Source organism: Citricoccus zhacaiensis, from assembly GCF_014645315.1.
Taxonomy (GTDB): Bacteria; Actinomycetota; Actinomycetes; order Actinomycetales; family Micrococcaceae; genus Citricoccus; species Citricoccus zhacaiensis.
In genome coordinates, this window is the sequence record NZ_BMLQ01000004.1 from 57,672 (window position 1) to 115,342 (window position 57,671).

The following is a 57,671-nucleotide window of genomic DNA, read 5'->3' on the forward strand; positions in this document are numbered from 1 at the left end:
GTACACACCCACTGCACTCCCCCATCCGGGATGGCTCTCGGCCTCCTCGGCATCCCTGCCGGACGAGCAACACCTGCCGACACCCACGTGGAAACCCTCAGCCCCGGTTCCGTCAGCGCCCGGTGCACCTCGCTCGGGCCAGCCCGCCACGGACGACGCCAAGACCGTCACGGTGCGCCGGGGTGATTGCCTCTGGGACATCGCAGCACACGAACTGGGTCCCACGGCCACCGACCTGGAAGTGGACGGCCGATGGCGTCAGTGGCATGACCACAACCGGACCGTGATTGGCGGCGATGCCGACGTGCTCATCCCCGGCACCGTCCTCACGGCACCGCCCCTGAGCTAAGCCGCACCCTGCACCGTACGCCCGACCGCACGCCAGTCCGAAGCCCCCACCGAACCGCGAACACGCTCGATTCCAGTACATCCGGAGGAACCATGACGACCCCGACCACGGCTGCAGACCAGGCCCCGGAGCGAACTCCGGCCCTGACCGTCACCGCCGTTCCAGCCACCCTGCCGCCCCTGGATTCCGTGGCCGGCTCCAGCCTGGGGCTGGTCTCCCGTCCAGCCCAGAGTCAGCAGCACGCGGCGTGGGCGCCCCGGCAGCGTCCACTCGACGACACCACGACGGCCGAACGTGGCCAGGCCGAGCGTCGCCGAGAGGAAGAACGCCATGTCCGTTCCCTGGCGCGGATCGTGGCCTTGGCCTGCGTCGAGGCCGAACTCGGGCTTCGGCCGGCACGTCAACTGTCCGCATGGCTCGACCTGGCCACCTACCAGAAGATGATCCGCCGAGCCGACCTGGCCCAACGCATCCGGGCCACCCGGACCGATGGCCCCGCCGCGGCGCCCAAGGCCCTCGGGGCCCGAGCCTGCCGCCTGGGCCAGGAGGCCTACGAAGCCAGCGCCACCGTCCAATTGCCCGACCGCGCCCGGGCCATGGCCTTGCGGATCGAGAAGCACCGCAACCGGTGGAAGGTCACGGCGTTGGAGCTCGGCTAGCGGCGGCTCTTCTTGGACTTCTTGGCACCGCGAGGAGCGCTCTTGGCCCCGCCGGTCCCGTTGCCGGAGCCATTCCGGCCGGCCTCGTCAGCGGCGGCGGCAGAGGCCTGACCGCTGGTCGCCCCGTCGGTGCGGCGCACCTGCGTGGTGACCTCACCGGAGTCCGACGGCGCGGAGAACCGCAGGGTGGACGGCTGGCGGGGCGCGTCGAGGCCCTTCACGTTCAGGACCGGCGTCATGGTCGCGGACCGGGCATCCTGGACACCGGGCAACGAGGTCGGGGCCGGAGCGGTCTGCACCTCGAGGTTGAACAGGTAGCCGATCGATTCCTCTCGGATGGCCTCCATCATGGCCTCGAACAGGAGGAAACCCTCGCGCTGGTACTCCACCAGGGGATCACGCTGGGCCATGGAACGCAGCCCGATGCCCTCCTTGAGGTAGTCCATCTCGTAGAGGTGCTCCTGCCACTTCCGGCCGATCACCGAGAGCACCACGCGGCGCTCCAGTTCGCGCAGGGTGTCCGGACCGATGGCCTTCTCGCGGTCCTCATAGGCCAGCCGGGCGTCGGAGACCAGCTCACGCTTCAGGTCCTCGGCCTTGAGCTTCGTCAGGCCGCCGGACTCCTCCACCACCTCGTCCACGGTGACGCCCACCGGGTACATCTGCTTCAGATCCGTCCAGAGCTGGTCCAGGTCCCAGTCGCCGGCGTGCCCGGCTCCGGTGGCCTCATCCACCACGGTGGAGACGGCATCCTCGAGGAAGTTCTGGATCTTCGACCGCAGGTCCTCCCCCTCCAGGATGTGCCGGCGGTCCGTGTAGATGGCCTCACGCTGGCGGTTCATCACGTCGTCGTACTTCAGCACGTTCTTGCGCTGCTCGGTGTTGCGCGATTCGACCTGCTGCTGGGCGTTCTGGATCGCCCCGGACACCATCTTCGATTCCAGCGCCATGTCATCCGGAACGGAGGCGGAGTTCATGATGCGGGACGCGGCACCCGGATTGAAGAGGCGCATCAGGTCATCGGTCAGCGAGAGGTAGAAACGGGATTCGCCCGGATCACCCTGACGGCCGGAACGGCCGCGCAGCTGGTTGTCGATGCGCCGGGACTCGTGCCGCTCGGTGCCGAGGACGTAGAGCCCGCCGAGTGCGAGGACCTCCTCGTGTTCCTTCTTGACGCCCTCCTGGGCGGCGGCCAGGACCTCGTCCCACAGTTCCTCGTAGCGTTCGGCGTCCTCGACGGGGTCCACGCCACGCTTCTGCATCTCATCGACCGCGTTGTGCTCGGCGTTGCCGCCCAGCATGATGTCGGTACCGCGGCCGGCCATATTGGTGGCCACCGTGACGGCCCCCTTGCGGCCCGCCTGAGCCACGATCGAGGCCTCACGTGCGTGGTTCTTGGCGTTGAGCACCTCGTGCCGCACGCCGTTCTTGGCCAACAGCTTGGAGAGGTACTCGGACTTCTCCACCGAGGTGGTGCCCACCAGCACGGGCTGGCCCTTCTCGTGCCGCTCGGCGATGTCCTTGACCACCGCGTCGAACTTCGCCACCTCGTTCTTGTAGATGAGGTCGGTCTGGTCCTCGCGCTGCTTGGGCTTGTTGGAGGGGATGACCACCACGCCGAGCTGGTAGGTGGACATGAACTCGCCGGCCTCGGTCTCGGCGGTACCGGTCATGCCGGACAGCTTCTCGTAGAGACGGAAGTAGTTCTGCAGGGTGACGGTGGCCAGGGTCTGGTTCTCCGCCTTGATCTGCACGCCCTCCTTGGCCTCGATGGCCTGATGCATGCCCTCGTTGTAGCGGCGGCCGGCCAGGACACGGCCGGTGTGCTCATCCACGATGTTGACCTCGCCGCCCAGCACGACGTAGTCCTTGTCCTTCTTGAACAGCTCCTTGGCCTTGATGGCGTTGTTCAGGTACTGGATCAGCGGGGTGTTGGCGGACTCGTAGAGGTTGGTGATGCCCAGCCAGTCCTCCGTCTTCTCGATGCCCGGCTCGAGCACGCCGACGGTCTTCTTCTTCTCGTCGACCTCGTAGTCCTCGTCCAGGGTCAGCTTGCGCACCAGCTTGGAGAACTCGGTGTACCAGCGGGAGGCGTCACCCTGGGCCGGACCGGAGATGATCAGCGGAGTGCGGGCCTCGTCGATGAGGATGGAGTCGACCTCGTCGACGATGGCGAAGTGGTGGCCACGCTGGACGAGTTCGTCCTTGGACCAGGCCATGTTGTCCCGCAGGTAGTCGAAGCCGAACTCGTTGTTCGTGCCGTAGGTGATGTCCGCGGCGTACTGGGCGCGCCGGGTGGCCGGATCCTGGTTGGCGACGATCACGCCGGTCTCCAGGCCGAGGAACCGGAAGACGCGGCCCATGAGCTCGGACTGGTAGCTGGCGAGGTAGTCGTTGACCGTGATGACGTGGACGCCCTGGCCGGAGAGGGCGTTGAGGTAGGCCGGGGCGGTGGCCACGAGGGTCTTGCCCTCACCGGTCTTCATCTCGGCGATGTTCCCGAGGTGCAGGGCCGCACCGCCCATCAGCTGGACGTCGTAGTGACGTTGACCGAGAGTACGTCCGGCCGCCTCGCGGACAGCCGCGAAGGCCTCGGGCAGCAGTGAGTCGAGCGACTCGCCGCCGGCGATCCGCTCACGGAACGCGTCGGTCTCGCCGCGCAGCTCGGCGTCGGACATCTCGCGGAACTCGTCCTCGAGGACATTGATGGCGTCGGCGAATCCCCTCAGGCGCTTGAGGACCTTCTTGTCCCCGGTCTTCAGGATTCGTTCGATGAATGATGCCACGTGCCTAGACTCCCTGTTCCCCGGTGCACCGGGTGCGTCGGTATGCGTTGCGCTCGGGTACCCCGGTCCGGCCAGCGGCCACGGGGATACCCGGACAGTCTACGGTCTAATCTCTGGGAGCTTCCTCCATGTCCGCCGCAGTTCCACTGGCAGGTCCCCCTCGGCATTCCCCTCCACCACCACGTCCTCGAGGCCCAGCCATCCAGCCAGCTCGCCCAGCTCGGCGGCCAGCTCCACCACCAGCTGCGCGACGCCGGCCGCCCGGCCCCCTGCCCCGCTCGCCTTCCCTGGGCCGCCGGGAACCACGGCCGGGTCCTCGGACCAAGCACCGCGCACCAGCAGCACCTTGCCGGCACGGTCCGCCTTGAGGTCGACCTGGGCGACCAGCCGCTCCCCGAGCAGGAACAACAGGGAGTAATATCCCCGGGTCCGTTTCGGAGCAGGGGTGTAGATCCCCAGGCGGTACCGGACGCCGAACAGCGCCTCGACCCGCGGCCGGTGGAACACCAGTGGATCGAAGGGATTGACCAGGGCCCGGCCCGTCGCGACCCTGGGTGTCACCGCCTCGGCATGGCGCCACGCTGCCACCGTCGTCCCGCGGAGACCCGGCAGCCGGACGGGTTCCAGCACGCCCTCGTGGTGCAGTTGCGCCGCTGCGGCGCGGGCGGCCGTGATGGTGATCCGGTAGTAGTCGGCGAGGCTGGCCTCGGTGGCCACCCCCAGGGCCCGGGCGGCAGTGCCCACCAGCTCCAGGGCCGCCGCGTGCCGGTCCGGCACCTCGGCCGCCGGGTCGATGGCCGAGGCCGGCACGAAGCGGCGTTCGAACTGGGGATTGCGGCCGGCACTCGCGATCTGCCCGGACGCGAAGAGGTCCTCGAGGACCCGCTTGACCACGGACCAGTTCCAGCCCCAGTGCCCCTGGTGGCCGCCGTGGTGCCCCAGCCGGTCCTCGACCTGGCGCGCCGTCAGCGGGCGGGAAGCCGAGAGCACGGTGAGGATCTGGCGCGACAGTTCGTCCCTGATCTGTGTGTCCAGGTCCGTGGCGGTCATCCAGGTGCGACGCTGGACCGCCACGAGCGCCGGCCGCAACCGGATCGGGACCAGGGAGGCCTCGTGGGCCCAGTATTCGGTCCATGGTCTCGGACTCCGCTGGAACAACCGGTCCAGCAGAGCCGGGTCATAGGGACCCAGTCGGCTGTAGAGGGGTACGTAGTGGGCCCGCGCCAGGATGTTGACGGAGTCCACCTGGAGCACGCCGAGCCGGTCCAGGGTCGATCTGACCTTTCGGCTGCCGGGCAGGCCCGGCCGACGTCGTTGGTGGATCAGCTGGGCTGCCAGCGCCGTCCGGCGGGCCTCGGAGTGGCCGAGCACCGGCCCGCCCGGCCCCGAAGGGCCGGGCGGGCGGCGGCCACGGCGTGGCGCCAGGGACTCAGACGGTTGCGGCTCGATAGTGGACGTCCTCTTCCTGGACCTCAGCGTCAGGATGGTCGGCGTCGAGGGTGATGACACCGTAGCTCCAGCCCTTGCGGCGATAGACAGCGGAGGGCCGGCCGGTGGAATCGTCGATGAAGAGGTAGAAATCGTGTCCCACCAGCTCCATGGCATCGACGGCGTCGTCAACGCTGACGGGCGTGGCGGGGAACACCTTCTTGCGGATCCGCACGGGGACCTCGCCGTCGTCCTCCCGGGCGGCGTGGTTCTCCGCGGCCTGGTCCGCCTTGACCTGCTCCACCAGTGACTGCCCCGGTTGGACCAGGGGCAACGCCGCCGTCGCGTCCGCCACCGAAACCCGCTTCTGGTGACGGTCCTTCTGCCGGTCACGGAGGCGCCTCAACCGCTCCAGGAGCTTGCCGAAGGCAAGATCGAAGGCGGCGAACTTGTCGTCAGCCTGGGCCTCCGCACGAATGACCTTGCCCTTGCCGTGGACGGTCAACTCCACGGTGAGCTTCTCGTCCGAATGACGGTGGTTGGTCTGCTTGGTGACCTTGATCTCCAGCCCCTGAGCGCGTGTGGATAGCTGCTCGATCTTGCTGAACTTCTCCTGGGCGTAGTCCCGGAACCGATCCGGAAGGGAGACGTTGCGGGCAACGTAGCTGACGTCCATGGTCATGATGTCCTCCTAGGAGCCTGACGGCTATTCGAACATGTTCGTGCACCGTGCAGCCGGCCCCGTGCCGGCCCCTTAATGCACCTCGGCGGCGGGAAGAACTCCTCCTTCCAGCCGCCGAAGACGATCCCCGAGGGGTCCGTTGCCCTCACCCTAGTACTTTCTTCACGCCGAGTTAAGACCTTCGTCAGGTGCCGTCCCCGGTGCCGTCACTGCGGCCACCACCACCGCGCCCACCGGGCGGACTCCCGCCTGTTCGAGGGCATGCCACGTGGCCGCGAGGGTGGAGCCCGTGGTCATGACGTCGTCGAACACCACCACGTTGCGTCCGGGATCCCGGTGGGCTCCCGCGGCGAAGCGCCTGGTGGTCTGGAACCGGTCCCGTCCACGATGGCGCCGCTGCCGCGATCCGGTGCCTGCGTGACTGCTGCGGGGGCGGAGGGCGGCCACGAGGGGCCTCCTCCGGTGCGCCAGCCATCCGGAGGCCACCTGCCAGCCGGGTGGCAATGCGCCGGTCAGCAGTTCCTCCACCGGGTCATAGCCCCGGCTGCGGAATCCGGATGCACTGGCCGGGACCGGCACGAGTGTGAAGGGGCCCTGTGCCTGCAGCAAGCGCGGAGCGGCGGCCAGCGCCCGGTGGACGGCCGGACGCAGGTAGCCGGCCACGGACGTCCGGCCGTGGTCTTTGAACGCCAGGATCGCTCGCGAGGCCTCCGCCCCGTAGCGCGCGGCGGCCACGACGGGCACTGGGTGCAGGGACGGTTCCGTCCCGCCCGGGGGCATCGGTGGGTCTCCGTCACCAGAAGGGGCCGCGGGCGCGATCACGCCGCCGGGTGACCTGGCCGGCGGGAGCCGAGATGAGATCCGAGGAGGCCAGACGGGGTAGAGCGGCAGGGCGGCTGCGTCCTGTTCCGCCCGGAAGGGGTGGAGCAGTCCAGCCACCAGTCCCGGGGCGCATTCCGGGCACACCGTGCCATCCTGCCGTCCGCAGAGGACGCAGAGGCTGGGCATCAGCAGCCCCGCCAGCTCGCGTCCCGACCGGCCCAGTGCACGCGCCGCCGGGGCATGGACGAGCCGGTCCAGTCCCATGGCACATCCAGAAGGGAGCCTCATGATCCCAGTCTGCTCCTCGCGTCCGGTGCCGGGGACACCGATGGGGCCCGCTGTGGATGACACGCCCGGGTGGGTCCCGGTCCAGTCGGGAGGAACTCCGGGCACGGTGTAATAGGGGCAGGCCGGGCCGGACGATCGAGTCAGCCGGGGAAGGCCATGTCGTGGGCCACGGCGCCGGCCTGGGACCGCCACGTGGATCCGGCCAGGGTGTGCACCGCTTCGGCCGTCTCCGCATAGATCGGATTGTCACCGGGTCCGGTGGAGAAACCGGTCATGCCCAGCAGCGGCCGCAGCGTGTCGAGCGAGCCGTCCAGTCCGACGAGCTGCGCCTCCACCGAGGACGTGCTGCTGGTGGCGGCCACCAGCAGCTTCTGGTCGGAGACCCAGTTGACGTCGCTGACGGGCACCGTGGGCTCCAACCGGACCGGGGGGCCGAGTCCACGGGGAACGCCCTCCGAATCGCGGATGACGCCGGAGAGGTAGAGGTGGGACGATTCCCCCTCCCCGGCCACGATGGCCGCCCGGGTGCCATCGCGGGAGATGCGCAAGGCCTGGACGGTGCGGTCGCCGAGCCATTCTGCACTGATCTCCAGGGGTGCCTCGTCCTGGCCGGAGGTCTGCAGGGCCATGATGCGGGTGCCGTTGGCATGGTCCACGGTCCAGGTCCACCCGGACGAGTCGAAGCTCGGCCGCGTCAGGTTCTCCCCCTCCAGCTCCAGTTCCTGGGATCCGTCCGTACCGGCGGAGACCATCTGCGTCCTGTCCCCGTTCAGGACGGCGAATCGGGTGCCGTCCAGGCTCATGGCCGGGTCCACCGGCCCGCCGTCGATGTCCAGCTGCAGACCACCCACGGGGACCGTGGCGTCGCCTTCGAAATAGACGAGTTCTCCGTTGGCCACGGCGACCTGCGTGGAGCCCACCCCGGGATTGATCTGGGCCGGTTCGAAGTTGTCCGCCACCGATCCCAGGTCGAGCGGGTTCAGATCCACGGACATCTCCACACTGGAGACGTTGTTCAGCCCGTCCAGTGTCAGTTCAAGCTGTTGCTGCATCCGCTGCCGCATCAACGGGTCGGCGCTCTCGACCGTCTGCCGCGTGAGGTCGACCTTGGCGGAACCGGCGTCGACCGGTACGGAGGGACGCGACAACTCCGAACCAGCCTGAAAGGCCGTCCGGACGGCGCCATCCAAGTATGGGGCGGGTCCGTCCAGCAGGGCGCCGACGATGTCCGCCGCCGAACCCGACCGGTTGAGGAACCACCGCAGGTCCGGAACGGCATAGGCATAGGACTGGTCGTAGAAGTACAGCTCATGTGAGGCGAAGAGGGCACGGAACTGGGCGGATTCCAGCATCGTGCCGCCCGGTGCCTGCGCGATCCTCCACTGGCCGTCCTCCTGGGTCAGGGCGAAGCCCACGGCCTCGGAGGTGTTGGCCGGCATCCGGTTCATGATGCCGCGCTCATCCACCACCGAGTCCACCTCGATCTGAACCTCGTACTGGTTGTCCTGGGCCGACGGGACCACGGTGGGTGTCTCGTTGTAGACCAGGGTCCGGGCCTCGGGGTTCCACGCCTCGGCGGCCTCCTCCGTCAGGAATTCGCGGGCAGTGGCGTAGTCGTCCTGGGTGCCGGTCCCGGCGGTGAGGAAGCCGCGGATGATGTCCTCCGGGCTGGCATCCTCCGCCGGGCCCGCCGGAGTGAAGGAGTAGTTCACCTGGTTCTCGGCACCCGGCAGGGGGTCCGAGGTGCCGACCGGGCCGCTCTGGGGCAGGTGGGCACAGCCGCTCAGCAGGAGCAGTCCGGCGAGGAGTGCGGCACAGAGCACGGCCATCGTGCCTCGGGTGCGGGCCGGACGACGGTGGTCCATGATGTGCTGGGGATCCGTCATCAGGATTCATCCTCCGGCTGCGGGGTCTCCGGGCGTGGCTGGTACAACGACTGCTCATGGATCCGGTCCGGCATCGCCTCGCCATTGAGCTGCGCTGGTTCCGGGTTCTCCAGCTCCATCGGCAGCCGGCGTTGGGACTCGGTGTAGACGGGAGGCAGGTCCAGAGGCGCACTGTCCGCAACCGTGCCGCCGCTGCGACGCGGGATGGTCAGCCGGAAGGCCGAACCGTCTCCCGGCGCACCCCAGGCATCCAGGCGCCCGTTGTGCAGCCGGGTGTCCTCCGTGGCGATGGACAGGCCCAACCCGGAGCCGCCCGTGGTGCGGGCCCGAGCCGGATCCGCTCGCCAGAACCGGTCGAAGACGCGAGAGGCCTGCTCCTCGGACATGCCGATCCCGTGGTCACGGACCACCACTGCCACCGTGTCCTCCCCGGCACCGACGATCACGTCGACGGGACGGCCCTCGCCGTGCTCGATCGCGTTGTTGACGAGGTTGCGGATGATGCGCTCGATGCGGCGTGGATCGACGTCAGCGGTCACCTCCGTGTCCATCGGGACGACGAAGACGGCCGTGTTGGCCTTGTGGGCCAGCGGCTGTGCCGTGAGGACGACGTCCGTCGCCAGGTGCAGGATGTCCGTCTCCTCCGGGGCCATCGTGGCCGCGCCGGCGTCAAAGCGGGTGATCTCGAGCAGGTCGGCGAGCAGGGCATGGAATCGCTCGACCTGGTGGTAGAGCAACTCGGTCGAGCGGCGGTTGATGGCGTCGAACTCCTCCCGGGAGTCATAGAGGACCTCCGCCGCCATCCGCACCGTGGTCAGGGGCGTCCGCAGTTCGTGCGAGACATCCGAGACGAACCGCTGCTGCATCTGTGAGAGTTCCGCCAACTGGGTGATCTGATCCTGGATGTTGTCCGCCATCCGGTTGAAGGACGAGCCGAGCCGGGCCATCTCGTCCTCACCGTGGACGGGCATGCGCACGGTCAGGTCGCCCGAGGACAGGGACTCCGCGGTGGAGGCCGCCTGGCCCACTGGACGGACCACGGACCGGGTGACGTAGACGGCGATGAGGGAGTTCATCATCACCAGCATGGCCCCGGCGACCACGAGGACCCGCATGAGGTAGTCCAAGGTGTCCTGCACGCTCGAGAGGTCGTACACCATGTAGAGCGCATAGATGTTGCCCGGAGGCAGGGTCACCTGCGTGCCGAAGGCCAGTCCGGGGCTCGTCCCGCCGTCCTCGGCCGGGAGGCTGATGGACTGCCAATAGGTGCCGTTGTCCTCTTGGACCGCCTGTGACAACTCGTCAGGGATGACCTCCGTCGACAGCCCGGAACTGGACTTGGGTCCCACGAAGAGGTTCTGGGCCTGCTCCAGCGGGACCAGGAGCATATCCCGCACCACCGTGGCACCGGTGTCCCCGGCCAGCTGGTTCAGCGTGTTGGTGACCAGCAGGTCGGTCGACTCGGAATCGTTGGTGACGGCGTTGTCGAAGATGGACCGGGCCTGGTTCAGGCCGCGGTTCGATTCGGCCTCGACCTGGTCGAACCGGGACTGGAACAGGCCGGAGGTGATCTGCTGGCTCAGGAAGAGTGCCAGCACACCGGCCGCCACGAGGGTCAGCACGGCGGTGATCGCCACGGTGCGCAGCTGCAGCGACGCGGTCCAGCGGCGTCGTAGGGCCATCAGCCACCGGCCGATCACTCCACGGGTCCCGGTCCCCGCACCCGAGTCTGAGCCGACGGTGTCCGCCTGCTCGGGGGCGGTGACGGTGCCCGTGGTCAACTCAGCTCTGACCGGCCTTGTATCCGACGCCGCGGACGGTCAGGACGACCTCCGGGTTCTCCGGGTCCTTCTCGACCTTGGAACGCAGGCGCTGGACGTGCACATTCACCAGCCGGGTATCCGCTTGGTGTCGATAGCCCCAGACCTCCTCGAGGAGCATCTCCCGGGTGAAGACCTGCCACGGCTTGCGGGCCAGGGCCACGAGGAGATCGAACTCCAGGGGCGTGAGCTGGATGGCGCCATCACCGCGGGTGACCTGGTGGCCGGCCACGTCGATCGTGAGGTCGGCGATCTTCAGGGTCTCCGGGGCGCGGGTCTCACCCTCACGCAGCCGCGCGCGGACACGGGCCACCAGCTCAGCGGGCTTGAAGGGCTTGGGCACGTAGTCATCGGCGCCGGCCTCCAGGCCGCGCACCACGTCCGAGGTGTCCGACTTGGCGGTCAGCATCACGATCGGGGTGTCCGACTCGGCACGGATGACCTGACAGACCTCGATTCCATCCATGCCGGGCAACATCAGATCCAGCAACACCAGGTCAGGCCGGGTGGAACGGAACATCTCCAGGGCCTGGGATCCGTCCGCACAGAACGTCGGTTCGAAGCCGTCGTTGCGCAGCACGATGCCGATCATCTCCGACAGTGCCTCGTCATCATCGACTACGAGAATTCTGGCCTTCACCGGATTCTTCCTCCCTGACTGAAGTTCCCGCCGGATGGGTCCCACCCACCGACGCCGCCGCCCGGTGGCCCCGTGCGGGCCGGACCGAACGGCCATCCGTTCCACCTTATCCGACAAGGAGGGATGCGGCCGATATAGTCAGCCCTGCAGGTGGGCGCGCCGCACTGACATCGGTGGATCCACCCGCCGACGGCCCGAGACCGCAAGACCATCAGGGGGACCCTCCAATGAACGAGAACGAGGTCCCGGGCCAGGGCCCGGACCAGCAACCAGCCCAGCAGCCGCAGCAGTCGGACCAGCAACCAGCCCAGCAACCTCAGCAGCCGCAGCAGCCGGCCCCGCCGGCGCACCAGCCCTGGGGGCAGTCGCCCTACGGTCCGGCGGTCAGCCAGTCCCCGTATGGTCAGTCTCCCTACGGCCAGTCCCCCTACGGCGCCTACGGCCAGCCCGCGAGCCAGCAGAACCCCTACGGCGGACAGCCCGGATACGGGACGCCGTCACGGCGGCCGGGCATCATCCCGCTGACGCCCCTCGCGCTCGGCGACCTGCTCAGCGGCTCCTTCGCCGCCATCCGCCGCAATGCGGCGGCTGTCCTGGGCACCGCGCTGATCGTGGCCCTGATCGAGATCGTCGTGTCCGTCTTCGCCACCAACGTGCTCTTCGACGCCACCTACAGCATCATCCTCATGGAGGAGGGCGGCCAGGACCCCTTCCTCGGTGACCCCCTCACCAACCCGGTCTTCGGCCAATTGTTCGGATCGATCGCCCTGCTCTTCCTGGGGGCCCTGCTCGCGGCGCTGGCCGGCATCATCGCCAATGGCGTCCTGGCCGTGGTGGTCCTCCGCTCGGCCGCGGGACTCAAGACCTCATTGGGTCAGGCCTGGAAGCTGACCGGCCGTCAGATCTGGTCGCTCATGGGCCTCGCGCTCGTCTACCTGGTCGCCGGGGCCATCGTCTTCGTCCTGTTCATCGGTGTCTTCGTGGGACTCGTCATCGCGGCGGTCAGCGAGGACGGCGGCATGGCCGCCCTGATGGGCATCGTGCTGTTCGTCCTGACCGTCGCGTCGGTCGTCATCTCCGTCTGGCTCTACATCAAGCTGGTGCTCGCCGCGGCTGCCTCTGCCGTGGAGCTCAAGGGACCGTTCAAGGCCATGGGCCGCTCCTGGTCCCTGACCCGCGGCCACTGGTGGCGGACCTTGGGCATCATCCTGCTCGTGGCCGTCATCGTCGGCGTCATCGCCTCGATCATCACCACGCCGTTGTCCATGATCGGCGGTGTGTTCGCCCCCTTGGACCCGACGACCTCGATGGAGGAGATGATGGACTCCACGCGATGGTGGACCCTCCTCAGTGTGGCCGTCTCATCGCTGGTCAACGCCCTCGCCCTCGTCTACAGCTCCTGCCTGATCGCCCTGCTGTACATCGACTACCGGATCCGGCACGAGAGCTTCGACCTGGACCTGGCCGCGGCTGCCGAGCAGGCCGGAGCAGGCGACGATGAGCGCTTCAGCACCGTGCGGGATGTGCAGGCGGCGACCGGAACCGACCAGCTGGTCCCCGGCCGCCACCGCTCCGGTCCGTCCACTCCCGCTGGCGCGTCCGGCCCGGCCGGACACTGATCCGCGCTGCGCTGGCCTGAGATGACGGTGATGACCGCACCGGTGACCCCTGACGGCTGGGAGCCGGACCGGGACGAGGCTCGACGCCTGATCCAGGAGGAGCTGGCCCGGCCGGAGTACGCCCAGGCCGAGCCGAATCCGGTCCTGGAATGGCTGGGCGGGGTCCTGTCCGCCGCCCTGGAGTGGCTCGGCACCCTCGGCGGTGCCGCTCCCTCCCTGCCCGGCTGGGTCCTGCCGCTCATCCTGGTGGCCGTGGCCGTCGTCGTCCTGGTGCTGCTGCGCCCCCGCGCCAACGCCGCCGCCCGGGCCCGGCGCACCGCCGCCGTGCTCTCGGACCGGACGGTCACCCCAGAGCAGCACCGCCGGATGGCCGAGGCGGCCTTCGCGGCCGGCGACCATGGGCCGGCGCTCGTCGCCTGGTTCCGCGCCATGGTGCGGCACGCCGAGGAACGCACCGTTCTGGATCCGCGTCCCGGACGCACGGCCACCGAGGCCGCCCATGGCCTCGGCACGGCCTTTCCCACGGAACGCCAGGCCCTGGAGGCTGCCGCGGACGCCTTCAACGCCGTGGTCTACGGCGATCGCCCGACGACGGCCGCCCGGGCCACGGACGTCCGTGACCTCGACGCCCGGTTGGCCGCTATGCCGCTGGACACCACGCCGCCCGGGTCCCTGCATCGTGCCGGAGCGGCCGGGAGGATGGTGGCTCCACGATGACGACGAGCGCCACGCCGACCGCCGCCACCCAGCGATCCGACCGGACCGCCTCCCCCTCTGCGGGCTCCACCTCGCCGGCCTCAACCCCTCCGGGCCCCGCCGTTCCGGGCACCGGCCAGGCCCTGTCCCGGTGGCTGCGGAAGGCCTGGATCTGGTTCGTCCTGGCCGCCCTGCTGCTGCTCGTGGCCCTGCCCTCGATGCTGCGCCAGAACCCGGACACGCGCCAGCTCTCCCCGTCCTCGCCCGCGCCGAACGGCGGCCAGGCCGTGGTCCGCGTCCTTCAGGCCCAGGGCATCACCGTGCACCCCGCCGAGTCCCTCGAGGAGGCCCTGGCCCTGGCGGACGAGCACCCGCAAGCCCCGGTGCTGTTCCACGATGCCGCCGACCACCTTCCCGAGACCGGCCTGGACCGGCTCGCCGAGGAGGTCGCCCCGGAGCGGAGGGTGCTCGTCGAGCCCGGCTTCCAGGCTCTCGGCGCCCTCGCACCCGCAGTCTCACAGGCCGGTCAGGTGCCCGACGGCGACCCCTTGGCCTCCGGAGAGGGCTGCGGCCTGCCGATGGGCCGGGAGGCGCAGTCGATCGAGGCATCGGGCCGCGCCTACCGGAGCGCCGAGGCGCAGGCCTGCTTCCCCGTCCCCGGAACGGACTCCGGTTCCACCACGGACCCGGCCCACGCCGTCCTGGAGACGGCCGACGGCACCGTGGTGATCGGTCAGGTCGGAGTGTTCGCCAATGAGTCGGCCGACGCCGAAGGCCATCCCGTGCTCGCCCTGTGGTCCCTGGGCCGGTCCTCGGACGTGGTCTGGTACCTGCCGGGCCTGGCCGACGTGGCGATCGAGCCGGGCCCGCCGACCATGGACCAGCTGTTGCCCGACTGGGTCCGCCCGGCGGGGATCTGGCTCATCCTCTGCCTCGCAGTGCTCATGCTGTGGCGCGGGCGCCGGCACGGGCCCCTGGCCGTCGAGCCACTGCCCGTGATCGTCCCGGCCTCGGAGACCGCGGTGGGCCGGGCTCGGCTGTACGAACGCTCCGGCCAGCACGGTTCCGCGGCGCGTGCGCTGCGCTCTGCCACGCTTCTCCGGCTGTCCCGGGTGCTCCGCCTCGGCCACGGTGCCTCCGTCGAAGCCGTGGTGACAGCGGCGGCCCGCACCACCGGCCGGGACCCTCTTCAGGTGGCCGCCGTCCTCGACGTCAGCCACGTGACCACGGCCCGCGACCTCGTCTCGGCAGGGCGGGCACTCCTGGACCTCGAGGACGCCGTGCATGAGGCCCTCACCACCGACCACGCCGCAGCAGAGCAGTCATCAGACTCCGACGGAAGGACACCATGACCACCCCGTACCCCGAGCATTCACCGGCGGCCCCGACAGCTCCGACAGCCTCGGCATCACCGGCAGTCCAGTCAGCCCACCGGACCGATGACGAGTTGCGCCACGCCTTCGGCCGCGTCCGTGAGGAGGTGGCTCGCGCCGTCGTCGGGCAGCAGCCGGCGGTCACCGGACTGCTGATCGGGCTGCTGTGCAGGGGGCACGTGCTCCTGGAGGGCGTGCCGGGCGTCGCCAAGACGCTGCTGGTGCGGACGCTGTCCGCCGCCCTGGACCTCGGCACCCATCGCGTCCAGTTCACCCCGGACCTGATGCCCGGCGACGTCACCGGTTCGCTGGTGTACGACTCCCAGACCGGAGAATTCGAGTTCCGCGAGGGACCGGTGTTCACTCACCTGTTGCTGGCCGACGAGATCAACCGGACGCCGCCCAAGACACAGGCGGCCCTGCTCGAGGCCATGGCCGAGGGCCAGGTCTCCGTGGACGGGGTCTCCCGGCCGCTGCCGGACCCGTTCATGGTGGCCGCCACCCAGAATCCGGTCGAGTACGAGGGCACGTACCCCCTGCCCGAGGCCCAGCTGGACCGTTTCCTGCTCAAGGTCACCCTCGAGCTGCCCGAGAGGGCGGACGAGGTGGAGATCCTGCGCCGCCATGCCGAGGGGTTCTCCGCCTCGGACCTGGCCTCCGCCGGGGTCACCGCCGTGGCCGATGCCGCCACGATCCAGGCGGCACGGGCCGCCGTCGGGAACGTTCAGTCGGGGCCCGAAGTACTGGGCTACATCACGGACCTGGCCCGCGCGACCCGGGTCTCGCCCTCGTTCCAGCTGGGGGTCTCCCCGCGCGGGTCCACCGCCCTGCTGCAGACCGCCAAGGCGTGGGCCTGGCTCAACGGCCGGGACTACACCACCCCGGACGACGTCCAGGCGATGGCCCTGCCCTGCCTGCGGCACCGGGTGTCGCTGCGCCCGGAGGCCGAGCTGGACGGTGTCAGCACGGACCAGGTGCTCTCCGGCCTGCTCGCCACCGTTCCGGTCCCGCGCTGAGCCCCGTGACGGAACGATGCTGTGGTGATGCCGGTGATGGTGGCGGCGCTGGTGATGCCAGACATGCTGTTGAGACTGGCGGCGGGCTGAGGGTGGTGCGCTGATGGTCTTCTCCGGCCGTTTCCTCGTGGTGGCGCTGGTGTGTCTGCTGCCGGTGGTGCTGCGCCCCGGGCTGGACACGATCGGCTGGTGCCTGCTCGCGCTGGCCCTGGTATCCGGCGTCGACCTCGCGCTGGCCGCCTCCCCCCGGTCGCTGGTGCTCGAGCGCGAGTTGCCCGCCTCCAGCCGTCTCGATGAGCCGGTGGCCAATGCGGTGCTGGTGTCCAACCGGGACCGGCGCCGGCTGCGCGGCTCGCTCCGGGATGCCTGGCAGCCCTCGGCGGGTCAGGTGTCCCCCTCCGATCGCCCGGATGCGGCGGTGGCGCTGGACGTACCCGCCGGTGAACGACGCCGGATGGTCACCACCCTGTTGCCGCGCCGCCGGGGGACGCTGCGCACCGCCTCGGTCACCGTGCGCTCCTGGGGACCGTTGGGCCTCGCGGCCCGGCAGGTGACGCATCCGGTCCCCGGTCAGATCAGCATCCTTCCGCCGTTCCACTCGCGCCGGCATCTGCCCTCCCGGCTGGCCCGACTGCGCGAGATGGACGGGCGTTCCGCCGTGCAGACCAGGGGCGGCGGCACCGAGTTCGACTCCCTGCGCGACTACGTGCGGGGGGACGACGTCCGCTCCATCGACTGGCGCGCCACCGCCCGGCGCCAGGACGTGGTGGTGCGGACCTGGCGCCCCGAACGGGACCGCCGGGTGGTGATCGTGCTGGACACCTCCCGCACGGCCGCGGCCCGGGTGGACGACGAGCCGAAGCTGGACACCGGGATCGAGGCCTCCCTGCTGCTGGCCGCCCTGGCGTCCGCCGGCGGCGACCGCGTGGAGCTGCTGGCCTTCGACCGCCGCGTCCGGTCCCGGGTCTCCTCCACGGAGAAGGGCAACCTGCTGCACCGGATGGTCACGGCGCTGGCGCCGGTTCAGCCGACCCTGCTGGCCGCGGACTGGTCCCACATCCCGGTGGAGGTCGCCAAGGTCTCGCGTCAGCGCTCCCTCGTGGTGTTGCTGACCGACCTGGACTCCGCGTCCCTGCAGGAGGGGCTGCTCCCCGTGCTGCCGGCCCTCACCTCGCGGCACCAGGTGGTGGTCGCCTCGGTGGCTGATCCCCAGCTGGCGGAGATGGCGCGCACCCGCAACGACGCCGAGACCACCTTCCGTGCGGCCGCCGCCGAACGCGCGGGGCTGGAACGGCGGGCCGCCGCGCGCGAGCTGGAGATGCACGGCGTCGAGGTGGTCGACGAGGCACCCCACCGCCTGCCGCCGGCCCTGGCGGACACGTACCTGCGACTCAAGGCCGCCGGCCGCCTCTGACCCCTGAGACACCGACGTTTTCAGTCGACTTGGGGTGGGTCATTCGGTTCAACACCCACCCCAACTCGACTGAGAGTCAAGAAGGTGAGTGGATGGGCGCCGGCTAGCCCAGGCCGCCGTCCTGACGGATCCGGTCGAGTTCCTCCGCCGTGGCCACGGCGGAGGCCAGTGTCTGGTTGGCCCTGAGGTGAGTGGCCGCGGACTGGTCCGGTGCGGCCAGGACCAGCCGTCCGAGCAGGTCCGGGTCCAGACCGATCCGCTCCCAGGTCCGGGCGATCCTGACCCCGGTGCCCCGGTACGGGTGTCCGTTGCCGGCTGCGGGTTGGGGTTTCACGGCCTTCGTCGACTGTGATGCCTGCGATGTCTGCGATGTCTGCACGGACGGGAGACGGAACACGATGTCCCTGCCCGCCTCGGTCCAGCCCGCGACGATGTCCCAACGTGAACTGTCCGACCCCGGACCCTCGAGGGGGACCAGGGGAAGCGCCAGGGCGACCGTCCTCTGTTCCTCATCCGGCACTTGCGTGGAAGACAGAAGCGCTTCCGAGGCCAGCAGTGCCAGGTCTGCCCAGGCCCACTCCTCCCCGGCGCCCGCGCGATCGGGGGCCAGGACGATCCCGGTGGCGCCGGCGTCGAGCACAGCCTGGGCGACCAGGGTCCAGGCTTCCCGGACCTCGGAGCGGGGCAGGGAGCGGACGGTACGGTAGCCGCTGGCGGTGGGCAGCGCACCGGAGAGGACGGCGGCGGCGCGGGGCTCGTCCAGCACGACGGTCAACCGTCCGGCACCCGACTGGGACCGGATCGCCCGGACGTGTGCGGCGAGGCCGGCGGCCAGCGACTGGGCCACGTCCCGGCGGGCCCCGTGGTCCGAGAGGGAGCGTTCGCCTCCGGGCAGCCACAGCTCGGCGGCCAGCGTCAGCGGACCGCTGACCCGGACGAGCAGGTCCTCCACGTCGATACCGGACTCCCCGGCGACGTCCGTCAGGGCGTGGCTATCCGTGGTCAGGGCCGAGACCGCCCGGCGGTGGTCCATCCCGGGTTCGGGAACGAGCCTCCAGCCGTGGGGCTGCAGGTCGACGGCGAGCTCCTCCAGAAGCGCGGCGGTGCGGCCGATGGCATCCGACCCGGGGCCCCGGGCGGGCAACTCGGGCAGCACGGGCAGGTGCGGGGCACCCAGGGAGTTGAGGAGGTCACGGGACGCGGATACCGGGTCAGTCCCGGTCCAGGCCCCGAGCAGGGTGGCGCGAACGGCAGGCATCAGGCGCGGTCGGCGGCGATGGCGCGGTGGTGCTGGATGACCTCGGAGACGATGAAGTTCAGGAACTTCTCGGCGAACGCCGGGTCCAGCTCCGCGTCCTCGGCCAGGGTGCGCAGGCGTTTGATCTGCGCAGCCTCACGGCCCGGGTCCGAGGGTGGCAGGGAGTGTTCGGCCTTGAGCCGGCCGACCCGCTGGGTGCACTTGAAGCGTTCAGCCAGCAGGTAGACCAGGGTGGCATCGAAGTTGTCGATGCTGCCGCGGATCGCATACAGCTCCTCCAGCACCGCCGGATCGGCCTCGCCCTGGAGCGATGAGGCGTGCGGGTCGTATCCGGAGGCCGGGTTCTGGCCGGTCTCGGCGGCCGGGTCATCAGTCATCCCCCTAGCCTACGGTCGTGCGGCACTCAATCCGGCGACGTGACTGCTCCCCCGGGCCCTGAACCGATCAACCGGAGCACCCCAATGCCGGCGGGCGGGGCTTCAGGCCACCCGTGCGGCATTGAAGGCCGCGTCGATCGTCGACTGGCCCAGCACGCGTGTGCCCTGGTACAGCACGGCCGTCTGGCCGGGTGCGACCCCCGCGAGTGGTTCGAAGAGCTCGATGACCCAGGTGCCGGCGTCGTGGGCCTGAGGCGCAGCGTCCGCGCGGCCGGGGCGCTCCACCCGGGCACGGGCGGGCACGGGGTCCCCGTGCGCCCGCACCTGCAGGTGACAGTCGAACCACTCACCGGTCGCCTCCTCGGCCAGAGGCGCCCCGGCCCACGAGGGGCGGATGCCCGTGACGCGGTCCACGGCGAGCATCTCCTTGGACCCGACGACGACGGTGTTGTCCTTGGGACGGACCTCGAGGACGAAGCGGGGCCGCCCGTCCGGGGCGGGACGGCCGATGCTCAGCCCCTTGCGCTGGCCCACGGTGAAGGCCTGCGCGCCGGGGTGGGAGCCGAGGCGGTTGCCCTCCGTGTCCAGGATGTCCCCCTCGGTCATCTCGATGCGCTCGTTCAGCCATCCCCGGGTGTCCCCGTCCGGGATGAAGCAGATGTCATGGGAGTCCGGCTTGGCGGCCACCGAGAGTCCGCGCTCGGCGGCCTCCGCCCGGACCAGGTCCTTGGACGGGGTCTCGGCGAGCGGGAACATGGAGTGCTCGAGCTGTTCGGCGGTGAGCACGCCGAGGACGTAGGACTGGTCCTTGGCCCAGTCGGCGGCGCGGTGCAGTTCGAGGCTGCCGGACCCGTTGCGGAGGACGGTCGCGTAGTGACCGGTGCACACGGCATCGAAGCCCAGGGCGAGTGCCTTCTCCAGGAGCGCCGCGAACTTGATCCGCTCGTTGCAGCGCATGCACGGGTTCGGGGTGCGGCCCGCGGCATACTCGGCCACGAAGTCGTCCACCACGTCCTCCTTGAACCGCTCGGAGAAGTCCCACGTGTAGAAGGGGATGCCCAGCTTCTCGCAGGCCCGCCAGGCGTCACGGGAGTCCTCGATGGTGCAGCAGCCTCGGGAGCCGGTGCGCAGGGTTCCGGGCATGCGGGACAGGGCGAGGTGCACCCCGACCACCTCGTGGCCGGCGTCCACGGCGCGGGCGGCGGCAACGGCGGAGTCGACTCCCCCGCTCATGGCGGCGAGGACCTTCATGTTCGTGGTTTCCCTTCGGTGTACTGCTGTCTGCGGTGATCTGCGGTGGTTCCCGTCAGCGCTGGCTGTTCGCGGTCTTGATCCTGGAGTCATGCCCGGACAGCCCGGCACGCAGGGCCGAGGCATGGACGTCCGGCAACACGGACAACACCTGCTCAACGTCGGCGGGTCCCGATGTATGCCCGAGGCTGAATCGCTGCACACACCGGGCCAGCTCCTCCTCGGTGCCCAGCGCGAGCAGCACGTGCGAGGGGCGGGGCACCCCGGCCGAACAGGCCGAACCGGTGGAGGCCTCCACGCCGACCATGTCCAGGCCGAACAGGATGGAGTCACCCTCGCACCCCGGGAAGACGAAGTGGACGTTGCCCGGCAGACGGCGGGTGCCGGCCGGCAGCCTCTCCCCGGTGAGCGGATCGAGGTCCTCCGCGCCCGTCAGCCGCGCCTCGGGCACCAGCTCACGGATCCCGTCGATCAGCCGGTTCCGCAGGCCACCGATGCGTTCCCGCTCGGCGGGCAGGTGGGCGTGGGCCTCGGTGGCGGCGGCGGCGAAGGCCTCGATGAGGGCGGCCGGGATGGTCCCGGAGCGGATGTCACGCTCCTGTCCGCCGCCGTGGAGCACCGGCGTGAGCGCTGCATCCCGCCGCACCAGCAGAGCACCGACGCCGACCGGCGCGCCGATCTTGTGACCGGTCACCGCCATCGTGGTGGCGCCGGAGGCCTGGAAGTCGAGGGGCACGGCGCCGAACGCCTGAACGGCGTCGGTGTGGAAGGGCACCCCGTGTTCCGCCGCCAGGGCGGCGACCTCGGCGATCGGCTGGATGGTGCCGATCTCATTGTTGGCCCACATCAGCGTGGACACGGCGATGGTCTCGGGGTCCCGGGCCAGTGCGGCCCGCCAGGCGTCCAGGTCCACCCGCCCGTCCGCGTGGACCGGGACGAAGTCCAGCCTGGCCCCCTCATGGGTCTCCAGCCACGTGGCCGCGTCCAGGACTGCGTGGTGTTCCAGTCCCGTGAGCACGATGCGATGACACTCCGGTGCCCCCGCCGCGCGGGCGCGGTCCCGGCGTGCCCAGTACAGCCCCTTGAGCGCCAGGTTGTCCGACTCGGTGCCTCCGGAGGTGAAGACGACCTCGCTGGGGTGGGCGCCCAGCGTGGCCGCGAGCGCATCCCGCGCCGTCTCGACCCGGAGCTTGGCCCCGCGGCCGGACTGGTGCAGCGAGGACTGGTTCCCGAGCGTCCGGGCGCTGGCCGTGAACGCCTCCAGCGCCACCGGGCGGAGTGCCGTGGTGGCGGCGTGATCGAGGTAGACGCGGGCCCCGGAGGCGGAAGTGGTCATGCACTCCAGTGTAGGAGTCAGGGGCGGCGACCATCATCCAGCAGGGCCAATTTGCCGCGCTCCACCGTGACTGTGGCCGGCAACATCCCCAATGGTTCACCGTCCCCATGCAGGACCGGAGCAGCGCTCCTCGACGGCTGGCCGCGCGGAACCGGATCCTCCACCGCGGTCATCTTTTCGATCCGCACCGAGCTCGCCTCCCGGATCTCCACCTCCGGCAGGTCCGTGTGGCGTCCGGCGAAGACCCTCGGGAAGACCCGCAGGAAACGCACCGGGCTCAGGGGCGTCACGCGGAAGACCTCCAGCACGCCGTCGTCGATCCGCGTTCCGGGGGTGACCTCCATGCCGCCCCCGATGAACCGGCCGTTCATCACGGCCAGAAGGAAGGTGGATCCGTTCAGGACCGGGCCGTCCTGACTACACCGGCCGTCCCACCTATCCACTTCATCCGGTCCGTCCCCTTCATCCGGTCCGTCGAGTCTGATCCTCAGGTCCACGGGCCGGTACCGGAGCAGCTCCAGGAGCACCGCGACCACGTACCGCAGACTGCCACGCGGCCAGCGCATCCGGTTGGCGGTGGCATTCACCGCGGCGTCGAACGCGACGTTCACGCCGGACACCACATACCGGCGCACGTGCTCCGGCGGCGCACCCGACTCGGCACGGTCGTCCACGGTCCCGGTGAAGTCCGGCCCCGCTGGCATCGCTGCCGGCAGCGGTGCCAGGTCCACCCTGACCAGGTCGATGCAGCGCGGCGGCCGGTCCAGGCCGGAGAGGACCCGGTCGACGGCGCCCGCCACCCCGCAGTCCGCCAGCCCCAGCGCCCGGGCCAGGTCGTTTCCGGTCCCGGCCGGGACCAGCCCCACCGGCATCCCGGTACCCGCCAGCACGTTCGCCGTGGCGTGCAGCATCCCGTCCCCGCCTACCACCACGATGGCGGCCGGTGCCGCCTGCTCAGTCCGCGCCAGTCGCGCGGCAAGAGCCTCGGAGTAGCGCCGGACGGGCGGTGTCCCGTCATCGCCCGGTACCGCCAGGATCTCGACGTCGGCCCCGCCGCTGCGCAGGCGGGCGGCGGCTTCGGCCCCCGCGTCGGCACCCCGGCCGGCCCCGGAGGCGGGATTGATGCACAGCAGGAGGCGGTGACGGCTCATGCGCTGGGGTCCCGGTGGTTGACGGTGTCCGCGAACGCGGTGAGGTCCGTCTCCGTCCGAACCACGGCGGCCTCCAGCCCGGGGTGAGTGCAGATGGCCCGGATCAGCTCGGTGGAGCCGGCCACCAGGGTGGAGTCGAAATCGATCTCACTGGCGAGCGTCCAGGCCCGGTCCCGCGGCCAGGCGAGGTTGGGTGACTGCTCCTCCGTGGCCTCCGCCGCCGGCAACAGCGGGTGGGCGGCCCGCTCCCAGAGGGGGTGGCGCAGTCGCGTGCCGTCGTCGGCCAGCAGCAGGTACTCCCGGAATCCGCCGCCGACCTCCAGCAGCCCGGAGCCACGGCGGATGGCTCGGGTGGTCCTCGGGCCGAAGGCCGGAGGCATCTGGACGGAGGACGCCCTCCCGCCGGTGGCCTCCAGCACGCCCGGGCCGAACCGAGAACTTCCACCATCCATCCAGCCGCGGCCGGGCCACAGACCCAGCACCAGGTCCTGCGGTGTCTCGGTGTGTTCCAGGAGCACCTCCGCCAGTGTTGCCATGGCGCGTGAGGACAGCTGGCCCTGTTCCGGCGGGCCGTACTCCAGATGTGCCTCCCGGGTGGAGGGCACGGAGTCGTTCCCGCCCGCCCGGGCCAGGTCCGCCCACTGCGCACCAGCGTGGAACACGGTGCCACGGTCCGCGGCGACCTGGCTCCAGGTCGTGGTGCCGTAGGCATGGAGCGTCCGGTCCCCCGACCAGGATCCCTCCCGGAAGTCCGCATGGTCCTCCGGCACCAGGCCCAACTCGCGCAGGCGGGCGGCGGCACCCTCATCCCAATCCCGGTGGTGCCACGGCACCGGGTGGCAGATCCGCGCGATGGCCTCGTACGGCACAGGGTTCCCCACCGGGACGACCGTGGCGACGTATCCGTTCCAGGACTCGGCGCCCAGCTCCTCGGTCCCGGCTTCCAACATGGCGGCCACCCAGGCGCCCTCGGCCGGATCGAGGACGGGGAGTTCGGGTGCATCGGGACGGGGGTGTGGTCTGCGGTGCATGTTCCTCATCGTGCCACCCCGGAATCGGCCTCAGGTCCTTTCGTGACCGCCGGTTTCCCCGGGCACCACCGGTATCCTGCCAGAATGGCACGGACGGTTCTCTGCACCGGACCGCGCCGCAACCAGCCACGGAGGAGAACGCCGCCCATGCCCATGGTCGAGCCGGAGTTCAGACACCCGGTCCAGCGCTTCGCGCACCGCACCGTGGACTTCCGCTCGCGCATCCTGCTCATGGCCGTCGTCAACCGCACCCCGGACTCCTTCTACGACGACGGCGCGACCTTCACTCTGGACGCCGCGGTCGGTGCCGCCCGGCAGGCGGCCGAGGACGGCGCGGACTGGGTCGACGTCGGTGGGGTCCCCTTCTCCCCCGGACCGGAGCTGCCCCCGGCCGAGGAAGCCGACCGCGTGGTGCCGGTGATCGCCGCCCTGCGGTCCGGCGGCGGTCCCGCCGCCACCGCGATCCTCTCCGCCGACACCTTCCAGCCGCTGGTGGCCGAACGAGCCATCGGTGCCGGGGCCGACGTCGTGAATGACACCACCGGGCTGTTCCATCACGATCTCGGCCGGGTGGTGGCCGCCGGCGGCGCCCACCTGGTGATCACCCACTCCCTCGCCACACCGCGCACCCCGGTGCCGTCGCCCCACTACGACGATGTCGTGGCCGAGATCCGCGAGTACCTGCTGCGGCGGATCGATCTGGCCCTCTCCCTCGGTGTCCCGGAGGAGAAGATCATCGTGGACCCGGGCCACGACCTGAACAAGAACACCCGGCACTCCCTGGAGGTCACCCGGCGCTTCGACGCCTTCGCCACCCTCGGATTCCCGGCCCTGGCCGCGGTGTCCAACAAGGATTTCATCGGCGAGACCCTGGACCAGCACAAGTCGGCACGGCTGGCCGGGTCCCTGGCGGCGGCCCAGGTCTGCGTCCTGAACGGCGCCCGCGTGCTGCGCATGCACCAGGTCAGGCCATCCATCTCGGCGATCCGGATGACCGAGGCCATCATGGGCTGGCGCGAGCCGCACCGCCTGGAGCACAACATGCACGCACTCAACCGGGAAGCCGACCGCTCTGGGGGCCCCGGGGATGCCGCCCACTGGGACGGACTGGAACCGGCCTCCCCCGTGACCGAAGGAGTCAATCCATGAGAGCACTCGTCCACCCCTACGCCTCTGGCCTGGCCAGTCCGATGCTCACCGCGGACCTGACCGACGACGACCTGGTGGCGTTCTACGCCCCGCCCGGCCAGGACCAGCGCCGCGGGGACCTCTCGCGGGACGGACTGTGGGTGCGCTTCAACTTCGTGTCCTCCGCCGACGGCGCGGCCACCGTCCACGGGCGCTCCGACGGTCTCGGCACGCCGGCCGACCAGCGGCTCTTCGCCCTGCTCCGCCGGCCTGCGGACGTCATCCTCGTGGGGGCGGGGACCGTTCGCGCCGAGGGCTACGGCGGCGACCTGGTCTCCGCGGAGGATCGGGCCTGGCGCGAGGCGCGCGGGCTGCCCTCCCACCCTGCGGTCGCCCTGGTCTCCGGATCCCTCGAACTGGACCCGGAGAGCACCTTCTTCACCACGGCACCGGTCCGGCCCCTGCTCCTCACCACCACCGGGGCCGACGCCGGCCGGCGGGCCGCGCTCGGCGAGGTCGCCGACGTCGTGGACTGCGGGACGGATCAGGCGGAGCCGGCCCGGATCCGCGCTGTGCTGGCCGAACGCGGCCATCGGCTCGTGCACTCGGAGGGCGGGCCCACGCTGCTCGGAGCCTTCACGGCCGCCGGGTTGGCCGATGAGTTGTGCCTGTCCCTCTCGCCGCTGCTCGCCGGTGGTGCGGGCGGCCGGATCATCGGGGACGCGGACCTGGCCAGCCCCTCCGGAATGGACCTGGTGGGCCTGCTCGAGGAGGACGGGGCGTTGTTCCTGCGGTACCGGGTGACGGCACCGTGACTCCCGCCGATTTCGGTGGCCGCTCGGCGTACGAGGTCCTCAGCGTCCCCTTCGACGCGGACACCGCCACCCTCAAGTCCGCCTGGCGGCGCGCGGCCCGCCGCACCCATCCGGACTACGGCGGGGACGCAGCAGAGTTCCGTCTGGTCAGCTACGCCTGGGAACTGGTCGGCACCCCTGAGTCCCGGCGCGAGTACGATCGCGGCTTCAGCGCCGGAGGCGGGTCGTCGCACGGCCGGCCCGGGTCCACCGTTCCACCGCGATCCGGCGCGGGAACGCGGACAGCCGGGCCGGCGTCGGGCCCCGCCTTCTCCACCCGGTCCGGGCGCGGCCGATCCACGAGCAGGGGCAGTGAAGGTGACCGCAATGGTGCCGGGACCATCACCTATGTGCCGCCGCTGGAAGATGAGATGGTGCTGGACCTGGCCCGCAGCTCCCAGCAGATCCACGGGGCACCCCGCAAGCGCGGCATCCTGCCGGCCGGCCACCGGCTCGTGCGCGAGGCCCGCACCATCCGCACGCTGCAGAACCACGTGCTCGGATCGCTGCCGGCCAGCCGCCTCGTGACCGGCCTGCACCTGACCTTCGGACGGCTCAACTCGGGGGCCATTGATCACGTGGTGCTGTGCGGGGACCGGCTGGCGGTGATCGGATCGATGCAGGTCCCCGAAGGGGTCTACCGGTGGGACGGGGCGGAGATGTGGCGCGGTGACCGGCGCCTCTCACCGCCGTCCCTGGCCCCGGCGATGGTCGCCCTCCAGCGGGCCTTTCCGGACTGCAGTGTCGGGGGGTTCATCCTGGTCCTCGGCCCCGACGAGAATCCGCACGCCCCCGTCATCCAACTGGAGCGCACCCGCTCGGTGCTGGACTCCGATGCGGGGTTCCTCACGGACCCGCCGGCCAACGCGCTGCAGTTCAGCCGCGACGTGAAGATGTTCCTCGGCACCGGCCCGCTGTCCGGCACCGTGGACCGCCGGCTCCTGGCCCGGCTGCTCGGCGCGATGTACTGAGCCGTCGAGTACGCGGCCCCACTACTATGGCCGGGTGCCTTCCGACTTCCCCGATCCCGTCCTCCGCCGGACCTCGACGCCTGACGCTGTTCCGACCAACCCGCACCTCGAGGCCCCGAGGGACCCGGCCCCCGGCACCCCGGGGTTCAGAATCCTCTTGCACTCCCCCGAGATTCCGGGCAACACCGGCAACGTGATCCGACTGGCGGCCATCACCGGGGCCGAGCTCCACCTGGTGGAACCGGTTGGCTTCGACTTCTCCGACGCCAAGCTCCGCCGCGCCGGCCTGGACTACCACGACCTTGCCGTGATGACCGTGCACCCGGACCTGGACGCTGCGCTGGAGGCCCTGTTGCCGGCCCGGGTCTTCGCCTTCACGTCCGGTGGCGAACGCCTGTTCACGGACCTCGACTACGGTCCCGGTGACGTCCTGATGTTCGGCCGCGAGTCCACGGGCCTGCCGGACGAGGTCCTGAGCGATCCTCGGGTCACCACCCGCGTGCGGCTGCCGATGCAGCCCTCCCGGCGGTCCCTGAACCTGGCCAACTCCGCCTCGATCGCGGTCTATGAGGCCTGGCGCCAGCACGGTTTCGCCGGCTCCGCCTGAGGCTTGAGCCACCACCCCCGCACGGTTTCCCTGCTGGCCTTCGCTGGTTCCCGCGGATCCCTGCTGATCCCTGCGGATTCGTGCTGGTTCGTGCTGATCCCTGCATTGCAGACCGGTCACGGTCCGCGTGGCATCAAGGCGGTGTGGGTCGGCGTTCCTATGCTTGAAGCACCATGAAGAAGAACGCTCCCGGTCTCCCCGATCGCCCGACCGCCCCGGAAGACGAGGCTGTCCCGGCGGCGACCTCGGCGTCGTCGCCCGCGGCGACGGACCTCGGCCTCCCCGGCCTCGATGACCTGCTGCGACTGGCCGGCGAGGGCGACCAGGCGTCCTTCTCGGCGTTCTACGATGCCACCGCCCCCTGGGTCTACGGGCTGGCGTCCTCCATCTTCGCCTCCGAGGCCGACGCCGACGAGGCCACGGTGCTGACCTATGTCCGGGTCTGGGACGCCGCCCCGCACGAGCGGTTCGACGATGACTCCGTCCGCGCCCGCCACCGCTCGGTCCTGTGCTGGCTCGAGGTCCTGGCGCACGAGACCATGACGCGGTTGTTGCGCGAGGATTCCCTGCCGGAGTACGGTGCGGGGCTGCTGCCGGACGGCGCCGGCGCTGCCGAGGGCGGCCACCGCCAGCCCACGACGGTGCTGTCCGTGCTGACCCCGGCCCAGTTCCAGGCGCTGGACCTGGCCTGGGCCGGGGGCCGGACCTACCGCCAGGTGGCGGAGGAACTCGGCATCGCCGTGCCCACCGTGAAGTCCCGGCTGCGGGACGCCGTCCAGCGCGTCTCCAAGCGCTATCAGGAGAAGTTTCTCGGGCGGTCCGGTGAGGACGATCCGGTGCTGCACCGTGCAGTCACCCCGGAGATCGCTGCCCGCACCGGCACCACGCGCAACTTCACCCTGAACCTGAGCCAGGACCTGGAGAACGGCCTGGCCAAGGAGTGGGCCGACCTGGTGGCCCTCGATGCCGTGGCCGGTCCCGAACGCGAGGAGCTGGACCGCTTCCTGTCCCGCCAGGGCCCCGAGTTCACGACCTTGTGGCGTGCCCGGATCGAGGGAGCCCGCCGCACCGTCACGTGGGCGTTCCGCGGACTGGCGCACGAACCGCCTTCGGAACTGCTCGACGAGCTGCTGCACCGGCTGCCGGCGCAGGACGTCGGCATGGGACTCGTGGACGGACTGGGACCCTCCGAGTCACCGGACCATGGGGGGACGGGCAAGCGCCCTGTGAAGAAGTGGATGCTCGTGGTCGCCGGGCTGCTGATCCTGGTCCTGGGCGTCTGGACCATCGTGCGGCTGATCGTGGGGCCGGACATCGTCTCGGCGGTGGACCGCGCCGAGGATTCCTTCACCACCCGGCAGGTCTCGCTCACGGACGGCGGTTCCATGCAGGGGCATATCTCCAAGGACCAGGACCTCGCGTATGTGACCTTCGCCGGCATGCCGTCCCCGGGCGAGGGCAACGTGTTCCAGTTGTGGCTGTTCCCCACCGACGGCTCGGCCCCCCACAGCCTGGGCACCCACACGCTCGAAGACCTCCAGGACCCGGTCACCTTCCGCGGCGTCGAACGGTTCCGCGAACTGGTGGTCACCATCGAGCCGGAAGGCGGCTCGGAGACCCCGACGTCGGCCTCGCTGGGCAACGTCGACCTCGTCCACCAGGTGACCCAGGGGCCGATCTACGGCGGTCACCCGAACAGCACCCCGGCGCCGTCCGAGGAGGGCGACGAGGGCTGACGAGGGCGACGAGGGCTACCCCTCGCCTAGAACCCGCTGATCGTGGTGGGGTCGTTGACGCTGACCAGCTGGAAGGTCTCCACGAACCGGCGGTGACCGTCGGCCGAGACGGCAGTGGTGGTCGAGGCGGGGTGATCCGGCACGGACACGGTCTCGGCAGGGACGCTCGAGTCCCCCGTTCCGGCAGCGGCAGGTGGGTCCGCTGCGGCGACCCAGTCCCGGTGCAGCTGCTCCATGCCGTTCAGGACGAAGGCCTCCATCGCTGCCACGTCCGGGTGCTGCGAGGCATGGAAGCGCAGGGCGGCGAGCTTGTCCTGTTCGAACCCGGTCACGTCCACGGCGAGGTTGGACCGGGCCGCGGGGTGGCAGTACACCACGAGCCACTTCAGGTGGAATGCCTCCAGCCCCCGCGCGGCCAGTTCCGGATAGGCGAAGGGGTTCTCCACCGCCGGGTAGCTCGCGCGGACGACCGCCTCACCGGCGGCGAGGTGGTCCGGATGGGACCGCTGCAGGCGGTCCCAGTCCCGTTCGGGGGACATGGTGAACACGGCGTCCGGCCGGTGGCGGCGCATCGCCTCCACCACCTTGGCCATCACGGTGTGCGAGGGTTCCAGGTAGCCGTCCCGCTCCCCCAGGTACTCCACGTCCCGCACGCCCAGATGGGCAGCGGCCTCCCGTTGTTCCCGGTGCCGTCGCTCCGTCATGGTGTGCTGGTTCTCGGCCTCGAAGCCGCCCGCGTCCCCGTCCGTCATGACCACATAGGTCACCTCGACGCCGGCCCGCGTCAGCCCGGCGACCGTCGCGGCGGCTCCGAAGTCGAGGTCGTCCGGGTGGGCACCGAAGGCCAGGACCCTCTTCCATCCGTGGTCGGCAGCCAGTTCGGCGGGCGTCTTGAGAGGCATCGTCTGCGGCGTCATGTCCTCCATGGTGCCTGCTGTCGCTAGCCCTGATCCGCATCCGAGACGAACGTGACCTCTGCGGACTGCTCTTCGCCGTCCCTGGTGAAGTGCACCGTGGCCGTTCCGCCCTCGGGATACTCACGCACCACGGCGGTCAGCGACTCGCTGTCCGCGACGGACCGGTCTCCGACGCCGGTGATGACGTCACCCTCCTCGATCCCGGCTTCGGCGGCCGGCGTGTCCGGAACCACCTCGACCACGCGGGCTCCGGCGCTGAATCCGCCGGAGGCCAGGGCATTCTGCTCACGGGTGCTGGCGCCGCTGGCCTCGGCCTCCGGCTCGGACCCGGCCGGGGTGGCGGGCTGGGGCGTCACGGAGACGCCGAGGAAGCCGTGGGTGGCCTCTCCGTTCTCGATGATGTCCTGAGCCACGCGCTGGGCATAGTCGACGGGGATGGAGAAGCCCACGCCGATGTTGCCGGAGGAGTCCGAGCCGGAGGACCCCGCAGCGGAGGCGATCGCCACGTTGACGCCGATCAGCCGGCCCTGGGCGTCCACGAGCGCGCCACCCGAGTTGCCGGGGTTGATGGCGGCGTCGGTCTGGATGACATTGATGTAGATCGATCCCTGGGCTTGCTGCTGCTCGGGGGCGGGGAAACCGGGGATCTCGAACTCGGGAGCGTCCTGGCTGCCGCCCTCCCCGCTGTCCTCCGGCACGGCCGAGGAGGACACGGAGATCGTGCGGTTCAGCTTGGAGACGATCCCATCCGTGACGGTGCCGGAGAGTCCCAGGGGGGCACCGATGGCGATGGCGGAATCGCCCACGTTCAACTCGGAGGACTGCCCCGTCTCGATGGGTGTGAGCCCCTCGGCCTCGATCTTGACGACGGCGAGGTCGGACTCCGGGTCCGTCCCGACGATGCTGGCCGTGTGCACGGCCCCATCGGCGGTCTGGACGGTGATGTCGGCGTCTCCGGCCTGGCCACCCAGCGTCACCACGTGGGTGTTGGTGAGGATGTGCCCCTCGTTGTCGAGGATGACACCAGAACCTGACCCGGAGGCCTGACCAGCCGAGACGGAGAGGGTGACCACGGACGGGGCCGCCTTGGCAGCCGCGGCCGTGACGGCGGTGGCATCCTCCGAACGGTTGATGTCCAGGCCGTGGCCCTGTTCCTGGACGGAGCCCGTGCCGGCCGAGCCGGTGTTGTCATCCGTGGCCGCGTTGACCCCGACGGCCACGCCGCCACCGGCCAGCCCGGCCACCAACATGCCGGCGACGAGGGCACCGACGCCGACGGTGCGGCGCTTCCTCGCAGGGCCGGCGTCGTGATGATGTGCCTGGTGGGAAGGGTCCGAGACGGGTGCGCCCGGTTCCGGCGCATCCATGGCCGGCTCCGCGGCAGCGGTGCGGGGCAGGGATTGGGTCTCGTTCCAGCGGGGGTAGGGCTCTCTGCTGGCTGAGAGCGGCTCGGACGATCGGGCGGACGTCGGCGGGGTCTCAGGACGCGGCGGGACGGAAGGCGTCTCCCCGTGCTGTCCGCCGGTACCCTCGGTGCCGTTGTGGTCCGCTTCGTTCATGATCGTGGTCCTTTCCTGCCGGCTCACCCGCTGTGGGAGGTCCGTCGTCGTGATCGGTCTGGCCGCTCGGGCCGCACCGCACCGTCTATCCTGCCGCTTCATCCTGTCTACGGGGATTATGTTCGCTGGACGAAACCTGAACGCACGCTCGACGGTTCGCCGACGGCGCACATGTCTTCATGGCGAACGTCCGGACTCGCCCCATAGACTTCAGTCAGCAGCCACCATCCCACGTGTACCCCTGAAGGGTGATCCATGACGTCCCAGGCCCCTGCGGTGCAACCGCGCCGTCTCTCCCCCGCCGTCCTGGCCTTGAGTGCCCTGCTGGCCTCGGGACTGACCATGGCCGGCGGACTGGCCCTCGCCGAGGCGGCCCGGGCCGAGGCGCCCGTGGATATCCCTCCGGGCACCTTCGTGGTGGATGAGGCCGAGGTGCTCTCCTCCTCCGAGGAGGACGAGATCACCCAGGCCATCAACAACCTGAGGTCCGAGGAGGGCCAGAACCTCTTCGTGGTGTACGTCGATGAGTTCACGGACGAGAACGGCCAGCAGGCGACTCCTGAAGAGTGGGTGACACAAGTTGGCGAGCAGAAGGGAACCGGCAGCGGTGACTCGATCCTGGCCGTCGCCGTCGATGAGCGGAAGTACCACTTCGATGCCGACCAGGCGAACAGCATCAACGCCTTGCAAACAGATATCAAGGATGAGTACATCGCTCCGGCACTGCCAGCCGTGGGCGAGGATGATTGGGCAGCTGCCGCCATAGCCACCGTCGCGGGAGTCGAGGATGCTGCCGACGGTCGGGTCAACGGACCCGACTCCGGCGGCGGTGCCGGCGGCTGGATCGCCGGCGGCGTGGCGGTGGCCGCCCTCGCCGGTGGCGGATACGCCCTGATGCGCCGCAACAAGTCCAAGGCGGAGCAGCAGGGTCACTCCGCCCGCGGAGCGCAGGGTCCGAAGGATCCCCTCGACGAGATGTCTGTGGAGGATCTGCGCACCAAAGCCGGCTCCATGCTCATCGGAGCCGATGACGCGATTCGCTCGTCCGAGCAGGAGGTCGGCTTCGCCCTCGCGTCCTATGGCGAGAAGTCCGTCGAGACCTTCGCCCAGGACATCGAGATCGCCAAGGACCACATGCGGGAGTCCTACAAGCTGCAGAACCAGCTGGACGACCACATCCCGGACACCGAGGAACAGCAGCGCGCCTGGCTCAAGGACATCATCGCCCGGTGCCAGGCCGTCAACGAGTCGCTGTCCGCGCACACCAAGGAATTCGACGAACTCCGCGACCTGGAGAAGAACGCCGGTGCAGCCCTGGAGTCCCTCAACACCCGCGCCGATCAGGTGGCGGACTCGGTGGCCCAGGCCGAGCAGGGCCTCGTGGATCTGCATACCCGCTACGCGGACGTAGCACTGGCCGAGGTCAACGACAACGCCACGCAGGCCCGGGAACGCCTCGAATTTGTCCGGGCCGCCGCTGCCAAGGCGGAGGAGTCCCTCGCCTCCGACCCCTCCACCGCCGTGCTGGCGATCCGGGCCGGTGAGGAGGCCGTCTCCCAGATCTCCACACTGGTGGAGGCCGTGGCCAAGGCTCGGGGCCATCTGGAGAGCGCCATGGAGAACCTGCAGACCGGGGTCAACCAGTCCGCCCAGGACCTCGCCCAGGCGCAGGCTCTCGTGGCTGCCGGCAAGCACACCGAGCTGGCCGGTCCGGCGGCCGGCCTGCAACAGACCCTGTCTCGCGTGAGATCGGAGATCGCCGCGGGCCGGCCAGCCCCCTTCCGACTGCTGCAGTCGTTGGAGCAGGCCCACCGCCAGCTCGACGCACCCCTGTCCGGCATCCGGGATCGCCAGGAGCAGGAGCGCCGGGCGGCCTCCGCCCTCCAGTCCACCATCCGGCAGGCGCAGGCCCAGATCGACGGCACCCAAGACTTCATCGCGGCCCGCCGTGGTGCCGTGGGCAGCCAGGCCCGGACCAAGCTGGCCGAGGCGGAGCGCACCCTGCAGGACGCCATCCGGCTCTCGGGACAGGATCCGGTGACCGCCTTGAACCTGGCGAACCAGTCCAGTTCCCTGGCGGACCGCGCCAGTCAGTTGGCCCAGCAGGACCTCAATCAGTGGGGCGGCTACGCCGGCGCCGGTGCCGGCTACGGAGGCCGTGGTGGTTATGGCGGCGGGGGCGGCGGCTTCGGCGCCGGGCTCGGCGGGGCCATCCTGGGCGGCATCCTGATGGGTGGCATCCTCGGCGGGGACAACGACCACGGCGATTGGGGCGGTGGCGGCTTCGGCGGTTTCGGTGGCGGTGGCGGCCTCGGCGGCGGTGACTTCGGCGGCGGTGGCTTCGGAGACGGCGTCGGCGGTAGCTTCTAGGAACGGACACCCGGAGGGGACAGACCAAATTTCCGGTGCCGCGAGGCACCGGGGCCCAACGCCCGCCAGCGGGACACGGGAGACGGAACCGGTGGAGAAACCGCCGGTACTCACGGAATGAGCGGAAGGCGACAACGTGGTAAAGCAGTCCATTTTCGGCCGAATTGCAACCCTGGCCAAGGCCAACATCAACTCGATGCTGGACAAGGCCGAAGACCCGCAGAAGATGCTGGACCAGATGGTCCGCGACTACACCAACAGCATCTCCGAGGCTGAGGCCGCCGTGGCCCAGACCATCGGCAACCTGCGCATGATCCAGGACGACTACAACGAGGACCTGGACGCCTCCAAGAGCTGGGGCCAGAAGGCCCTGGCCGCCTCCTCCAAGGCTGACCAGTTCCGCACCGCCGGTGACACGGCATCTGCGGACAAGTTCGACAACCTGGCCAAGGTCGCCATCGAGCGCCAGATGGATGCCGAGAAGTCTGCCAAGGCCGCGGAGCCGACCATCGCCTCGCAGACCGAGATCGTGGACAAGCTCAAGGACGGCTTGGACAAGATGAACGACAAGCGCCGCCAGCTGGTCTCCAAGCGGGACGAGCTGACCGCCCGGGCCAAGTCCGCCCAGGCCCAGTCCGCGGTGCATGACGCCGTCAAGTCCATCGACATCATGGACCCCTCCTCCGAGGTCAACCGCTTCGAGGAGAAGGTCCGTCGTGAGGAAGCCCGCGTGCGAGGCCAGAACGAGCTGGCCGCCTCGTCCCTGGACGCCCAGTTCGAGTCCCTCGAGGACCTGGGCGAGCAGACCGAGGTCGAGGCCCGCCTCGCCGCGCTGAAGGCCGGCGGAACCCAGTCCCTGACCGCCGGCACTGCCGCAGGCACCGGCGAGACTGAGCTGGACTACTCGGAAGGTGCCACCCGGTCCAACTGATTCCGGCTCCCGGTCCCGGTCTGCCCCGGCCCGGATCACGACGTCGGCCCCTCCCCTTCCCCGTCCCCTCTTGGGACAGCGACTGGAAGGTGGGGGGCCGATATCGTCCTCAGACAGCAGAAAACCCCCGAACCAATGGTTCGGGGGTTTTCCCTTCTCGTTGCGGGGGCAAGATTTGAACTTGCGACCTCCGGGTTATGAGCCCGGCGAGCTACCGAACTGCTCCACCCCGCGGCGACTCCTATGACTATACGGGGGTCCCTGCCGGAAAGCCAAATCGAGGCCACCGTGATGTCCACCACCGGCCAATCCCCGTTCATCTGGCCTCCACCGATCGGCCACCGGGCCGTCCGCGAACCGGTGCGGTTGGCCTACGGGACCGTAGCGTACTCACCCGGGCGTCGGAACCGACGGTACCCACCGCCGAACGCGGCAGGGGCCGCCGTCCGGATCACTCCGGGCGGCGGCCCCTGCGGCATGGGAAGAGGCGGGCTCGAGGGATCAGCCCTCGGTGCCCTCCTCGGCCGGTGCCTCCGTACCTTCCTCGGGCGCGGCCTGGCCACGGATGGCCTCATCGGCCTCCAGGGCACGGGCCAGCGCGTCGTTCAGGCGGGTCTGAGCCTCACCGTATGCGGTCCAGTCGCCACTGGCCATGGCTTCCTCGGAAGCCATGATGGCCTCGTTGGCGTCCTGAAGGGCCTGACCGAGCTGTTCCTGCGCGCTCTGACTCTCCGGCGGGGAGGGCTGCGAGCCCGGTTCATCCGCGGCCGGGTCGTCGATCGACGGGTCGTCCGTGGGATCCTCACCGGAGTCCACGTTGGCACCGGAGTCGCCCCCGAACACCTGGTCCATGGCCTCCTCCAGCGTGGGGGCGAAGCCGATCTGGTCCTCGCCGAAGGACACCAGCACCCGGCGCAGCGTCGGGTAGGAGGTGGTGCCCGTGGACTGGATGTACACGGGCTGCACGTACATGATGCCCTCGGCCACCGGCAGCGTGATGAGGTTGCCGTTGATGACCTCGGAGGCGCCCTGCCGCAGCAGGTTCAGCTCCTGGGAGACCTGTGCGTTGGAGTCGAACTGCGCCTGGGCCTGGCCCGGTCCGGGAATGGAGGTCTGGCGCGGTAGCTCCAGCAACTGTATGTGGCCGTAGTCCTCTGACTTCACGCCGTCCTCGCCGGTGCCCGCGTCGCCGTTGGCGGCCAGGTATCCGTAGAGCACATTGCGGGTCTGGGCGTCCTGCGTGACCTGTGGGATGTACGTGCTGGTCAGCTGGAATGCCGGCTCGTCCTTGCCCGGCATGCGCAGGGTCATGTAGTACGGCGGCTGCTTGATGGTCTCGTCATCTTCCGTCGGGTCTGCCGGAACGGACCATGCGTCGTTATTCTCGTAGAAGTCCACCGGATCCGTCACGTGGTAGCGGCCGAGCAATTCGCGCTGGACCTTGAACATGTCCTCGGGATAGCGCACGTGGTCCATGAGTTCGGCGCTCATCTCTGAGTACGGCTTCAGCGAGGTCGGGTAGACCTTCTGCCAGGCCTTCAGCAGCGGGTCCTCCTCGTCCCAGGCGTAGAGGTTGACGGAGCCGTCATAGGCGTCCACGGTGGCCTTGACCGAGTTGCGGATGTAGTTGACCTGACCGGTCAGATTGGCGGCGGCGTCCGTGTTCAGGGCGTCGCGCGTCGCCGAGTCCAGTTGCTGAGCGGTGGAGTACGGAAAATTGTCCGAGGTGGTGTAACCCTCCACGATCCACTGCACTCGGCCGTCCACGATTGCCGGATAGGCATTGGAGTCCACGGTCAGGTACGGGGCGACCTTCTGGATGCGCTCGATCGGATTGCGGTCGTAGAGAATCTGTGACTCGGAGTTCACGTCCGAGGACAACAGGATCTCCGTGGAACCGAACTTGATGGCGTAGACCAACTGGTTGAAGAAGCTGCCCACGGACGGACCGCCCTCACCCGAGAAGGTGTAGGTGGTGTCCTGGTCGCTGGAGGCGTCCTGCGGGCGATCACGCTCACGTTCGGGGGCCCCCTCCGGGGCTCCCACGATCGAGTAGCTCGGCGAGTTCATGCCGAAGTAGATGCGCGGCTCATAGGTCTCATCGCTGCCCAGTTCACCCGAGGTCGGGATTCCGGACAGCAGGAAGGACGGGCGCCCGCCGGCGGCCACCTCAGAGGCATCCGCCGCCACCACACCATAGCCGTGGGTGTAGGTGATGTGCTGGTTCACCCAGGACGACGTGGGATCCACATTGACGTCACGCACGGAGAGAATGGTGTCCTGGGATTCGCCCTCGACCTCGTAGCGGTCCACGTGCAGGGTCTCCGGGAAGGCGTAGTACGGCCGGAACTGCTGCAGCTGGCCGAACGTCCGCGAGAGCAGATTCGGGTCCATCAGCCGGATATTCGCGGTGCTGGCCTCTTCCCCGGAGAGGCTCCCGGCTGCAGCCTCGGTCTCGCCTGCGTACCCGGTCGTCTCGACCTCCGCCAGCCCGTAGGCCTCGCGGGTGTGCTCGATGTTGCGGTTGATGTAGTCCTGTTCCAGCGTCACCTCGGACGGCTTGACCTGGTACTCCTGGATGAGGAAGGGGTAGGCGGCACCGGCCACGATCGCGGCGATGACCAGGCCCGCCGCGCCGACCAGGGAGATTCGCCATTTGCCGGTGATGGCCGTGACGATGAACAGGATGGCCACCAGGGCGGCCGCCACCGCCAGAATCGTCGAGGTCGGGATCACGGCGTTGACGTCCGTGTACATGGCACCGGCCCAGTTGCCGTTCTGCGACTGCAGGGTGCGGTAGCGGTCCAGCCAGTAGTTGCCGGCCTGCAGCACGAGGAACAGGGCCACGAAGACGCCCAGGTGGATGCGGGAGGGAGTTTCGATGACGATGCCTCCCTGCTCCTTCACCCGGATGCTGCCGTAGAGGTAGTGGACGAGCAGTCCGGCGATGCCGGCGATCAGCACGACCGAGATCAGGAATCCGACGATCAGCCCGAGGAACGGCAGGGTCGCCATGTAGAACATGAAGTCCAGGCCGAACTCGGGGTCCACCTGGCCGTAGGGCTCCTGGTTGAAGAACAGCAGCACGTCCTGCCACCCGTTCATGGCCGCGGAGCCGGCGAAGAACCCGATCACCACGGGGATGCCGATGAACACCAGGCGGCGCATGGGCTCGAGCTGCTTCTGGTACTGCGCCAGGGAATCACGGGTCTGGCTCTGCACGTTCTGGGGCCGTGCCCTCCACGCCAGCCACATGGACAGCCACACGGCGGCCCCCATGAACACACCACCGATCGCGAACAAGGCCGCACGGGTCCAGATCTCGGTCCAGAACACCTCGGAGAAGTCCACCTGGTTGTACCAGAGGACATCGGCATAGACACCCGAGAAGAACATGAAGGCAACCACGAGCACGGCCAGGACGACGATGGTGAGCACCAGCGCCGAGGGACGGCGGGAGCCGGTGGGACGTCCCTGCGAGGAATCACCGCCGCGGTCGGACGGCTGTCCCGGGCCACCGGGACGACCGGGGCCCCCCGGGCCTCCTGACCCACTGCCGCCCGGGCCACCGAACAGGCCGCCGGAACCCCCTGTTCCGCGGTCATTGCCGCGTCCATCGTCCGGTCCTCCGAAGAGACCGCCAAACCCTTGTCCGAAACTCACGTGTCCTTACCCATCTGCGCCCTGGCGCCGGTCGTGTCCTGCACTGCGTTGGTGGCCCTGTGTGGCCACCGAAGTTCCTGGTCTTGCGTGATCTTGCGTGCCCTGCTCGTCTTGCCTGGTACCGCGCCATGGCGCGCCGTGCTCACCCTTCGTTGCCCCGATCACCCGCAGGTCGGTGCCTGCGGCGTTTCACCACTCCCCACGCTCTCGACCACGGCCCGGGCCTGTTCGAGGGTGCTCACCGAGTAGACCTCGATCCCCTCGGGGACGCTGCCCGCCAGCTCGGCGCAATTGCCGGCCGGGGCCAGGAAGTGACGCGCCCCGCCGGCCTGGGCGCCGGCGACCTTCTGCACGATGCCGCCGATCTCCCCGACCGTCCCGTCCGGATCGATCGTCCCGGTGCCCGCGAGGTGCTGGCCGCCGGCCATGGCCCCGGGGGTCAGCTCGTCGACGATCCCGAGTGCGAACATCAGCCCAGCGCTCGGACCGCCGACGTTCTCCAGCGTGATCTCCACATCCAGCGGGAACTCGAAGTCCGAGTCCAGGAAGACGCCCATCAGCCACTCCCCCTCGGCCCCCTGATAGACGGGGACCTGGACGGTGCGCTCCTGGCCGTCCCGGATGATGCCGAGATCGACCGGTTCACCGCCGGAGTCGTTGAGTCGGTTCTTCAGCCCTTCGAGCCCGGTGACCTCGATTCCGTCCGCGGTGACCAGTTGGTCCTTCGGCTGCAGCAGGCCGGTGGCCTGGGAGTCCTCGGTGAAGCCGGCGACGAACAGGGTCTGGCGGTAGTCGATGCCTAGGTTTTCGAGCGCCGCGGCCACGGCCCAGCTCTGGGAGGTGGCCATGGCCTCGAAATTCTCGGCGTTGACCTCCTCGGAGGTGGTCCCGGAGGGGTAGACGAGTTCCTGGGGGATGACGGATGCGGTCGGATCAGCCCAGCTGCGCATCACGTCCAGGAAGGTCGTCCAGCCAGTCGGAGCCCCGGACACGTACACCGTGGTCAGATCCAGGCTGCCGTCCGTCGGATAGGTCTCGGCACCGTTGACGGTGATCACCGGCTCCCCCTCGAACTCGCCGATGGTGTTGAAGGTGGGTCCGGGCGTCTCGATGATGAACGGACTGGGGAGGGCGACGGCGGTCAGTGTCAGGAGGCCAGCCACGGCACCGGCCACGGCGGTGATACGGCGACGGCGGCGACCGGCGTGGGTGCGACGCGTCCAGGCCTTGAGATCAGTGGCGTCACGCAGGCGGCCCGCATCAGCCGGTGCCTGGTCCGCGAACGGGGTCACGGAACCGGGCACGGCCGACGGCGACGGCGGCGGGTGTCCGGTCTCTGACACGTCAGGGCACCTGTCTTCACGAAAACTGCTCCGGGCCGGTCGGTCCACCGACCTGCGGGCAGAGGCGTACGGCCCGCTGCCCGGGCCGCTCTGGTCTCCCTCCATTCTAGGGGGTCTGCGCGCGGGGTGTGGCGCGCGACGCAATGCCCCTGTGCGCCCAGAGTGAACCGGTGGATTCACTGCGGACACGGTCACGGCTCGCCGATACGCTGGTGGCCATGACGAATCCTCCGAACGGCCCCGGTTCCCCTGACGGCGAAGACCCGCTGTCCGACATGCTCCGCCGCATGTTCGGCGAGGGCGGGCCCGATCCCGAGGAACTGCGCCGTGCCCTCGGACAGTTGGGCGGCGCCGGTGGAACCAGTGCCCCCGGCGGCCTCCCGTTCGATCCCTCCCAGCTGGACCCGGCCATGATGAGCCAGATGATGCAGCAGTTCCAGGCCATGATGCAGTCCTCGCCCGAGGATGGCCCGGTGAATTGGACCCTGGCGCGGCAGTCCGCACGCCAGGCGGCTGCCGGACAGGACCCGACCGTCGGAACCTTCGCCCGGCGTGAGATCGACGAGGCCCTGCGGCTGGCGGAACTCTGGCTGGACGGTGCCACCGAGATCGAGTCCACCGGCCTGCTCGGCAAGGCCTGGTCCCGTGCCGAATGGGTCGAGGCGTCCATGGACACCTGGCAACGACTCACCGAGCCTGTTGCCGTGTCCATGTCCGAGGCCATGTCCCGGGCCATGAGGGACCAGCTGCCGGGCCAGGTGCCCGAGGAGATGCAGGGCATGCTGGACGGCATGCAGCCGATGCTGCAGAACATGGGCGGCACCATGTTCGGTCTCCAGCTGGGCCAGGCCGTCGGCGCCCTCGCCCAGGAGGTTCTCTCCGGAACCGACTCCGGTTTCCCGGTGGCGGGGCACCAGTTGGCCATGGTTCCGGTGAACATCGAGGAGTTCGGAGACGGACTCGAGGTCCCGGACGATCAGATCCGCATCTACCTGGCTCTGCGGGAAGTGGCCCGCATGCGCCTGTTCGTGCACTCCCCGTGGCTGGAACGGGACCTGTACGCGGCGATCGAGCAGTATGCCTCCGGCGTGCACATCGACATGTCCAAGATCGAGGAGGCGGCCCGGTCCATCGACCCGTCCGATCCAGAGTCCATGCAGGAGGCCTTCGCCGGGGCGTCGTTCATCCCCGAGCCCACCGGGACACAGAAGGCGGCCCTGGAGCGCCTCGAGTTGACGCTCGCGCTGATCGAGGGCTGGGTGGACGTGGTGGTCACCGAGGCCGCCAAACCCCTGGACGCGGCGAATGCCCTGCGGGAGACCATCAACCGGCGCCGGGCCACCGGTGGCCCGGCGGAGCATGCCTTCGGCACCCTGGTCGGCCTGGACCTGCGTCCACGCCGGCTGCGGGAGGCGGCAACGCTCTGGGAGAAGATCGGCGAGGCCAACGGTCGCGAGTACCGCGACACCATCTGGCGCCATCCCGACCTGCAGCCCACGGCCGAGGACCTGGATGACCCGGACGGCTACGTCACCCGGCGCGAGACCCGCGAACAGGAATCGGCCGGCCTGGACGACGAGCTGCGCAAACTCCTGGAGGGCGGCTTCGACGATGGCGAAGGACACAAGTAGTCAGTCGTCCGGCTCTCCGTCCGGCCCTGTCATCCCCCGGCCGGTCGCGTGGCTGACGCCGTTGAGGAAGGCCATGGCCTCCTTCTGCCGCGGATAGCGTTCCGCCATCGCGTGGAACGCCGCCGAGTGGTCTCCGTGCTTCAGATGCACGAGTTCATGCACGAGTACGCCGTCCAGCACCCAGCCGGGCATTTCCGCCACCTCGGCGGCGATGCGGATGCGGCCCGTCGTCGGTGTGCAGGACCCCCAGCGGCGCTGCTGCCGGGTGGACCAGACCACCTCGCTCGGGTCCACCTCGCCACCCAGCCAGGTGCGGGCCAGTTTCCGGGCGCGGGCCAGCAGGTCCCCGTCCGAGTCAGGCTCTGCCGGTTGCCGTGAGGCCACCTTCTTCAGCATCCGGCGCGCCCAGTCCCGTTCGGCCTCGGCGCCCAGGCCCATCGGCACCGAGACCTGAATCCGGCCGTCACGCCAGGCAGCGGAGACGGTGCGGGTACGCCGTGAGGACCGCACGATCCTCACGAGGGTGCCATCCACCTCCAGGTCCTCGACCTCCCGGCCGGGACTGCCCGGCCCTGATGCACGACGGCGGCCCGTCCCGGACGCGGTGCGGGCCGGGGCGCGTGTGGAAGGCCGGGCATCCGGCCGTGAGGGCGTCATGGTTCCATTCTGCCGCTGGCCTCGCCCAGGTGCGGCCATCGACTCCCACTTGTGGATAACCTCACGGGCCGGACCGACGTTGGTGTCACGATGAGACGGCGGCCCCGTTTCGGAGGCGGGAGAGACCGGCCCCGGCCAACCGGATCTCACCGTGGGAGGGGGCCGTCCGACGACGTCCGGCCGTCCACTCCTGATGAAAGAGGATTCCATGCGTCTCGATCCCGGTCTCACGCTGCTCCAGATCACCGAGGACACCGTCCAGATCGGCTCGGGAACGCGCTCTACCCAGCTTTCCGGATGCTCGGCGGCCACGGTCGAGTACCTGCAGCGGCTCGTCGACGGGATCCCTGACGGACAGGAGGCGGATGCCGCCCGCCGTTGCGGTCTGGACCCGGCCCTTGCCCGGGACCTGGAGTCGTCCCTGGAGGCCTTCCTGCGGTGGCATGATCCGCCCGCGCGCGCCGGCGCGGGCCATGCCTCCGACCTGCTCGCCGACGATCTGGCGATGGCGCTGGCCCTGGACGCGGCTCCCACCTGCAGCGATGGCACTGCCGGCGCTGACGGCGCCCATGCTACCGAGGCACGGGAGCGTGTGTCCGAGGTCTTGGACCGCCGTCAGAACCTTCAGGTCCAGATCCTGGGACTGGGGCGCACCGGGTCCGTCATCGCCCGGGTCCTGGCTGCCGCCGGCATCGGCCGGCTGGCTGTGTGGGATCCTCAGGCGGTGACGGCCGCGGATCTCGGTACCGCTTACCTGGCCTCCGACCTCGGCCGGAGCCGGCCCGTCGCGTTGGGACGGCGCGTGGACGACGCCGGCCTCGGCACCGTGGTCCTGCCACTCACCTCCCCCGTACGCCCGAACCCCGGGGGCGCCCTCACGATTAGCGTCACCCGGGGGGCCGCGGACTATGACTACATCGCCCTCGCCCGCACGGCCGACCATCCGGTGTTGCCGGTGGTGATGCGGGACGACGACGCACTCATCGGCCCCTGGTTCGTGCCCGGTCAGGGGCGGTGCCCCCTGTGCTGGGACCTGGCGGCCCGGGACGCGGACCCGGATCGGAGCCGGCGGACCGCAGCCCTCCTGGACCATAGGGCCGGCCGTGAGGACGTGGCCGTGGCGACGACCGCCGGCGCCCTGGCGGCCCGCCAGGTGATCCGATGGGCTGAGACGGGAACGGCCCCGGCGGGCGCGGTCCTGCACGTGCACGGAGACGGCAGCCGGATCGACACGCTCACGGTGGTCACCCACCCTGAGTGCGGGTGCACCGCCTCCGGATGACACTGCCAGGCCGCCAGACTGTCAGGCCGTCAAACCGTCGCGTCGCCAGCCCGTCAGGCAGGCAGTCAGGCAGTCGGGGTTCCGTTGACGAGCTCGAGCACATCCTCGCCGTACTTCTCCAGCTTGGACTTGCCGACCCCGGCGATGCGCAACAATTCTGCCGGTGTCTTCGGAGCAGCCTCCGCGATCGCCACCAGGGTGGCATCCGTGAACACCACGAACGCCGGCATGGAAGCCGCCTGGGACGTGGACAAGCGCCAGGCCTTGAGATTCTCGAACAATCCCTCGTCGTAGGTCGGCGGGCAGTCCAGGCACCGGCCGGTCTTGCGCTCGGCCCCGGTCTCCAGCAGCGTGCCGCAGGATCGGCATTGCGCCGGGTGGGCACGCTTGCGGCCCGAGCCCTGGCCACCGGAGCCGGACGCTCCCGCGGTGCCGGGCCGGCGTCGGCCCTGCCTCTGGGCCCCATGCCGGGAGTCCGCCTCGGGATCCAGTGATTCCAGGAAGCGGGAGGGCTTGCGGGTGGATCGCCCGCCGGTGCCGCGGGAGAGGGTCCACGTGAGGAACAGGCGCAGCCGGGCGCGGGTGATGCCCACGTAGAGCAGGCGCCGTTCCTCGTCGATGTCCTCCTGGGTGTCCGCGAAGCCGATCGGCATGAGGCCCTCGGAGAGTCCGACGAGGAAGACGGCGTCCCATTCCAGGCCCTTGGCCGAGTGGAGTGAGGCCAGCGTGACGCCCTGGACGGTGGGCGCGTGCTGGCTGGCCGCGCGTTCGTCCAGCTCGGCCACGAGGTCCGTGAGGGTGAACTGGTCACCACGGGTGGTGGCCAGTTCCTCGGACAGGGCGACCAGGGCGTTGAGTGATTCCCATTTCTCGCGGGTGGCCCCCGAAGCCTGCGGAGCCGCCTCGGTGTAGCCCAGGGACACCAGGACGTCCTTGACCCGGCCGGGGACCTGGTCACCGGCGACGTCCTGGGCAGACCGCGCCGCGGCCCGCAGCTGCAGGATGCCGTCCCGGATCTCGCGTCGGGAGAAGAACCGTTCTCCGCCCCGGAGCTGGTAGCCGATGCCGGCGGCGGCAAAGGCGGACTCGAACGCCTGGGACTGGCCGTTCGTGCGGAACAGGACCGCGATCTCTGCGGCCTGGATGCCCTCGTCGAGCAGTTGCTTCACCTGGGCCGCGATCCAACCGGCCTCGGCCTCATCGTCCGAGCATTCGGCGAACACCGGTGCCGGACCGTGGTCCCGCTGGGACACGAGCTCCAGGGGTTCGGCCCACCGCGGCATCGGTCCACGGACACCGTCCGGTCCCGGCACGGGCACCCGTTGCCGGGTGCGTTCGGACAACAGCCGGTTGGCCAGGTCCACGATCTCGGGGGTGGACCGGTAGTCCCGGACGAGCTTGACCATGGTGGCGTCGGGGTGTTCCTGGCGGAAGTCGAGCAGGAAGCGGGAGGTGGCCCCGGTGAAGGAGTAGATGGTCTGAGAGGCGTCCCCGACCACGCACAGTTCGTTCCGTCCCCCCAGCCAGAGATCCAGCAACCGGTGCTGCAGGGGCGAGACGTCCTGGTACTCGTCCACGATGAACACGCGGTACTGGTCCCGCACCTGGGCGGCGATCTTCGGCTCCGTCTCCAGGATGCCCACCATGATCAGCAGGACGTCCTCGAAGTCGATCAGGTTCCGGTCCGTCTTGACGTCCTCATACCCCTGGAACAACCGGGCCACGCCGTTGGCGTCCCAGCCTGTCGGCATCTCGCGACCGGCCGCAGCGGCGGCATACGAGTCCGGGGTACGCATGGAGACCTTGGCCCACTCGATCTCACCGGCCAGGTCCCTCAGCGCGGCGCGGTCGGTGGTGGTGCGCAGGCGCCGAGCGGCCTCCGCGAGCATGTTGACCTTGTGGTCCACCAGCTCGGGGACGGCGCCGCCGACCGCCTGGGGCCAGAAGTACTGCAGCTGGCGCAGGGCGGCCGAGTGGAAGGTCCGCGCCTGGACCCCATGGGTGCCGAGGTCCCGCAGCCGGGTGCGCATCTCGGCGGCGGCGCGAGCCGTGAAGGTCAGTGCCAGGGTGCGGTGTGGGTCGTAGACGCCGGTCTGCACGCCGTGGGCGATGCGGTGGGTGATGGCGCGCGTCTTGCCCGTCCCTGCCCCGGCCAGGATGCACAGGGGTCCGTTGAGGGTGGTCGCGGCCTGGCGCTGTTCGGCGTCCAGGCCCGCCAGGATGTCTGTGGCGATATCGGGGTGGTCGGTCACGGTCCTCCGGGGGATGTCGTTCAGTTCTGCAGAGTGCGCGGTTCGGGCAGTGGTCCGCCGAACCAGTGTTCAATCAGGGCGCGGGAGATGGAGGCGGCCCCGGGGATGGTGATGTCTCCGCTGGCCACCGTCTCCTCCAGCTCCTCTCGCGTGAACCACCGCACGTGGGCCACCTCGTCCCGGTCCGCGTCGGCCTCGTCAGGATGGTCCGTCACCGCTGTGTAGCCCAGCATGAGGGACTGCGGGAACGGCCACGGCTGCGATCCCAGGTACACGGGTGAATGGATGCGCAGGTTCGATTCCTCGTGGACCTCACGGACGACCGCTGCCTCGAGCGACTCCCCCGGCTCCACGAAGCCGGCCAAGGTCGAGTACATCGCAGGTCCCCAGGCGGCATTGTTGCCCAGAAGCACACGGTCATCCCGGTCAGTGACCGTCACGATGATGGCCGGGTCCGTGCGCGGGAAGTGCTCCGAGCGGTCCTGCGGGCACACCCGGACCCAGCCCGACTGGGTGATCGCGGTCGGGGTGCCGCACCGCGGGCAATGCGTGTGCCCGGCATGCCAGTTGGCGATCGCCACGGCCTCCACGAAGACCCCGGCGTCCCGGTCTGTCAGGGCCGCCGCCGCGTCCCGCAGGCCGACCCAGGCGACCTGTTCCGGCTGGTCCACCGGCCGGCCTCCGGCCTCGCCCTCCGTGAGGTTGGGCTGCTCATCGGCGACCAGCAGGATCAGTTCGGCCCGGGGCTGTGTCTCCTGATCGCTCCCGTCGGCGTCATGCTCGACGCCGGCGGCCGAACGGCCGAGGTACACGGCACCATCCGGCAGCTCACCGTCTGGTCGGACCAGGACCAGATGACCGCCGAGAACGGGCGCACGACCGCCGACCAACCACAGCACGCGAGCTTCCGGCTGTTCCCAGACCTGTTCCAGCCATCCCTCGCGGGCCCGTTCCTCGCAACCCCGGTCCACATTCTCCCGAGCCAGGGGAAGCCGGCCGAGGGCGGGAAGGATTTCGTCCGAGGTACGCATGCCTCCACGGTACCGCCCAGTGCGGACACCGTTGCGTCGATCCGGCAGTGGCTGTGGAACAGGGCCGAGTCCCGCTGGAACCACCGCGGCTCATCGCCGCGGCACATCACGGCGGCCTCCGCCACGGCCGGTCATTCGGCGACTCGCCGCACCTGAGCCCCTCTGCTGCCGGGGCGGGAAAGTACGGTGGTGGATGTGAACCGTACGCCCATGGAACTTGCTGCCTTGGCCAGCGCCGCCATCCCCGATCTGTCCCCGACCGGTGTGGTCGGCTCCCCGGACGATCCCCGGGACTTCTCGGCCGCCGTCGTCTTCGACCGCCAGGGAAGCCGGTGGCGGGTGCGGTCCCCCCTCCACGAGGAGGCGGCGATGCGGCTGGAGACCGAGCTGCAGGTGCTGTCCGGCTTCACGCCCGGCATCCGCGCCGGACTGCCGTTCCGGGTGCCGTCTGTGGCCGGGGCGGTTCGCCTCGATGGCATGCGCACCTTCGTCTACCACGACATGCCGGGCGAGGAGATGGAGCTCGAGGACCTCACCGAGCTCGGCGGCAAGACTCCCGATGACATCGGGCGGGTGATCGCCGCGGTGCACGCGCTGCCGGCCGCCGTCGTCGAGAACGCCGACCTTCCCGTCTACACCGCGGACCAGTTCCGCCAGCGCCGCCTCAATGAGCTGGACCAGGCCGCGACCACGGGCCGCATTCCCGCCATACTGCTGCGTCGTTGGGAGAACGCGCTGGAGGAGATGGAGCTCTGGGAGTTCTCCCCCGTGGTGGCCCACGGAGACCTGCACGAGGACAACCTGCTCGTGGACCAGGGCCGGCTGGTGTCGGTGACCGGGTGGACCGATCTGCACATCGGCGATCCGGCCGAGGACTTCGCCTGGCTGGCGTCCTCCGGGAACCAGGAGTTCACGGACCAGGTGGTCAAGGCCTACTGGCAGCACCGGTCCGGGGGGACCGTCCAGGACGGGCACCTGTTGCGCCGGGCCGTCCTGGCGGCCGAGTTCGCCCTGGCCCAATGGCTCGTCCGGGGCATCGCCGCCGATGACGAGGAGATGGCCGCCGAGGCCGAGGCCATGTTGCAGGAACTGGAGGCGGATGTGGAGGAACACGGCGGGCAGGTCATCAGCGCTGCACCCGCTGTGGAACCCGCTGCGCATCGTCAGGGCGTTGCCGCTACCGGCATCGATGATCCTGCTGACGATGAAGACACCGGGGAAGGCGCCGACGACGACGACGCCATCATCATGGATCACGCACGCTCCCCCGAGCAGGACGGCACCGATGAAGCGCCTGGTGGAGATCAGTCGGTGGCCCATGGCGCGGCATCGGATGACTCGGAGGATAAGCTGGCGCCGGACGAGTTGGCGGCAGATGAGGCCGAGGCCAGCCAACCGAGCGAGGCCGTAGGCCCGGACGATGCTGAAGACCCGGACGACCCTGAAGACGCTGACGACCCTGAAGACGCTGAGGATGTGAGCAGCACCGAGGTGCAGAAGCACGCCGAAGAACAGGGCGATGCCGAGGACGACGATTCTGAACGGGGCTTTTCCGGGAGCCATGCCACGGCGCCCCACAAGCAGGGGCCCCCGACGACGGCCCTGGACCTGGACGAGGTCCGGCAACTCGACATCCGCCGGGCCACGGACCCGTCCTGAACCGGTGAAGACCGGCCCGGCAGAGACGTGGATCAGTCACGCTGGGACATGACGGCCCGCGCCAGGATTGCCTCGAGCTCAGCCTCCCCGGCCAGGTTGTGCAGGGCCCGTTCCGTTCCGTGCGCCACGTAGACGAAGCAGGCACTGATGTGCTCCAGCGGGATGCTGTGCAGCCGTGACCAGGCCAGCCGGTAGACGGCCAGCTGCAGGGACTTGACCTCCAGGTCCCGGCCCGAGGGTACCGCGCCGGTCTTCCAGTCGACGAGCTCCCATCGCGCCTGCGGATCGTTCGGCTCCTGAGGTGAACCACCCTCGCGGAACACGGCATCGATCCGGCCACGCAGGGTGACTCCCCCGACCGTGGTCTCCACCGGCGGCTCGATGTACGCAGGCGCCCTGTCCGCCCAACGGCTGGCCAGGAAGCTCTGCTTCATCGGCTCCAGGTCCAGGGCATCCTCCACCCAATGGTCCGCCGAGTCCTCCGGGTCGTCGAAGTCCAGCATGCCGGTGCTTCCGAAATGGTCCTCCACCCAGGCATGGAAGGCCGTCCCCCGTCGTGCGGCATGGGCTGGTGGACGGGGCATCGGCCGCCGGAGTTGACGGGCCAGGGCCTCGGGATCGTTGGCCATCTCCACGAACGTCGAGGCACTGACGTGGCTGGGCAGCTCGACGAGGTTCCCACGGTGGTTCACCGGGGTGGACCGTTCGAGGACCCATTCCACCTGACGGGCCAGGTCGCCGGCCGACTCACCACCGCCGGCCGCGGTCTGGTCGGCTTCAACCCGCAGCGGATCGGCGTCCCGCACCCAGCCGGCCGCCGTCTCCAGCGCCGCCCTGCGGGGACGAGCCCTCGGTGGCAGGGCCGTCGCCCGGTCGAGGTCGTCGGGGGCCGCGGGGTCCATGACCAGGACCTCGGGGCCGTCCAACGGGTCGAAGGGCCACCAGGCGGACAGCCTACGCTCGGCGAAGGGGTTCTCCTCCCCGGCCTCGGACGGATCCGCCCAGGGGCCGGTGGTGAGGTGGACCCGGCTGGAGTCGATGAGTTCCTGCAGGAACGGAGACGGCGTGGACGGGGTCTTGGTGACACCGCGCCAGTGGCTGCCGCTGAGCAGCAGGAGCGTCCTGGCCCGGGTGAAGGCCACGTAGGCCAGACGCCGCTCCTCCTGGAGGTGGTGCACGGCGGCACTGTCCTTGTAGGAATCCGGGTAGTTCTCCTTCTGGCCCTTGAGGAACCACCCGACGGCGTGCCCGGCCCAGTCCCGTTGGTTCTCCCAATCGGTGTTCCACTGCGGGAGACTGTGCCGGTCGCCCCGTAGGTCCCAGGGCAGGTGCCCGGAGCGCTCGGAGGTCCAGGTGTCGAAGGTCTTGCCGGGGAATTGCCCGTCCACCAGCCCTGGCACGGCCACGATGTCCCATTCCAGCCCCTTGGAGGCGTGGGCCGTGAGCAGCTGGACGGCATCATGGCGGGGTTCCACGCCGGTGATGCCCAGGCCCTTCTCGCGTTCCTCGGCGGCCTCGAGCCAGGCCAGGAACGCCGTGAGGTCTGAGCCGGACCCTTCGGCGGCGCCGTTGGTGAAGTCCCGGGCCGCGTCCAGGAAGGCATCCAGGTGCCGACGGGCGGTGACTCCGGACTGTCCCGGCCGGGCGGCGACCTCGATGTCGAGTCCAAGGGTGGACTCGACCAGCCGGATCAGGGCGGTCAGGTCCAGCCCGGTCTGCCCGGCGAGGTAGCGCAGTTCCCGTGACAGCCGCTCCAGCCGCTCCCGGCCCCGGGCGCTGAAGCTCCGTCCCGTCCGGCTTGTCCAGTGGGGGTCCGGGAGCCAGTCCAGGGCCTCGATCAGGGAGGAGGACTCGGCGTCCTCCTCCGGTGAGGTGTCCTGCTCGGGCGCCTCGCCGCCGTCGGGCTCCCCGGGGCTGCGGCGCCGGGTGCGGGCGAGCATCGCGGCCCGCTCCTGCAACACCACCAGGTCGGCCGCACCGATGCGCCAGCGGGCACCGGCCAGCAGGCGCATCAGGTGGTCGGACCGGCTGGGATCGGAGATGACCTGCAGCACGGCGATGAGGTCCGCCACCTCGGGCACGGAGAGCAGCCCGGACAGCCCGAGGACCTCATAGGGCACGCCGGCGGCGTCCATGGTCTCCATGAGCGGTTCGAACTGGCTGCGGGTGCGGCACAGGATCGCCCGCGTGGGCCGCTTCGCCACCGGCAGGTCCTGGCGTGCGGCCTCCTTCAGGGCGGCGACGACGGCCGCGGCCTCCTGCTCGGAGTCCGGCAGCCAGGAGGCCCGGACCTCGCCCTCGACGGCCACCGGCGACGGCTCCAGCGGCTTCACCTGGATCCCGCCCACCGGCTCGCTGCGGAGGGGGTCCGCCACCGTGTTGGCCGCCGCGAGCACGGTGAGGGAGTTGCGCCACGCCGTGGTCAGGTAACTGACGGGCGCCGGGCCCGCCGCACCCTCCGGGCCGGGTACCGAGAAGCTGTGCGGGAAGGAGAACAGCTGACCGGCGGAGGCCCCGCGGAAACCGTAGATGGACTGGTTGGGGTCGCCGACGGCGGTGACGGGGTGACCGTCCACCCCGAACAACCCGCGGAACAGCTCCAGCTGGGCATGGGAGGTGTCCTGGAACTCGTCCAGGAGCACCACCCGGTAGCGGGAGCGTTCGATCTCCCCGACGGCGGGGACCTCCTGGGCGATCCGCGCGGCGTACCGGACCAGATCGCCGAAGTCCATGACGCCGGCGTCGAGCTTGGCCTGGCGGTACGCGACCACGAGTTCGGACATCACCCGGCGCAGCCGGAGCATGGTGAACACCGAGGCCACCGTGGCGTTGCTGCCCTCGACGGCCTTCTCGCTGAACGGCAGGTTCTCGCCGAAGACCTGCTTCTCGGCCAGGCACCTCTCGACCTCGTCCGGTTCCACGAGGTGCTCGGCACAGTCCGCGGCCAGCTTGATGGTCCCCCTCACCAGGGTGGAGGCCGGGATGTTCGCGAAGCCGAGGTCGCCCTCGTAGGCGCGCACGATGCGGGACACCAGCTGGTATGACTGGGCCTCACCGATCATGCCGGTGTCCGGTTCCAGGCCGATGCGCATCCCGTGGTCCCGCACGAGCGTGTTCGCATAGGAGTGGTAGGTGGAGACGCTGGCCCGGGCGGGCCCCTCCGTCGTCAGTCCGTCCTCGGTCTCGGCGTCGGAGGCCACCGGGGACAGGTCCAGGCCCGATTCGACCAGCAGATCGAGCTTGCGGTTGATGCGTTGGGCCAACTCGCCGGCGGCCTTGCGGGTGAAGGTCACGCCGAGCACCTGGTCCGGGGCGGAGAAGCCGTTGGCCACGAGCCACACCACCCGGTCGGACATGGTCGCAGTCTTGCCGGAGCCGGCCCCCGCCACCACGAGCCGGGGCTCCAGGGGTGAGGTGATCACGGCTGCCTGCTCGGCGGTGGGCTCATGCTGTCCCAACAGCCGGGACAGCTCCTCCGGGCTGTACCGGGCGGTGCGCACGTCCGGACTCATCGGTGCCATTCGGTGGTTTGCCTTCCGTTGCTGTGGATCGGGCAGATGGCGGGAAGGGCACAACCGGGGTTGTCCGCACCACCGTGGATCGCCAGGTACCGGGGCCCGATCATGGCGCGGGCCGCCGTGAAGATCTGCTCGATCGCCCACTGTTGACCCGGGTCCAACGCGGGCTGGCCTTGGATCTTGACGCTCTTGTTGGTGGTGCGCAGCTGGACCAGTGCTGCCCCACCCGGTTCGGTGGGCCTGACGAAGTCCTCCGCCGGCAGGGCCCCCGCGGCGATGGCCGCCTGGTAGACGCCCAGCTGGGGCAACTCCTGCAGCTCGTCGTTCGAGGGTGCGCGTTTGCCGGTCTTGAGGTCCACCACGTAGGGCCGGCCCTCGGAGTCCTTCTCCAGCCGGTCGATGATGCCGTTGATCTGGACCCGCAGCCCGTCACGTTCCAGCTCCTGGTGGAACTGGTGCTCCACGGCGACCCGCGACCGGCCGTCCTGCTCCATCTGGCGCAGATATCCGACGAAGTAGCCGATCATGCGCCGCGCGTCGGCGGCCACCCGCTCCGCCTCCCATCCCGGTTCCAGGCCGAGGTCCGGCAGCCGGCGTTCCAGCTCGGCCAGGAGGTCCTCGGCGGGGCCGTCCGGGTGGCGCTCCGCGATGGCGTGGATGAAGGTGCCGATGGATTGGGCCTGGGTGGTTCCGGCCTGACCGCCGGCCTGGTAGATGAACCAGTTCAACGGTGACTTCAGGGCCGATTCGACCCGCGAGGGCGACACCGGCACCGCTGTGAGGGTGGTGTCCACGAGCGGCTGCTCGGTGGACAGGGGCAGCAGCCCCCACCAATCGTCGGGATCCGCCCCGCGGATCCCCTCCTCCGCCAGCCGGGACAGGGCCGAGGCGGCCGCTCGCACCCGGGCCGGCGGGCCGACGTCGTCCGCCGGTTCCGTCCCCGCTGGCACCGTGCCGTGTCCGGTCACGCTGACGGCGGCCACCGTACCGGGCTCCTGCGAACGTTCCTGCAGGCCGGTGGTGGCCTCCTGCTCCAGCTCGCGGCGTAGCCCGGCCACCAGGGCACCCGCGGTGAGGGGGCGGGGCACGTCCGTCAGGGGCCGTTCATTCTCCACGTCCCTCCAGGGCTCGACGAGATCGAGGAAGTCGGAGGGCTGGTGGTTCTCCGAGGACACGGCGATGCCGATGACGCGTTCCCGGGCTCGAGAGACGGCGGTCGCGAAGCTGCGCAGCTCATCCTGGCGCACCTCGGCCATCCGGGATCGGTGGTCCATGCGGGTGGTCTTGCCCTGGGCGACATCGGCGAGGTCCGTGGCACCGAGCAGCTGTCCACGCAGGCGGGTGTTGGGCCAGATGCCGTCCTGCAGTCCCGCGATGATCACCACGTCCCATTCCCTCCCGGCCGCGGAGGCCGGGGTCACCACGGACACGGACCCCTCCTGGACGGCGGTCGAGGCCAGGGAGTCCATCGGCAGGTCCTGGGCTTCCATGTAGTCGGCGAAGGCCAGCGGGGACGCCCCCGGAAACTGGTCCACATAGCGTTCGGCCGCCTGGAAGAGCCCGACGACGGCGTCCAGGTCCCGGTCGGCGCGCCGGGCCGCGGGACCGGTCCCGGTCACGGCCTCCCGTTCCCAGCGCGCGGGCCGGTCCGAAGCCGCCCACACGGCCCACAGTACGGTCTCGGCGGTGGCCGCCGGGTCCGCTGCGGCGGTCCGGCCGGCGGAGACCATCCGGGCCAGTCGCAGCACGCCGGCCCCCGGGACGGGGTGGTCCGCCAGCAACTCCGGATCTTCGAAGGCCTGCAGCAGCAGCTCGGTGCTGGACCGGGTGCCGCCGGCCGCTCGTTCGTCCTGCAGCAGGCGTTGGCGCAGTTGGCGGAGTTGCAGGGCCGTCGCCCCGCCGTAGCTGCCGCCGGCCAGCCACAGCGCCCGGTCCAGGTCCAGCACCGAGTCTGGCTCCCCGGCCGGGGTGGAGACGGTCCTCAGCAGGGAGAGCAGGGGCGTCACGGCGGGCTCGGTCTTGAGCACGGTGTCCGTCACGGAGCGGTTGACGGGGATGCCCTCAGCTTCCAGGTACCGCCCGAGTTCGGCGACGAGCGGCCCCGAGCGGGCGATGACGGCCATGTCCCCGAGGGGAACCCCTCCGCGGTGGTGCAGGTGCAGCACCTGTTGGAGCACCAGGAGCTGCTCGTGCGGGGGCGAGGCCACCACGTGTGCCGTGGCCTCGGCCTCCTGACGGGGCTCCGGCGGGGACGGCAGGAGCTCCTGCCGCAGCGCCAGTGTGCCGGGCAGGGCCGGGATCCGGCGGGCCACCCGTTGCCAGGCCGCCAGCACTCCCCCGCCCATCCGGTGGCCCGTGGTGAGGGTCAGGGTGCGGCCGGGCCGCTGGGCGGTGGCCAGGCACTCCGGGTAGTCGCGGACGAGATCCGGCCGGGCGCCGCGGAAGCCCTGGACCACGGTGTCCGGGCTGGCCGTCGCGATGACGTCCTGACCGGCGCCGAGGACCCGGATGAGGCGGTGCACGGCGGGGGTCGCCTCCTGCAGGTCATCGATCACCAGCACTGGCAGGCTTCCCCGCTCGGCGTCCAGCAGCTCGGGGAAGTCCTCCAACAGGCGGGAGGCCGTGGTGATCAGTCCGGCCGGGTCGAAGGCCTCGCTCATCCCGAGGTCCAGCCGGTCCCGGTAGTCCTGCAGGAGCACGGCGGCGGCCGTCCACTCGGGACGGCGGTGCTGGCCGCCCAGGTCCTCCAGCTGCCCGGGCTCGATCCCATATTCGCTGGTGCGGTCGATCAGCTCGCGGACCTCCTTGCGGAACCCGCGGGTGGTCACCGCCTCGGACAGGTCCTCGGGCCAGTCCGGGCCGCCGCGCTCCCCGGAGGCGTAGGACTCCAGCAGTTCCGCGATCACCGTGTCCTGCTCTGCGCCGGAGAGCAGCCGCGGGGTCCGTTCGACCGTCGGCAGGAACCCGGCCGTCCGGGCCCGGCGGATGAGGTCGAAGGCATACGCCGCCCAGGTCCGCACGGGCGTGGCCGCACGGGTGCCCCGGCCGGCCTGGTCCAGCCGCACGGACAGGGCGTCCCTCAGGCGGGCCGACGCCTGACGGGTCGGGGCCAGCACCAGCAGCCGGGAGGGGTCCAGCCCGGCCTCGATGCGCCGCGCCGCGTACTCCACCGCGAGGGTACTGCGTCCGGTGCCGGGTCCGCCGAGGACCAGGACCGCGCCGTGCCCCGGAGCCAGGTCCAGGACCTGCTGTTGGTCACCATCGGGGCTGAAGGCCTCGGCCTGGACCTGCTTCGGTGCGGTCAGGCGGAGGCCGTCATGCTGCGCTTCGGGGGACATGTCTTCATTCAACCAGCCGCCCCGGACAACTTGACTAACCACACTGGTCAATCTGGCTGGTGACCCCGCACCCCCACTGATCAACCCACGGATCAGCCCAGTCGGGCCTTCAGCTCCGCGAGCACCGCCCTCGCAGCCTGGTCCGGCAACCACCGCGCCCGGGCAAGGTCCACGCTCGGGCGCGGGCCGGCGTCGGGAGGACCGGCAGCCTGCCCCTTCAGCGGTGTGCCCTCCGCGGCGTAGTGCGGCGCCGCCCGCGCGGACAACGACGCCGGCAGGGAACCATCGGCGCGCACGATCCGCCACCAGCAGGTCCCGTCGGGCGCCTGGGACATCGCCCGGCCGGCCTGGCGCGGCCCGCCGGCACCCAGCAGCCCGGCCAGTCCCCCATAGCTCACGGCAAGGCCCGGCGGGACGAGTTGGGCAGCCAGGATCAGGGCCTCAGAGAGCTCATACGGTCCGGGGGGAAGGTCGGGAAAGGTGCCCACGGGTGTCCATTCTGCCGGACCTGTCCACAGCGGGCCGCGTTGCGCGTGTAGGGCGTCCGTGCCACGCGGTACCGTGATGGCGTGAGCGACGTAACAGCATCCTCCCCCACCGACGTGCCGGTCTCCGCGCCGGTCTCGGACTCCACCGTCCAGGCAGCCCAGGCGGCCGTCGCGGTGCTGCCCTGGCACCAGCAGATCCGTGTCGGCTTCGACCTGGAGACCACCGGCCGGGACCCCAACGAGGCCCTCATCGTGACCGCCTCCCTCGTAGTGGTCGATCCGCACGGCAACCTCGCCGCCAGCTACGAGTGGCTGGTGGACCCGGGCGTGCCGATCCCGGAGGAGGCCGCCGCCGTCCACGGGGTGAGCACCGAGAGGGCCCAGGCCGAGGGCATGCCCGCGGAGCAGGCCGTTGTGGAGATCGCTGACACCCTGCGGGACTTCTTCGATGCCGGGATCCCGGTCATCGCGTTCAACGCCTGCTACGACTTCACCGTCATGGACCGTGAGCTCGCCCGCCGTGGCCTGGAGCCGCTGCAGAACCAGTGGATCATCGACCCGTTCGTTATCGACAAGCAGGTGGACCGCTACCGCAAGGGCAAACGTACTCTGACCGATGTCTGTGCCCACTACGGCGTGACCCTGCTGGACGCGCACACCTCCGCGGCGGACTCACTGGCGGCCGTCGGCGTGGCGGACAGCCTGGCGGTCAAGTACGCGGCCCTGCAGGTCGGACTGGATGAGCTCCACTCGCTCCAGGTGCGCTGGAAGGCCGAGCAGGCCGCCAGCTTCCAGGACTACCTGCGCCGCAAGGACCCCGCCGCCGTGATCAACGGCGACTGGCCCGTGCAGCTGCGGTAGGGCCCGTCCGCGTCCTCGACCTGGTCCTCACCCTGGACCTCATCCTGGGAGATCGGCGAGCCCTAGGAGGTCGGAGCGGTCGCGGCGGCCGCGGCCCGGGCCGCGTGCGGCAGGGCGGCGGCGATCCGCTCCATGGCGGCGTCGTCGTGGGCGGAGGAGACGAACCAGGCCTCGAAGACGCTCGGTGGCAGGTAGACCCCGTGCTCCAGTATGGCGTGGAAGAACGGTGCGTACCGGAAGGTGTCCTGGGCCTGGGCGTCGGCGTAGTTGTGGACACCGCCGGCCGAGGTGCCGAAGGCCACTGAGAACAGGGTCCCGGCCCGCTGGATCGAGTGGTCCACCCCGGCCTCGGTCAGGGCACCCACGAGCATCTGCTCCAGGTCCTGCGAGCGCCGGGACAGCGTGCCGTAGACCTCCTCCGTGGCGTTCTGCAACGTGGCCAGGCCGGCAGCCATCGCCACCGGGTTCCCGGACAGGGTGCCCGCCTGGTAGACGGGTCCCAGGGGAGCCAGCAGGTCCATGACCTCGGCGCGGCCCGCCACGGCTGCGGTCGGCATGCCGCCGCCGATGACCTTGCCGAAGGTCCACAGGTCGGGGGTCCAACCCTCGACCTTCCCGGACAGGCCCCAATAGCCGGCCTCCGAGGCACGGAAGCCCGTGAGCACCTCGTCCCAGATCAGCAGGGCGCCATGGCGTTCGGTGAGGCCGCGGAGGAACTGGTTGAAGCCCTCCTCCGGGGTCACCACGCCCATGTTGCAGGGGGCGGCCTCGGTGATGACGGCGGCGATCTCCTGCCCGCGGGCTGTGAAGGCCTCCTCCAGGGCGGAGCGGTCGTTGTAGGGCAGCACCAGGGTCTCCGCGGCCTGAGCCTCGGTCACCCCGGCGGACCCGGGCAGGGACTGGGTGGCGACCCCGGAACCGGCAGCGGCGAGCAGGCCGTCCGAGTGGCCGTGGTAGCAGCCGGCGAACTTCACCACGAGGTTGCGTCCGGTG

Annotated in this window: 42 protein-coding genes and 1 tRNA gene (2 of these 43 cut by a window edge); 18 read left to right on the top strand and 25 right to left on the bottom strand. The window is 70.2% G+C overall.

Annotated elements, in window-relative coordinates:
* Positions 1-349 carry the final stretch of a LysM peptidoglycan-binding domain-containing protein gene (locus IEX49_RS07660; protein ID WP_188805591.1) on the top strand. Its footprint begins 431 nt before the window's first position, so 349 of the gene's 780 nt are visible here — the last part of the coding sequence; its start codon lies beyond the left edge, outside the window; it ends in the stop codon at positions 347-349.
* Positions 350-441: 92 nt separating this feature from the next.
* Positions 442-1,008 (top strand): Rv3235 family protein, encoded by a 567-nt coding sequence (locus IEX49_RS07665; RefSeq protein ID WP_188805592.1) that lies wholly within the window; start codon positions 442-444, stop codon positions 1,006-1,008.
* Here IEX49_RS07665 and secA read toward each other — a convergent pair.
* The 7 genes from secA to mtrA all read right to left on the bottom strand — a co-directional run bounded on the left by secA (position 1,005) and on the right by mtrA (position 11,360).
* Positions 1,005-3,794, bottom strand: a complete 2,790-nt coding sequence (gene secA / locus IEX49_RS07670) for a preprotein translocase subunit SecA (protein ID WP_188805593.1) — start codon at positions 3,792-3,794, stop codon at positions 1,005-1,007. The genes IEX49_RS07665 and secA overlap by 4 nt on opposite strands.
* Before the next feature lie 99 nt (positions 3,795-3,893).
* Positions 3,894-5,165 (bottom strand): winged helix-turn-helix domain-containing protein, encoded by a 1,272-nt coding sequence (locus IEX49_RS07675; protein WP_188805594.1) that lies wholly within the window; start codon positions 5,163-5,165, stop codon positions 3,894-3,896.
* 58 nt (positions 5,166-5,223) lie between these two features.
* Positions 5,224-5,904 carry a ribosome hibernation-promoting factor, HPF/YfiA family gene (gene hpf, locus IEX49_RS07680; protein WP_188805595.1) on the bottom strand — a complete coding sequence of 227 codons (681 nt, stop codon included), beginning with the start codon at positions 5,902-5,904 and terminating at the stop codon, positions 5,224-5,226.
* 162 nt (positions 5,905-6,066) lie between these two features.
* Positions 6,067-7,014: a ComF family protein gene (locus IEX49_RS07685; RefSeq protein WP_229672397.1), complete on the bottom strand. Its 948-nt coding sequence runs from the start codon at positions 7,012-7,014 to the stop codon at positions 6,067-6,069.
* A gap of 140 nt (positions 7,015-7,154) precedes the next feature.
* On the bottom strand, positions 7,155-8,900 hold the full coding sequence (locus IEX49_RS07690; protein WP_188805596.1) for an LpqB family beta-propeller domain-containing protein: 1,746 nt from the start codon (positions 8,898-8,900) through the stop codon (positions 7,155-7,157).
* On the bottom strand, positions 8,900-10,681 hold the full coding sequence (mtrB, locus tag IEX49_RS07695) for an MtrAB system histidine kinase MtrB (protein WP_229672399.1): 1,782 nt from the start codon (positions 10,679-10,681) through the stop codon (positions 8,900-8,902). Before mtrB ends, IEX49_RS07690 begins: the two co-directional genes overlap by 1 nt.
* Before the next feature lies 1 nt (position 10,682).
* The gene (gene mtrA, locus IEX49_RS07700) at positions 10,683-11,360 is read right to left on the bottom strand and encodes an MtrAB system response regulator MtrA (RefSeq protein ID WP_159551566.1); all 678 of its coding nucleotides are present in this window, start codon (positions 11,358-11,360) and stop codon (positions 10,683-10,685) included.
* A gap of 227 nt (positions 11,361-11,587) precedes the next feature.
* Between mtrA and IEX49_RS07705 the strand changes: the two genes are divergently transcribed.
* The 5 genes from IEX49_RS07705 (at position 11,588) to IEX49_RS07725 (ending at position 17,478) form a co-directional block, all read left to right on the top strand.
* The gene (locus tag IEX49_RS07705; protein WP_188805598.1) at positions 11,588-12,979 is read left to right on the top strand and encodes a DUF7847 domain-containing protein; all 1,392 of its coding nucleotides are present in this window, start codon (positions 11,588-11,590) and stop codon (positions 12,977-12,979) included.
* Between the two features lie 30 nt (positions 12,980-13,009).
* On the top strand, positions 13,010-13,696 hold the full coding sequence (locus tag IEX49_RS07710) for a DUF4129 domain-containing protein (RefSeq protein WP_188805599.1): 687 nt from the start codon (positions 13,010-13,012) through the stop codon (positions 13,694-13,696).
* Positions 13,693-15,027, top strand: coding sequence for a DUF4350 domain-containing protein (locus tag IEX49_RS07715; protein ID WP_188805600.1), 1,335 nt, complete (start codon positions 13,693-13,695; stop codon positions 15,025-15,027). The genes IEX49_RS07710 and IEX49_RS07715 overlap by 4 nt, the downstream gene beginning before the upstream one ends.
* A complete protein-coding gene (locus IEX49_RS07720; RefSeq protein WP_188805601.1) occupies positions 15,024-16,064 on the top strand; it encodes an AAA family ATPase in 1,041 nt (346 codons plus the stop codon). The genes IEX49_RS07715 and IEX49_RS07720 overlap by 4 nt, the downstream gene beginning before the upstream one ends.
* A 103-nt stretch (positions 16,065-16,167) precedes the next feature.
* Entirely contained in the window at positions 16,168-17,478 is a 1,311-nt protein-coding gene (locus tag IEX49_RS07725) for a DUF58 domain-containing protein (protein ID WP_188805602.1), read from the top strand.
* A gap of 103 nt (positions 17,479-17,581) precedes the next feature.
* Here IEX49_RS07725 and IEX49_RS07730 read toward each other — a convergent pair whose 3' ends face one another.
* From IEX49_RS07730 to IEX49_RS07755, 6 genes are all read right to left on the bottom strand, one after another.
* A complete protein-coding gene (locus tag IEX49_RS07730) occupies positions 17,582-18,736 on the bottom strand; it encodes a uroporphyrinogen decarboxylase/cobalamine-independent methonine synthase family protein (protein ID WP_188805603.1) in 1,155 nt (384 codons plus the stop codon).
* Positions 18,736-19,113 (bottom strand): chorismate mutase, encoded by a 378-nt coding sequence (locus tag IEX49_RS07735; RefSeq protein ID WP_188805604.1) that lies wholly within the window; start codon positions 19,111-19,113, stop codon positions 18,736-18,738. Before IEX49_RS07735 ends, IEX49_RS07730 begins: the two co-directional genes overlap by 1 nt.
* A gap of 102 nt (positions 19,114-19,215) precedes the next feature.
* Positions 19,216-20,364 carry a tRNA 2-thiouridine(34) synthase MnmA gene (gene mnmA / locus IEX49_RS07740; protein ID WP_188805605.1) on the bottom strand — a complete coding sequence of 383 codons (1,149 nt, stop codon included), beginning with the start codon at positions 20,362-20,364 and terminating at the stop codon, positions 19,216-19,218.
* A 55-nt stretch (positions 20,365-20,419) separates the two neighbouring features.
* Positions 20,420-21,700 carry a cysteine desulfurase family protein gene (locus tag IEX49_RS07745; RefSeq protein ID WP_188805606.1) on the bottom strand — a complete coding sequence of 427 codons (1,281 nt, stop codon included), beginning with the start codon at positions 21,698-21,700 and terminating at the stop codon, positions 20,420-20,422.
* A gap of 17 nt (positions 21,701-21,717) precedes the next feature.
* Positions 21,718-22,851 (bottom strand): diacylglycerol/lipid kinase family protein, encoded by a 1,134-nt coding sequence (locus IEX49_RS07750; protein ID WP_188805607.1) that lies wholly within the window; start codon positions 22,849-22,851, stop codon positions 21,718-21,720.
* Entirely contained in the window at positions 22,848-23,882 is a 1,035-nt protein-coding gene (locus IEX49_RS07755; RefSeq protein ID WP_188805608.1) for a hypothetical protein, read from the bottom strand. Before IEX49_RS07755 ends, IEX49_RS07750 begins: the two co-directional genes overlap by 4 nt.
* Before the next feature lie 147 nt (positions 23,883-24,029).
* On the opposite strand from IEX49_RS07755, the gene folP reads away from it, so the two are divergent.
* The 5 genes from folP (at position 24,030) to IEX49_RS07780 (ending at position 29,178) form a co-directional block, all read left to right on the top strand.
* Positions 24,030-25,031: a dihydropteroate synthase gene (gene folP, locus IEX49_RS07760; protein WP_188805609.1), complete on the top strand. Its 1,002-nt coding sequence runs from the start codon at positions 24,030-24,032 to the stop codon at positions 25,029-25,031.
* Complete coding sequence (locus tag IEX49_RS07765; RefSeq protein WP_229672400.1) at positions 25,028-25,825, top strand: pyrimidine reductase family protein; 798 nt, start codon at positions 25,028-25,030, stop codon at positions 25,823-25,825. The genes folP and IEX49_RS07765 overlap by 4 nt, the downstream gene beginning before the upstream one ends.
* Positions 25,822-26,835 carry a J domain-containing protein gene (locus tag IEX49_RS07770; protein ID WP_188805610.1) on the top strand — a complete coding sequence of 338 codons (1,014 nt, stop codon included), beginning with the start codon at positions 25,822-25,824 and terminating at the stop codon, positions 26,833-26,835. Before IEX49_RS07765 ends, IEX49_RS07770 begins: the two co-directional genes overlap by 4 nt.
* Before the next feature lie 151 nt (positions 26,836-26,986).
* Positions 26,987-27,442: a tRNA (cytidine(34)-2'-O)-methyltransferase gene (locus IEX49_RS07775; protein WP_229672468.1), complete on the top strand. Its 456-nt coding sequence runs from the start codon at positions 26,987-26,989 to the stop codon at positions 27,440-27,442.
* A gap of 173 nt (positions 27,443-27,615) precedes the next feature.
* Complete coding sequence (locus tag IEX49_RS07780) at positions 27,616-29,178, top strand: anti-sigma factor domain-containing protein (protein ID WP_188805612.1); 1,563 nt, start codon at positions 27,616-27,618, stop codon at positions 29,176-29,178.
* Positions 29,179-29,204: 26 nt separating this feature from the next.
* Here the strand turns inward: IEX49_RS07780 and IEX49_RS07785 are convergent, their stop codons facing one another.
* Together IEX49_RS07785 and IEX49_RS07790 are read right to left on the bottom strand one after the other, a co-directional pair.
* Entirely contained in the window at positions 29,205-30,095 is an 891-nt protein-coding gene (locus tag IEX49_RS07785; protein ID WP_229672401.1) for a PIG-L deacetylase family protein, read from the bottom strand.
* Positions 30,096-30,118: 23 nt separating this feature from the next.
* Positions 30,119-31,654 (bottom strand): S1C family serine protease, encoded by a 1,536-nt coding sequence (locus tag IEX49_RS07790; protein WP_188805613.1) that lies wholly within the window; start codon positions 31,652-31,654, stop codon positions 30,119-30,121.
* 255 nt (positions 31,655-31,909) lie between these two features.
* Between IEX49_RS07790 and IEX49_RS07795 the strand changes: the two genes are divergently transcribed.
* Positions 31,910-34,024 carry a TPM domain-containing protein gene (locus IEX49_RS07795; protein WP_188805614.1) on the top strand — a complete coding sequence of 705 codons (2,115 nt, stop codon included), beginning with the start codon at positions 31,910-31,912 and terminating at the stop codon, positions 34,022-34,024.
* Positions 34,025-34,160: 136 nt separating this feature from the next.
* Positions 34,161-34,955, top strand: a complete 795-nt coding sequence (locus tag IEX49_RS07800) for a PspA/IM30 family protein (protein WP_188805615.1) — start codon at positions 34,161-34,163, stop codon at positions 34,953-34,955.
* Positions 34,956-35,115: 160 nt separating this feature from the next.
* Here the strand turns inward: IEX49_RS07800 and IEX49_RS07805 are convergent.
* The 3 genes from IEX49_RS07805 to IEX49_RS07815 all read right to left on the bottom strand — a co-directional run bounded on the left by IEX49_RS07805 (position 35,116) and on the right by IEX49_RS07815 (position 39,961).
* Positions 35,116-35,189, bottom strand: a tRNA-Met gene (locus IEX49_RS07805).
* Positions 35,190-35,456: 267 nt separating this feature from the next.
* Positions 35,457-38,393 carry a UPF0182 family membrane protein gene (locus tag IEX49_RS07810; RefSeq protein WP_229672403.1) on the bottom strand — a complete coding sequence of 979 codons (2,937 nt, stop codon included), beginning with the start codon at positions 38,391-38,393 and terminating at the stop codon, positions 35,457-35,459.
* Between the two features lie 386 nt (positions 38,394-38,779).
* The gene (locus tag IEX49_RS07815) at positions 38,780-39,961 is read right to left on the bottom strand and encodes a YlbL family protein (protein ID WP_188805617.1); all 1,182 of its coding nucleotides are present in this window, start codon (positions 39,959-39,961) and stop codon (positions 38,780-38,782) included.
* Positions 39,962-40,179: 218 nt separating this feature from the next.
* Between IEX49_RS07815 and IEX49_RS07820 the strand changes: the two genes are divergently transcribed.
* On the top strand, positions 40,180-41,592 hold the full coding sequence (locus IEX49_RS07820) for a zinc-dependent metalloprotease (RefSeq protein ID WP_188805618.1): 1,413 nt from the start codon (positions 40,180-40,182) through the stop codon (positions 41,590-41,592).
* Here the strand turns inward: IEX49_RS07820 and IEX49_RS07825 are convergent, their stop codons facing one another.
* Entirely contained in the window at positions 41,593-42,249 is a 657-nt protein-coding gene (locus tag IEX49_RS07825; protein ID WP_188805619.1) for a M48 metallopeptidase family protein, read from the bottom strand.
* Positions 42,250-42,457: 208 nt separating this feature from the next.
* Here IEX49_RS07825 and IEX49_RS07830 point away from each other — a divergent pair, with 208 nt between their 5' ends.
* Positions 42,458-43,531 (top strand): TOMM precursor leader peptide-binding protein, encoded by a 1,074-nt coding sequence (locus tag IEX49_RS07830; RefSeq protein WP_188805620.1) that lies wholly within the window; start codon positions 42,458-42,460, stop codon positions 43,529-43,531.
* 65 nt (positions 43,532-43,596) lie between these two features.
* On the opposite strand, the gene IEX49_RS07835 is transcribed toward IEX49_RS07830, so the two are convergent.
* Together IEX49_RS07835 and nudC are read right to left on the bottom strand one after the other, a co-directional pair.
* The gene (locus IEX49_RS07835; RefSeq protein WP_229672404.1) at positions 43,597-45,783 is read right to left on the bottom strand and encodes an ATP-dependent DNA helicase UvrD2; all 2,187 of its coding nucleotides are present in this window, start codon (positions 45,781-45,783) and stop codon (positions 43,597-43,599) included.
* A gap of 20 nt (positions 45,784-45,803) precedes the next feature.
* On the bottom strand, positions 45,804-46,814 hold the full coding sequence (gene nudC / locus IEX49_RS07840; protein WP_188805621.1) for an NAD(+) diphosphatase: 1,011 nt from the start codon (positions 46,812-46,814) through the stop codon (positions 45,804-45,806).
* A gap of 210 nt (positions 46,815-47,024) precedes the next feature.
* Between nudC and IEX49_RS07845 the strand changes: the two genes are divergently transcribed.
* Positions 47,025-48,473, top strand: a complete 1,449-nt coding sequence (locus tag IEX49_RS07845) for a phosphotransferase (protein ID WP_229672406.1) — start codon at positions 47,025-47,027, stop codon at positions 48,471-48,473.
* Positions 48,474-48,505: 32 nt separating this feature from the next.
* Here the strand turns inward: IEX49_RS07845 and IEX49_RS07850 are convergent, their stop codons facing one another.
* The 3 genes from IEX49_RS07850 to IEX49_RS07860 form a co-directional block, all read right to left on the bottom strand.
* Complete coding sequence (locus IEX49_RS07850) at positions 48,506-51,994, bottom strand: ATP-dependent helicase (RefSeq protein WP_188805623.1); 3,489 nt, start codon at positions 51,992-51,994, stop codon at positions 48,506-48,508.
* Positions 51,982-55,329 (bottom strand): ATP-dependent helicase, encoded by a 3,348-nt coding sequence (locus IEX49_RS07855; protein ID WP_188805624.1) that lies wholly within the window; start codon positions 55,327-55,329, stop codon positions 51,982-51,984. The genes IEX49_RS07850 and IEX49_RS07855 overlap by 13 nt, the downstream gene beginning before the upstream one ends.
* Before the next feature lie 92 nt (positions 55,330-55,421).
* Positions 55,422-55,817 (bottom strand): MGMT family protein, encoded by a 396-nt coding sequence (locus IEX49_RS07860; RefSeq protein ID WP_188805625.1) that lies wholly within the window; start codon positions 55,815-55,817, stop codon positions 55,422-55,424.
* 174 nt (positions 55,818-55,991) lie between these two features.
* Here IEX49_RS07860 and IEX49_RS07865 point away from each other — a divergent pair, with 174 nt between their 5' ends.
* The gene (locus IEX49_RS07865; RefSeq protein ID WP_373286706.1) at positions 55,992-56,678 is read left to right on the top strand and encodes a 3'-5' exonuclease; all 687 of its coding nucleotides are present in this window, start codon (positions 55,992-55,994) and stop codon (positions 56,676-56,678) included.
* 62 nt (positions 56,679-56,740) lie between these two features.
* Here the strand turns inward: IEX49_RS07865 and hemL are convergent, their stop codons facing one another.
* Positions 56,741-57,671, bottom strand: partial view of a glutamate-1-semialdehyde 2,1-aminomutase gene (gene hemL, locus IEX49_RS07870; protein ID WP_188805626.1) — the 3' portion only. Its footprint extends 419 nt past the window's final position; only the last 931 of its 1,350 coding nucleotides appear in the window; the start codon falls outside the window, past its right edge; its stop codon occupies positions 56,741-56,743.

What these genes read in the sequence shown, in the direction of transcription:
- IEX49_RS07665 (WP_188805592.1), top strand. Translation starts at nt 442, where the DNA reads ATGACGACCCCGACCACGGCTGCAGACCAGGCCCCGGAGCGAACTCCG.
- hpf (WP_188805595.1), bottom strand. Translation starts at nt 5,904, where the DNA reads ATGACCATGGACGTCAGCTACGTTGCCCGCAACGTCTCCCTTCCGGAT.
- IEX49_RS07685 (WP_229672397.1), bottom strand. Translation starts at nt 7,014, where the DNA reads ATGAGGCTCCCTTCTGGATGTGCCATGGGACTGGACCGGCTCGTCCAT.
- IEX49_RS07690 (WP_188805596.1), bottom strand. Translation starts at nt 8,900, where the DNA reads ATGACGGATCCCCAGCACATCATGGACCACCGTCGTCCGGCCCGCACC.
- IEX49_RS07705 (WP_188805598.1), top strand. Translation starts at nt 11,588, where the DNA reads ATGAACGAGAACGAGGTCCCGGGCCAGGGCCCGGACCAGCAACCAGCC.
- IEX49_RS07710 (WP_188805599.1), top strand. Translation starts at nt 13,010, where the DNA reads ATGACCGCACCGGTGACCCCTGACGGCTGGGAGCCGGACCGGGACGAG.
- IEX49_RS07715 (WP_188805600.1), top strand. Translation starts at nt 13,693, where the DNA reads ATGACGACGAGCGCCACGCCGACCGCCGCCACCCAGCGATCCGACCGG.
- IEX49_RS07720 (WP_188805601.1), top strand. Translation starts at nt 15,024, where the DNA reads ATGACCACCCCGTACCCCGAGCATTCACCGGCGGCCCCGACAGCTCCG.
- IEX49_RS07725 (WP_188805602.1), top strand. Translation starts at nt 16,168, where the DNA reads ATGGTCTTCTCCGGCCGTTTCCTCGTGGTGGCGCTGGTGTGTCTGCTG.
- IEX49_RS07730 (WP_188805603.1), bottom strand. Translation starts at nt 18,736, where the DNA reads ATGCCTGCCGTTCGCGCCACCCTGCTCGGGGCCTGGACCGGGACTGAC.
- IEX49_RS07735 (WP_188805604.1), bottom strand. Translation starts at nt 19,113, where the DNA reads ATGACTGATGACCCGGCCGCCGAGACCGGCCAGAACCCGGCCTCCGGA.
- mnmA (WP_188805605.1), bottom strand. Translation starts at nt 20,364, where the DNA reads ATGAAGGTCCTCGCCGCCATGAGCGGGGGAGTCGACTCCGCCGTTGCC.
- IEX49_RS07745 (WP_188805606.1), bottom strand. Translation starts at nt 21,700, where the DNA reads ATGACCACTTCCGCCTCCGGGGCCCGCGTCTACCTCGATCACGCCGCC.
- IEX49_RS07750 (WP_188805607.1), bottom strand. Translation starts at nt 22,851, where the DNA reads ATGAGCCGTCACCGCCTCCTGCTGTGCATCAATCCCGCCTCCGGGGCC.
- IEX49_RS07755 (WP_188805608.1), bottom strand. Translation starts at nt 23,882, where the DNA reads ATGCACCGCAGACCACACCCCCGTCCCGATGCACCCGAACTCCCCGTC.
- folP (WP_188805609.1), top strand. Translation starts at nt 24,030, where the DNA reads ATGCCCATGGTCGAGCCGGAGTTCAGACACCCGGTCCAGCGCTTCGCG.
- IEX49_RS07765 (WP_229672400.1), top strand. Translation starts at nt 25,028, where the DNA reads ATGAGAGCACTCGTCCACCCCTACGCCTCTGGCCTGGCCAGTCCGATG.
- IEX49_RS07780 (WP_188805612.1), top strand. Translation starts at nt 27,616, where the DNA reads ATGAAGAAGAACGCTCCCGGTCTCCCCGATCGCCCGACCGCCCCGGAA.
- IEX49_RS07785 (WP_229672401.1), bottom strand. Translation starts at nt 30,095, where the DNA reads ATGACGCCGCAGACGATGCCTCTCAAGACGCCCGCCGAACTGGCTGCC.
- IEX49_RS07790 (WP_188805613.1), bottom strand. Translation starts at nt 31,654, where the DNA reads ATGAACGAAGCGGACCACAACGGCACCGAGGGTACCGGCGGACAGCAC.
- IEX49_RS07795 (WP_188805614.1), top strand. Translation starts at nt 31,910, where the DNA reads ATGACGTCCCAGGCCCCTGCGGTGCAACCGCGCCGTCTCTCCCCCGCC.
- IEX49_RS07820 (WP_188805618.1), top strand. Translation starts at nt 40,180, where the DNA reads ATGACGAATCCTCCGAACGGCCCCGGTTCCCCTGACGGCGAAGACCCG.
- IEX49_RS07825 (WP_188805619.1), bottom strand. Translation starts at nt 42,249, where the DNA reads ATGACGCCCTCACGGCCGGATGCCCGGCCTTCCACACGCGCCCCGGCC.
- IEX49_RS07830 (WP_188805620.1), top strand. Translation starts at nt 42,458, where the DNA reads ATGCGTCTCGATCCCGGTCTCACGCTGCTCCAGATCACCGAGGACACC.
- nudC (WP_188805621.1), bottom strand. Translation starts at nt 46,814, where the DNA reads ATGCGTACCTCGGACGAAATCCTTCCCGCCCTCGGCCGGCTTCCCCTG.
- IEX49_RS07845 (WP_229672406.1), top strand. Translation starts at nt 47,025, where the DNA reads ATGGAACTTGCTGCCTTGGCCAGCGCCGCCATCCCCGATCTGTCCCCG.
- IEX49_RS07850 (WP_188805623.1), bottom strand. Translation starts at nt 51,994, where the DNA reads ATGGCACCGATGAGTCCGGACGTGCGCACCGCCCGGTACAGCCCGGAG.
- IEX49_RS07855 (WP_188805624.1), bottom strand. Translation starts at nt 55,329, where the DNA reads ATGTCCCCCGAAGCGCAGCATGACGGCCTCCGCCTGACCGCACCGAAG.